This window comes from Tritonibacter sp. AK171, from assembly GCF_030127025.1.
GTDB classification, from domain to species: Bacteria; Pseudomonadota; Alphaproteobacteria; order Rhodobacterales; family Rhodobacteraceae; genus Epibacterium; species Epibacterium mobile.
Genome location: NZ_CP126134.1, coordinates 274,241 through 331,911, shown reverse-complemented (window position 1 = coordinate 331,911; position 57,671 = coordinate 274,241). Strand labels below are relative to the sequence as shown.

The 57,671-nt window shown below is 59.0% G+C and carries 51 protein-coding genes (2 of these 51 running past the window's edge); 23 read left to right on the top strand and 28 right to left on the bottom strand.

The annotated features are described in order from the left end of the window. The 7 genes from QNI81_RS01590 to QNI81_RS01560 form a co-directional block, all read right to left on the bottom strand. Positions 1-1,047: the 5' portion of an acetyl-CoA C-acyltransferase gene (locus QNI81_RS01590; RefSeq protein WP_283967142.1), read on the bottom strand. 132 nt of this gene lie to the left of the window's left edge; only the first 1,047 of its 1,179 coding nucleotides appear in the window; its start codon is at positions 1,045-1,047; the stop codon falls past the left edge of the window. A gap of 22 nt (positions 1,048-1,069) precedes the next feature. Beyond that, a complete protein-coding gene (locus tag QNI81_RS01585; protein WP_283967141.1) occupies positions 1,070-3,160 on the bottom strand; it encodes a 3-hydroxyacyl-CoA dehydrogenase NAD-binding domain-containing protein in 2,091 nt (696 codons plus the stop codon). A 181-nt stretch (positions 3,161-3,341) separates the two neighbouring features. Next, positions 3,342-6,077 carry a methyl-accepting chemotaxis protein gene (locus QNI81_RS01580; RefSeq protein ID WP_283967140.1) on the bottom strand — a complete coding sequence of 912 codons (2,736 nt, stop codon included), beginning with the start codon at positions 6,075-6,077 and terminating at the stop codon, positions 3,342-3,344. 453 nt (positions 6,078-6,530) lie between these two features. Further along, the gene (locus QNI81_RS01575; RefSeq protein ID WP_065321619.1) at positions 6,531-7,835 is read right to left on the bottom strand and encodes a TRAP transporter large permease; all 1,305 of its coding nucleotides are present in this window, start codon (positions 7,833-7,835) and stop codon (positions 6,531-6,533) included. Further along, on the bottom strand, positions 7,832-8,545 hold the full coding sequence (locus QNI81_RS01570; protein WP_065334695.1) for a TRAP transporter small permease: 714 nt from the start codon (positions 8,543-8,545) through the stop codon (positions 7,832-7,834). The genes QNI81_RS01575 and QNI81_RS01570 overlap by 4 nt, the downstream gene beginning before the upstream one ends. 111 nt (positions 8,546-8,656) lie before the next feature. Further along, on the bottom strand, positions 8,657-9,634 hold the full coding sequence (locus QNI81_RS01565; protein WP_283967139.1) for a TRAP transporter substrate-binding protein: 978 nt from the start codon (positions 9,632-9,634) through the stop codon (positions 8,657-8,659). Between the two features lie 35 nt (positions 9,635-9,669). After that, positions 9,670-10,917, bottom strand: coding sequence for an NAD(P)/FAD-dependent oxidoreductase (locus QNI81_RS01560; RefSeq protein WP_283967138.1), 1,248 nt, complete (start codon positions 10,915-10,917; stop codon positions 9,670-9,672). 102 nt (positions 10,918-11,019) lie between these two features. Here QNI81_RS01560 and QNI81_RS01555 point away from each other — a divergent pair, with 102 nt between their 5' ends. Then, positions 11,020-11,952: a LysR family transcriptional regulator gene (locus QNI81_RS01555; RefSeq protein ID WP_283967137.1), complete on the top strand. Its 933-nt coding sequence runs from the start codon at positions 11,020-11,022 to the stop codon at positions 11,950-11,952. A gap of 2 nt (positions 11,953-11,954) precedes the next feature. Beyond that, complete coding sequence (locus QNI81_RS01550) at positions 11,955-12,692, top strand: aspartate/glutamate racemase family protein (protein WP_283967136.1); 738 nt, start codon at positions 11,955-11,957, stop codon at positions 12,690-12,692. Here QNI81_RS01550 and QNI81_RS01545 read toward each other — a convergent pair. The 6 genes from QNI81_RS01545 to QNI81_RS01520 are packed head-to-tail and all read right to left on the bottom strand — an operon-like array spanning position 12,689 to position 17,496. Further along, positions 12,689-13,564, bottom strand: a complete 876-nt coding sequence (locus QNI81_RS01545; protein ID WP_283967135.1) for an energy transducer TonB family protein — start codon at positions 13,562-13,564, stop codon at positions 12,689-12,691. The two genes, QNI81_RS01550 and QNI81_RS01545, sit on opposite strands and share 4 nt — an antisense overlap. Then, complete coding sequence (locus QNI81_RS01540; RefSeq protein WP_081293358.1) at positions 13,561-13,956, bottom strand: ExbD/TolR family protein; 396 nt, start codon at positions 13,954-13,956, stop codon at positions 13,561-13,563. Before QNI81_RS01540 ends, QNI81_RS01545 begins: the two co-directional genes overlap by 4 nt. Before the next feature lie 4 nt (positions 13,957-13,960). Continuing rightward, positions 13,961-14,353: an ExbD/TolR family protein gene (locus QNI81_RS01535; protein WP_283967134.1), complete on the bottom strand. Its 393-nt coding sequence runs from the start codon at positions 14,351-14,353 to the stop codon at positions 13,961-13,963. After that, on the bottom strand, positions 14,353-15,033 hold the full coding sequence (locus tag QNI81_RS01530) for a MotA/TolQ/ExbB proton channel family protein (RefSeq protein WP_283967133.1): 681 nt from the start codon (positions 15,031-15,033) through the stop codon (positions 14,353-14,355). The genes QNI81_RS01535 and QNI81_RS01530 overlap by 1 nt, the downstream gene beginning before the upstream one ends. Next, positions 15,030-15,476 (bottom strand): hypothetical protein, encoded by a 447-nt coding sequence (locus QNI81_RS01525; RefSeq protein ID WP_283967132.1) that lies wholly within the window; start codon positions 15,474-15,476, stop codon positions 15,030-15,032. The genes QNI81_RS01530 and QNI81_RS01525 overlap by 4 nt, the downstream gene beginning before the upstream one ends. A gap of 16 nt (positions 15,477-15,492) precedes the next feature. After that, positions 15,493-17,496, bottom strand: a complete 2,004-nt coding sequence (locus QNI81_RS01520) for a TonB-dependent receptor plug domain-containing protein (RefSeq protein ID WP_283967131.1) — start codon at positions 17,494-17,496, stop codon at positions 15,493-15,495. Between the two features lie 254 nt (positions 17,497-17,750). Here QNI81_RS01520 and QNI81_RS01515 point away from each other — a divergent pair, with 254 nt between their 5' ends. Genes QNI81_RS01515 through QNI81_RS01500 form a run of 4 tightly spaced genes read left to right on the top strand, consistent with a single transcriptional unit; the run spans position 17,751 to position 21,522 of the window. Further along, positions 17,751-18,806, top strand: coding sequence for a hemin-degrading factor (locus tag QNI81_RS01515; RefSeq protein WP_283967130.1), 1,056 nt, complete (start codon positions 17,751-17,753; stop codon positions 18,804-18,806). Further along, positions 18,806-19,651, top strand: coding sequence for a heme/hemin ABC transporter substrate-binding protein (locus QNI81_RS01510; RefSeq protein WP_283967129.1), 846 nt, complete (start codon positions 18,806-18,808; stop codon positions 19,649-19,651). The genes QNI81_RS01515 and QNI81_RS01510 overlap by 1 nt, the downstream gene beginning before the upstream one ends. Before the next feature lie 3 nt (positions 19,652-19,654). Beyond that, positions 19,655-20,743 (top strand): FecCD family ABC transporter permease, encoded by a 1,089-nt coding sequence (locus tag QNI81_RS01505; RefSeq protein ID WP_126136252.1) that lies wholly within the window; start codon positions 19,655-19,657, stop codon positions 20,741-20,743. Further along, positions 20,740-21,522, top strand: a complete 783-nt coding sequence (locus QNI81_RS01500; RefSeq protein WP_283967128.1) for a heme ABC transporter ATP-binding protein — start codon at positions 20,740-20,742, stop codon at positions 21,520-21,522. Before QNI81_RS01505 ends, QNI81_RS01500 begins: the two co-directional genes overlap by 4 nt. Positions 21,523-21,589: 67 nt before the next feature. Here QNI81_RS01500 and QNI81_RS01495 read toward each other — a convergent pair whose 3' ends face one another. The 10 genes from QNI81_RS01495 to QNI81_RS01450 all read right to left on the bottom strand — a co-directional run bounded on the left by QNI81_RS01495 (position 21,590) and on the right by QNI81_RS01450 (position 35,535). Continuing rightward, positions 21,590-24,058: an ATP-binding protein gene (locus tag QNI81_RS01495; protein WP_502999385.1), complete on the bottom strand. Its 2,469-nt coding sequence runs from the start codon at positions 24,056-24,058 to the stop codon at positions 21,590-21,592. A gap of 207 nt (positions 24,059-24,265) precedes the next feature. Further along, positions 24,266-25,303: a LysM peptidoglycan-binding domain-containing protein gene (locus QNI81_RS01490; protein ID WP_283967126.1), complete on the bottom strand. Its 1,038-nt coding sequence runs from the start codon at positions 25,301-25,303 to the stop codon at positions 24,266-24,268. A gap of 11 nt (positions 25,304-25,314) precedes the next feature. Further along, positions 25,315-26,394, bottom strand: a complete 1,080-nt coding sequence (locus QNI81_RS01485; protein ID WP_168577513.1) for a transporter substrate-binding domain-containing protein — start codon at positions 26,392-26,394, stop codon at positions 25,315-25,317. 117 nt (positions 26,395-26,511) lie between these two features. After that, entirely contained in the window at positions 26,512-27,171 is a 660-nt protein-coding gene (locus tag QNI81_RS01480; RefSeq protein WP_283967125.1) for a hypothetical protein, read from the bottom strand. A gap of 603 nt (positions 27,172-27,774) precedes the next feature. Beyond that, entirely contained in the window at positions 27,775-28,068 is a 294-nt protein-coding gene (locus QNI81_RS01475) for a DUF1330 domain-containing protein (protein WP_168577512.1), read from the bottom strand. A gap of 65 nt (positions 28,069-28,133) precedes the next feature. After that, entirely contained in the window at positions 28,134-29,624 is a 1,491-nt protein-coding gene (locus tag QNI81_RS01470; RefSeq protein ID WP_283967124.1) for an NCS1 family nucleobase:cation symporter-1, read from the bottom strand. Between the two features lie 90 nt (positions 29,625-29,714). Then, complete coding sequence (gene hydA / locus QNI81_RS01465; protein WP_283967123.1) at positions 29,715-31,175, bottom strand: dihydropyrimidinase; 1,461 nt, start codon at positions 31,173-31,175, stop codon at positions 29,715-29,717. 4 nt (positions 31,176-31,179) lie between these two features. Beyond that, complete coding sequence (locus QNI81_RS01460) at positions 31,180-32,430, bottom strand: Zn-dependent hydrolase (protein ID WP_239322672.1); 1,251 nt, start codon at positions 32,428-32,430, stop codon at positions 31,180-31,182. 83 nt (positions 32,431-32,513) lie between these two features. Next, on the bottom strand, positions 32,514-33,947 hold the full coding sequence (locus tag QNI81_RS01455) for an NAD(P)(+) transhydrogenase (Re/Si-specific) subunit beta (RefSeq protein ID WP_283967122.1): 1,434 nt from the start codon (positions 33,945-33,947) through the stop codon (positions 32,514-32,516). Between the two features lie 13 nt (positions 33,948-33,960). Then, positions 33,961-35,535 carry a Re/Si-specific NAD(P)(+) transhydrogenase subunit alpha gene (locus QNI81_RS01450; protein WP_283967121.1) on the bottom strand — a complete coding sequence of 525 codons (1,575 nt, stop codon included), beginning with the start codon at positions 35,533-35,535 and terminating at the stop codon, positions 33,961-33,963. Positions 35,536-35,773: 238 nt separating this feature from the next. Here QNI81_RS01450 and cofG point away from each other — a divergent pair, with 238 nt between their 5' ends. The 8 genes from cofG (at position 35,774) to QNI81_RS01410 (ending at position 43,149) form a co-directional block, all read left to right on the top strand. Beyond that, positions 35,774-36,916 (top strand): 7,8-didemethyl-8-hydroxy-5-deazariboflavin synthase CofG, encoded by a 1,143-nt coding sequence (cofG, locus tag QNI81_RS01445; RefSeq protein WP_283967120.1) that lies wholly within the window; start codon positions 35,774-35,776, stop codon positions 36,914-36,916. Beyond that, positions 36,913-38,190 carry a 5-amino-6-(D-ribitylamino)uracil--L-tyrosine 4-hydroxyphenyl transferase CofH gene (gene cofH, locus QNI81_RS01440; RefSeq protein ID WP_283967119.1) on the top strand — a complete coding sequence of 426 codons (1,278 nt, stop codon included), beginning with the start codon at positions 36,913-36,915 and terminating at the stop codon, positions 38,188-38,190. The genes cofG and cofH overlap by 4 nt, the downstream gene beginning before the upstream one ends. Next, positions 38,187-39,155, top strand: coding sequence for a 2-phospho-L-lactate transferase (cofD, locus tag QNI81_RS01435; protein ID WP_283967118.1), 969 nt, complete (start codon positions 38,187-38,189; stop codon positions 39,153-39,155). Before cofH ends, cofD begins: the two co-directional genes overlap by 4 nt. After that, positions 39,152-39,805: a 2-phospho-L-lactate guanylyltransferase gene (gene cofC, locus QNI81_RS01430; RefSeq protein ID WP_283967117.1), complete on the top strand. Its 654-nt coding sequence runs from the start codon at positions 39,152-39,154 to the stop codon at positions 39,803-39,805. Before cofD ends, cofC begins: the two co-directional genes overlap by 4 nt. Continuing rightward, entirely contained in the window at positions 39,802-40,575 is a 774-nt protein-coding gene (gene cofE, locus QNI81_RS01425) for a coenzyme F420-0:L-glutamate ligase (RefSeq protein WP_283967116.1), read from the top strand. Before cofC ends, cofE begins: the two co-directional genes overlap by 4 nt. Beyond that, the gene (gene npdG / locus QNI81_RS01420) at positions 40,572-41,240 is read left to right on the top strand and encodes an NADPH-dependent F420 reductase (protein WP_009176853.1); all 669 of its coding nucleotides are present in this window, start codon (positions 40,572-40,574) and stop codon (positions 41,238-41,240) included. The genes cofE and npdG overlap by 4 nt, the downstream gene beginning before the upstream one ends. A 41-nt stretch (positions 41,241-41,281) precedes the next feature. Then, positions 41,282-42,322, top strand: a complete 1,041-nt coding sequence (locus QNI81_RS01415) for a TIGR03842 family LLM class F420-dependent oxidoreductase (protein WP_283967115.1) — start codon at positions 41,282-41,284, stop codon at positions 42,320-42,322. A gap of 203 nt (positions 42,323-42,525) precedes the next feature. Continuing rightward, positions 42,526-43,149 (top strand): TetR family transcriptional regulator C-terminal domain-containing protein, encoded by a 624-nt coding sequence (locus QNI81_RS01410; RefSeq protein ID WP_009177336.1) that lies wholly within the window; start codon positions 42,526-42,528, stop codon positions 43,147-43,149. Between the two features lie 76 nt (positions 43,150-43,225). On the opposite strand, the gene QNI81_RS01405 is transcribed toward QNI81_RS01410, so the two are convergent. Genes QNI81_RS01405 through QNI81_RS01395 form a run of 3 tightly spaced genes read right to left on the bottom strand, consistent with a single transcriptional unit; the run spans position 43,226 to position 45,762 of the window. Beyond that, positions 43,226-44,002: a MetQ/NlpA family ABC transporter substrate-binding protein gene (locus QNI81_RS01405; RefSeq protein WP_283967114.1), complete on the bottom strand. Its 777-nt coding sequence runs from the start codon at positions 44,000-44,002 to the stop codon at positions 43,226-43,228. A 37-nt stretch (positions 44,003-44,039) separates the two neighbouring features. Next, positions 44,040-44,714 carry a methionine ABC transporter permease gene (locus QNI81_RS01400; RefSeq protein ID WP_005643708.1) on the bottom strand — a complete coding sequence of 225 codons (675 nt, stop codon included), beginning with the start codon at positions 44,712-44,714 and terminating at the stop codon, positions 44,040-44,042. Next, positions 44,704-45,762: a methionine ABC transporter ATP-binding protein gene (locus QNI81_RS01395; RefSeq protein ID WP_283967113.1), complete on the bottom strand. Its 1,059-nt coding sequence runs from the start codon at positions 45,760-45,762 to the stop codon at positions 44,704-44,706. Before QNI81_RS01395 ends, QNI81_RS01400 begins: the two co-directional genes overlap by 11 nt. Positions 45,763-46,057: 295 nt before the next feature. Between QNI81_RS01395 and QNI81_RS01390 the strand changes: the two genes are divergently transcribed. The 7 genes from QNI81_RS01390 (at position 46,058) to QNI81_RS01360 (ending at position 53,222) form a co-directional block, all read left to right on the top strand. Beyond that, on the top strand, positions 46,058-46,783 hold the full coding sequence (locus QNI81_RS01390) for a DUF4129 domain-containing protein (protein WP_283967112.1): 726 nt from the start codon (positions 46,058-46,060) through the stop codon (positions 46,781-46,783). Next, on the top strand, positions 46,780-48,126 hold the full coding sequence (locus tag QNI81_RS01385; protein WP_283967111.1) for a hypothetical protein: 1,347 nt from the start codon (positions 46,780-46,782) through the stop codon (positions 48,124-48,126). Before QNI81_RS01390 ends, QNI81_RS01385 begins: the two co-directional genes overlap by 4 nt. Next, positions 48,116-49,072 carry an AAA family ATPase gene (locus QNI81_RS01380; protein ID WP_065327092.1) on the top strand — a complete coding sequence of 319 codons (957 nt, stop codon included), beginning with the start codon at positions 48,116-48,118 and terminating at the stop codon, positions 49,070-49,072. The genes QNI81_RS01385 and QNI81_RS01380 overlap by 11 nt, the downstream gene beginning before the upstream one ends. 53 nt (positions 49,073-49,125) lie before the next feature. After that, positions 49,126-50,367 (top strand): DUF58 domain-containing protein, encoded by a 1,242-nt coding sequence (locus QNI81_RS01375; RefSeq protein ID WP_283967110.1) that lies wholly within the window; start codon positions 49,126-49,128, stop codon positions 50,365-50,367. Then, complete coding sequence (locus QNI81_RS01370) at positions 50,367-51,365, top strand: stage II sporulation protein M (protein ID WP_065322973.1); 999 nt, start codon at positions 50,367-50,369, stop codon at positions 51,363-51,365. Before QNI81_RS01375 ends, QNI81_RS01370 begins: the two co-directional genes overlap by 1 nt. Next, the gene (locus QNI81_RS01365; protein WP_283967109.1) at positions 51,362-52,282 is read left to right on the top strand and encodes an RDD family protein; all 921 of its coding nucleotides are present in this window, start codon (positions 51,362-51,364) and stop codon (positions 52,280-52,282) included. The genes QNI81_RS01370 and QNI81_RS01365 overlap by 4 nt, the downstream gene beginning before the upstream one ends. Before the next feature lie 163 nt (positions 52,283-52,445). Continuing rightward, a complete protein-coding gene (locus tag QNI81_RS01360; RefSeq protein WP_126136230.1) occupies positions 52,446-53,222 on the top strand; it encodes a hypothetical protein in 777 nt (258 codons plus the stop codon). Between the two features lie 126 nt (positions 53,223-53,348). Here QNI81_RS01360 and QNI81_RS01355 read toward each other — a convergent pair whose 3' ends face one another. Together QNI81_RS01355 and rtcR are read right to left on the bottom strand one after the other, a co-directional pair. After that, complete coding sequence (locus QNI81_RS01355; RefSeq protein WP_283967108.1) at positions 53,349-53,927, bottom strand: GNAT family N-acetyltransferase; 579 nt, start codon at positions 53,925-53,927, stop codon at positions 53,349-53,351. A gap of 40 nt (positions 53,928-53,967) precedes the next feature. Then, entirely contained in the window at positions 53,968-55,539 is a 1,572-nt protein-coding gene (rtcR, locus tag QNI81_RS01350; RefSeq protein ID WP_283967107.1) for an RNA repair transcriptional activator RtcR, read from the bottom strand. Positions 55,540-55,847: 308 nt separating this feature from the next. Between rtcR and QNI81_RS01345 the strand changes: the two genes are divergently transcribed. Both QNI81_RS01345 and pnuC read left to right on the top strand, forming a co-directional pair. Continuing rightward, on the top strand, positions 55,848-57,245 hold the full coding sequence (locus QNI81_RS01345; RefSeq protein WP_283967106.1) for an RtcB family protein: 1,398 nt from the start codon (positions 55,848-55,850) through the stop codon (positions 57,243-57,245). Positions 57,246-57,486: 241 nt separating this feature from the next. Further along, positions 57,487-57,671, top strand: the 5' portion of a protein-coding gene (gene pnuC, locus QNI81_RS01340; protein WP_283967105.1) for a nicotinamide riboside transporter PnuC. Its footprint extends 415 nt past the window's final position; only the first 185 of its 600 coding nucleotides appear in the window; its start codon is at positions 57,487-57,489; its stop codon lies beyond the right edge, outside the window.

The following is a 57,671-nucleotide window of genomic DNA, read 5'->3' as shown; positions in this document are numbered from 1 at the left end:
CGGGTGGCCGATAGAAATAGACCCACCGTTCACGTTGCAAATTGCAGGATCAATCTCCAGCCGTTCACGACAGTAAAGCGCCTGCGACGCAAAAGCCTCGTTGAGTTCCCACAGGTCAATGTCGGAAACCTTCAGACCGTGGCGTTCCAACAGGCGCGGCACCGCAAAGACCGGGCCGATCCCCATCTCATCGGGTTCACAGCCTGCGGTGACAAACCCCTTGAGCGCGCCAAGCGGCTCCAGCCCCTGCTGTGCGGCAAGATCTGCGTCCATCACCACCAACGCCGCCGCCCCATCGGAGAGTTGCGAGGCGTTGCCAGCGGTCACAAAGTTACCCTCGCCGCGCACGGGTTTCAGACCCGCGAGACCCTCAAGCGTGGTGTTGGGTCGGTTGCAGTCATCCATCGAGAAGGTCACCTCTTTATAGGAGACTTCCTTGGTTTCCTTATCGGTGATCTTTTGCGTCACGGTGATGGGTACGATTTCATCGTCCAGCTTGCCCGCAGCCTGCGCCGCTGCCGTGCGCATCTGGCTTTCCAGTGACAGCTCATCCTGCGCCTCACGGCTCACGCCATAACGCTGCGCAACCACATCGGCGGTCTCGATCATGGTCATGTAGACTTCGGGCTTATTCGCCTCGATCCATTCGTCCCGGCGTTGCGCCGGGCGCGAGGGCGGCATTTGGCTGATGCTTTCCACACCGCCCGCGATGGCGGCAGAGGCGCCCTCTAGTGTAACCGCATGGCTCGCCATGGTGATGGCCTGCAGCCCGGACGAGCAAAAACGGTTCACCGTCGCAGCAGCCACCGTCACCGGCAGCCCCGCGCGCACCACAGCCTGACGTGCGATATTGCCGCCAGTCCAGCCCTCTGGATAGCCGCAGCCAATAAACGCATCCTCAATCAGTGCCGGGTCCACTTTGGAACGCGCGACAGCATGTTGGATCGCGTGGCCCGCGATATGGGCACCATGGGTGTCGTTAAAGGCGCCGCGATAAGATTTGGCGAGACCCGTGCGGGCAGTGGAGACGATAACGGCTTGTTTCATAGGTAGTTCCTCCCCGAGGCAATCAGGCGTTGTTGAGGTCGGCAAAGGTCTTACCCTCAGCCACCAGACGTTTCAGAAGCGATGCAGGCCGCCACAGGAAGTCATCCTCCTGTGCAAACCGTTCGATATCGGCGAGGATTTTATCAAGGCCCACGGTATCGGCGTACTGCATCGGGCCACCACGCCAGCGCGGGAAGCCATAGCCATTCAGCAGGGTCACATCGACGTCAAGTGGACGCAGCGCGATGCCTTCCTCCACCACACGGGCGGCCTCATTGACCATCGCTGCCATGTAACGATCGACAATTTCCTGTTCAGAAATTTCACGCGCGGCAATGCCTTTGGCGGCGCGCTCGGTGGCGATATGCTCCAGCACCTCGTCATTCGGAACCTGCCCCTCCTCGCCATAAACGTAGAAACCTTTGCCGGTCTTGCGCCCGAAATGGCCTGCCTCGCACAGACGATCCGCAAACTCTGCATAGACCTCACGCGGATCGCGGGTCGGGGCGAGACGCTTGCGCGTGGCCCATCCGATGTCCAGACCGGCCAGATCGCTCACCGCATAGGGCCCCATCGCAAGGCCGAAATTCACCAAGGCGCGATCCACCTCAAAAGGGCTTGCGCCTGCAAGCACCGCACCATCGCCAGCCTTCCGGTAATGGCTCAGGATACGATTGCCGATAAAGCCATCACAAACACCTGCGCGCACCGCGACTTTTTTCAACCGTTTCGCAAGCGCAAAGCCGGTGGCTGTGACCTCTGGTGCCGTTTTGTCCGCAACCACGATTTCCAACAGACGCATCACATGCGCGGGCGAAAAGAAATGCAGCCCGATCACATCCTCAGGCCGGGACGTCATCGCTGCGATCTCATTCACATCAAGATATGAGGTGTTAGACGCCAAAACCGCACCCGGTTTGCAGATTGCATCGAGCTTGGTGAAAACGTCCTTTTTCACCTCCATGCTCTCAAAGACAGCCTCAATCACCACATCCGCCTCGGCGAGCGTCGCGTAGTCGTCGCTGGCACGGAAGGTTCCGTCCATGATGGCGTCGTACTTTTCTTGTGAGAGCTTGCCGCGTTTGACCGACCCTTGCAGGGTCTTTGCCACATTGGCCTCAGCGCGCGCGACAGCATCTGCGTCGCGCTCAATCAGTGTCACCTGAAGCCCTGCCAGCAGCGCCGAAACCGCAATACCTGCGCCCATGGTGCCGCCGCCAATCACACCGATCTGGTCAATCGCACGAGGCGCAACATCCTTAATCTCAGGCACTTTGGCCACCTGCCGCTCGGCAAAGAACGCATGTATCAGGGCTGCGCGCTGGTCGCTTTCCATCAATTCCTGAAACAAGGCGCGTTCATTGGCGAGACCCTCTGCAAACGAAAGGCGCGTCGCGCCCTCCACCGCTTTGATGCAGTTTTGGGGCGCCAGTTGCCCACGCGCTTTTTTCGCTAGTCTTGTGCGGGTAGCGTCAAACACCTCAGCCGCGACGGGCGCTGGGGAAAGTTCACTGGTCCGGCGCGGCGTGGCACCGGAGGCGACCAATTCCCGCGCGTAAGTTAGGCCCATTTCACGAACGTCGGAGGTATCGCTGATGCGATCAATCACACCGGTCTTCAGCGCTTCATCTGCGCTGATCTGACGGCCGGACGTTATGGTCTCCAGCGCGAATTCTACTCCCGCCAGACGCGGCAGACGCTGGGTTCCCCCCGCCCCCGGCAGAATACCAAGCGTGACCTCCGGCAGACCAAAACGCGCGTTTGGTACCGCCACGCGGTAATGCGCCCCAAGAGCGACCTCAAGACCGCCGCCAAGGGCTGTGCCATGTAAGGCCGCGACGACCGGAACGGTGCATGCTTCAATGCGGTTGATCAAATCCGGCAGGAACGGCTCTTGCGGCGGTTTGCCAAATTCACGGATGTCTGCTCCCGCAATAAAGGTGCGGTCCGTGCCATAAATCACCACTGCCTTCACATCATCGCGGCGCGCGATCTCGGCAAAGGCTGCATCCAGACCGCTGCGCACAGCGTGGCTGAGTGCGTTTACGGGCGGATTGGCGATCGCGATGACTGCAATATCATCAACAACTTCCATAAGCACGGGGTTCGACACGGGCGGCTCCTCCTTGCGCGGCAGCATTTCGATTCCGCCTAAGTCCTATCCTCCCCGCTGCTCAATTTCAATATGCGGAATTATGTGCTTCAATGCGGAACTTCACTACTGCGCATAAAAAACCCGGCAGGAGCAACTCCCACCGGGGTTTGTTCATCACATTGCAGTTTGTCTTATGCGATCAGGAGCCGGTCGCCTTGACGTCATCGAAGTCGGACCAGTCTGTCACCCTTGGCGTTTCAGCTTCGACCACATCTGTGGTGTCCCACTCCACATCCGCCTCCTCTCCCCAGCTGGTCGGCGCGGGGCTGTCCTCGGGACTGGCGGGTTCTGCCACCGCCGCCGGGTCGATCTGGGCCGTCTGGAACCGTGCCACCAATTCTGCAAGCGTCTGTGCATCGGTGTTGAGCAACTGCCCTGCCGCCGTGGCTTGTTCCACCATGGCCGCGTTCTGCTGGGTGACCTGATCCAATTGGTTCATGCCCGTGTTGATTTCACCAAGCCCCGTAGATTGCTCCTGCGCGCCTGTGGCAATTTCGGAAATCAGCTCCGATATATGACTCACCCGCTGCAAGATATTCTCAAGCGCGCTGCCCGCCTTGCCAACAAGATCCACACCGCGCTCCACCTGCACGGAGCTGTCACCGATCAGGTTCTTGATCTCCAGTGCCGCATCGGACGACCGCTGCGCCAGCCCGCGGACCTCGGAGGCAACCACCGCAAAACCCCGCCCCGCTTCGCCTGCGCGCGCCGCCTCAACCCCGGCATTCAGCGCCAGCAAATTGGTCTGAAAGGCGATGTCATCGATTACGGAAATGATCTGCGCGATTTTGCCGGAGCTTTGTTCAATCTCCGTCATCGCCGAAACCGCATTGCGCACGATTTCCCCGCTGGCTTCGGCTTCGGCGCGCGCTTCGTTTGTGGTGCGTTCCACATCTCTGGCCCCCGTCGCCGCCGAGGTCACGCTGGCGGTCATCTCATCCAACGCCGCTGCCGTCTCCTCCAGCGTTGCCGCCTGGCTCTCGGTGCGATGCGACAGATCCTGCGAGGCCTGGCTGATCTCAGAGGCTCCATTGCGGATCGAAGACGAGGTGTTGATCACCTGTCCAACAGTATCATTGAGCGTATCCAGTGTTCGGTTGAAATCAATACGCAGCCGGTCATATCCCTCGCCCAGTTCATCGGAAATATGCGCGGTGAGATCGCCCTCTGACAAGCGGGCCAGACCCGTTCCAAGCGCATCCACTGCCTTGTCCTGCACCGCGCGCCGCTGCGCACGTTCTTCGGAGGCCGCCTCTTCCATCTTCTCTTTTTCTACGATCCCGTCCCGGAACACTGATAGCGAACGCGCTATGCGGTAAATCTCCGTGCTGGTGCGCTCAAAGCCGGTGATCGGGCTGCGATCCCCTTCTGCCAGCGCCTCGGTGCTGGCACTGATACGGTTCAGAGGGCGCAGGATTAGCAACTGGATCAGCAGCAAAGCGGCAAGGAAAACGCCACCAGCCACCGCCAGCAACACCATCATATTACGGTTGGCGAGATCGACCTCTGCCGAGATTTCATTCGCCATCCCTCTGATCGATCCAAGGGTCTGCGTTGCAAACGCCGAGGCACGATCGGCAATCCCCAACACCATGGTTTCGGTGGTGTGGGTGGCCTCATCCGCTGCAGCCCTTGCATCGAGTGCATTCAGACGCAACGCCGCCAATCCGGTATCTTCCGCAGCAAAGGCAGAGATCCGCTCCAGAAGATCCACCACCCGCGCGTCCTGAAATTCCTCGTAAAAGGACAGGTTCAGAGTGGCACTGGACATATCAAACGCCGCATCTTTCACATGCTGCGCATCCGGCGCGGTCAGCGCATCAAGGGCGGCGACCTGAAAACTGTTCACATTCTGGCTGATCTCCATCAGCGTGTTGAGGAAACCAACTTCATTTTTCATCAACTCGCGCAGCGCCTGACCATTCTCCTTGCTCGCCCGTGCTGCCGAGACAGACAGCTTGTGAAGCTGCGCATCTATTGCCATCACGATAAATCGATCTGTATCTGCGCGGGCTTTCATGGCGGCGCGACGGAGCGATTCCGAGGGAAACAAGCTCTGGGCGATCACGGACTGCAACGTGAAAATCGCACCATGAATGAGGGTCACGTCCATCATTTCCGGGGCGTTCAGTTCAATTTCATCGGCGATCTCCAGCAACCGGGCGTCCGAGCTGTCGGCAAGCTCCTGAAGGCTTGCGAGGGTTTCCGGGTCCTTGGTCCCGCCGAACGCAACCGCAGTCCCCGCCAACAAATTCAACTCCGCACGTGCTTCTAGCAGCAGTTCGAGGTTGTGGAAATCTCGCTCCACTAGGACCTTCAGGGAATTGTCGATGGCGTTGTAGGTATTGACCGCGCCTTTGTTGAGCTCGACCGACGCGGCCTGCGCCAATTCTGTCATCACATCGCGCAATTCATTGTTGATGCTGTGGAAATTCGCAACTTCTGTTTCGATCTGAGCATCGCTTTGCAAGGTCACGCGACGGGCTGCGGCCAAATCCGTCAGTGCATCTGCCACCTCGGTGGCCTGCGTTTCAAAGGCCGGCTGCATTTCCGGGTCGAGATTATCAATCAGCTGCGCCAATTGCTGCGAGACCGCATCGGCGCTGGACACCGCTGCATCAACCGCGCCCATGTCCTCTGCCGTCATCAGGGCCAGCATGCTGTCTTTGGCCTGCGCCGCCGCCAGTGAAATCTCTGACGCCAGTTCCAGATCAGGCAGGTTGTCCACGTTCAACTCGCTCATATCCCGATCAATCTCGGACAGAACGGAGTGGATCATGTAAGCGAAGACGCCAAATGAAGCCCCTATAACGAATAGGATCATACCCATCTTGGCGCGGATGCTGCGCAACAGGCCGAAACCTTTACGCGTCATGGATGGGAGGGCTTTGGGCTGGGGCATAACGTCACTCTGCGTGATAGTGGGTTGGGATCTGCGTGGGTTGGCGCAGTGAGGCTCAGGTCGGTGAAGATCGCAGAGGGCCAAGCGGCCTCACAAAACAGTGGTATAGAGACGCGGTTCGCGACGCGCCCTCACCTGCCTGCTTGTTCAGGTCGCAAAGTCGCTTTCGGCGGGGCAGTTTCAGCACACAAACCACTCGACTTCTCCGGCTTCATTCCACTCGAAGTTTGCGAACAGAGCCTTTAATTTTCGGTGAAATCACCGTGATGTCCTGCGGCTTTTGCTACGGTTTCACGGACAAAATGCGTCTTCAAAGCCAATATATACGGCGCATTTTGTTAAATTTCGCCGAAACCAGCACCCTGCGTGAAAACGCCCCCCAAGAAGAAGGGCCGCCCTGCAAGGCGGCCCTTTGGATCTGCGTCTCTATTGTTGCCGAATATTCTCCGGCAGCCACGTGGCCAATTCTGGCCAAACCACCAAAATACCCACCATCAACAGCATTAACGCCACCATCGGCACGGCCGTCTTGGCGATGTAGGAAATTTCGTGTCGGGTCATCCCCTGCAGCACAAAGAGATTGAACCCGATAGGAGGCGTCACCTGAGCGGTTTCGATCACCACAACGAGGAAGATGCCAAACCAGATCACATCGATCCCCGCTTGACGGATCATGGGTTCCACGATGGCCATGGTCAGTACGACCGAGGACAGGCCATCCATGAACATACCAAGGATCAGGTAGAACACTGTCAGCACTGCAATCAGCGCAATCGGCGACAGGTTGTAGCTCTCGATCAATCCCGCAAGGGCACGCGGCAGCCCTGTAAATCCCATGGAGAGCGACAAAAACGCAGCCCCCATCAGGATGAAAGCAATCATCGCAGAGGTGCGCGTCGCCCCCATCAGGCTCTCGACAAAGGTTGCCCAACTGAGACTTCCCTGCATCAAGGACAGGCCCAATGCCCCCAACACACCGACGGCTGCCGCCTCGGTCGCGGTGGCAAACCCCATATACATTGACCCGATGACCACAATGACCAGACCAAAAAGCGGCAGCAGAAAGCGGCTCTCGGCGATCATTTCGCCCAGCGACAGGCGCGGCTCTTCTTTTGGGCGCTGACCGGAGCCAAAGAAATGCCAGCCCACAATATAGAGCATGAACAGCCCGGCCAAAACGAGGCCCGGAAAGACCCCGGCCATGAACAGCTTGGTGATGCTTTCATTGATGGTGACGCCGTAGACGATCAACGTCAGCGACGGCGGGATCATCAGGCCCAGTGTGGCCGCACCTGCCAGTGTGCCGATAATCATATACTCCGGATAGCCGCGCGCCCGCAGTTCCGGGATCGACATTTTACCCACCATATTAAGCGTCGCAGCAGAGGAACCCGACACCGCCGCAAAGATCGTGCAGCCTGCGATGTTGGTGTGCAAAAGCCCGCCCGGCAGAAACCGCATCCACGGCGCGAGGCCCCGGAACATGTCCTCCGATAATCGGGTGCGATAGAGGATCTCGCCCATCCAGATAAAGAGCGGCAGGGCGGTGAGCGTCCAACTGGACGAGCCGCTCCAGATCGTAGTGATCATCGCATCCCCTGCGGGGCGCGAGGTGAACAGCTCCATCCCCACCCAAGCCACGCCCATCAGCGCAAGACCAATCCAGACGGAACCGCCCAAGAGCCCAAACAGGACAAAGAGGAAAATAATAGTGGTATAGACCTCACTCATTCCAAAGCCTCCCCTTTGATTTGGGGCGCGCCCGTCACCAGCATCCGCGACAGGTAATCCCAAAGCGCGATGGCTAAGAGCACAGTGCCAATCGACATCGGCAGTTGCGGCAACCAGACGGGGGTATAGACCCAGCCAGATCCGCTCTCAGCCCAGAGGTTGCCCCAGTTCCAGGGCCATGTGCCAAACATCGCGACAAGTGTCAGCAGCCACTCCGGTGCAAAATCCTGACCTTGAGTGCGGTCATTCAGCATATGCGACAGAAGATTTGTCTTGATCGCGTAGCGGGCAAAGTAGGTCGCCGTCAGCGCTGAAATCAGCATCGCGCCTGCATCAAGCCAATAGTGATGCCGCCCCCCGAGGTTCAGAAAGATTGATACCCGGATATGGCCACCATGCGTGAGCGTATAGGCCAACGCAAAGAAAGACGTCGCCGCCATCGCGTAGCCTGCATATTCGGTAGAGCCGGGAAATGTGACCGACGCCCAGCGCGCGATCATCTGCCCCACGATCAGCAACAGAATAGTCACCATGAACACAGCCGCCACGACGCCCGCGCCATTATAAAAGCGGTCCAGCACCCCCCAAAGCGGCTGCAAGAGCCGCCGCATCCGGTCCGGTTTCAGAATACACAGAAGCATCAAGCCGCTTGGCACAACAAAGAGCCATACCCACAGGGGCAGGCCCAGAACAGGTTGCCAGTCACGCATATCATGTCCTTTGAATTATGGGGCGGGCGCGAGGTGCTAAGCCCTCGCGCCCGTGATACGGATCTGAAACGATGCAGCCTTTATTCAAAACGGCAAAGACTGCGATTCAGATCAATTCGCCTTGAACGCGTCGACGATGTCCTGACCGTCCTCACCCACGGTTGCCAGCCACTCATCCGTCATCTTGGCACCGATGGCTTCCAGTTCCGCGCGGAACTCAGGCCCCGCTTCCACCACTTTCATGCCATTGGCTTCGAGTTGTTCGAAATACCAGTTGGCAAGCTCTTCGGATTTTGCGGTACAGGCGGCACCGGTTTCATCCGCAGCCTTCTGGATCGCGGCCTGCGTGTCGGCACTCAGACCATCCCAAACCTGCTTGTTGACCATCACATAGTTGCGCGGCAGCCAAGCATTGACCTTGTAATAATAACCCAGCTGTTCCCACACCTTGCGGTCATAACCAGTCGACCCCGAGGAGATAAACGCATCGACCACGCCGGTCGCCAGCGCTTGACTTAGCTCCGCTGCTTCGACCTGAACCGGGATCATGCCCAACTCCTCGGCAAAGGTGGCGGTCGCGGTATTATACGAGCGGAATTTCACGCCCTGTGTGTCTTCGGACGAATTGACTTCCTTCTTGAAATAGAAGCCCTGCCCCGGCCACGGGCAGGAATAGAGCGTCACCAGATTTTGCTCTGCAAGCTTGGCGTTCACCTTATCCTTGGCAACCGCCCATAGTTTATCGTTGTCGGCATAGGACGTTGCGAGGAAGGGAAGGTTGTCCCAGCCAAGCAGAGGCTCTTCATTGGTATGCGCGGACATCAGCCGCTCTCCAATCGGGGCCTGCCCGGTTTGCACCGCGCGTTTGATTTCGCCGCCCTTAAAAAGCGAGCCACCGGCATGCACGGTAATGTCGACATCGCCGCCCGTGTAATCGCGCACCTTATCGGCAAAAACCACACCCATCTCGGAATGATAGTTGGACGCCGCATAGGCCATCGGCATGTCCCATTTTTCAGCTTGCGCACCAGCAGCAACGACAGCGAGCGCGGCGCTGGCGACGGTGGCCTTCAGGGTCATTTTGTTCATTTGTTCAGTCTCCCGTGTTGGTCCGTTTTTTGTATTTAATATGTCGCAAAGCGCATCGGATCAAAGGCGCTTGTATCCGCGTTGGGCCAATTTCCCGTAATCATGTCGGCAACCAGTCGGCCCGTCTTTGGCCCACCTGTCAACCCGATGTGATGATGACCAAAGGCGGTGAAGACACCGCTGCCACGGACTTCACCAATCAGCGGCAGGCTGTCTGTGGGCGCAGGCCGAAAGCCCAGCCACTCCTCTTCTGACGAATAACTCAGATCAGGGAAGGTCCGCGCAACGGTACGGCGCAGCATATCGAGCGGTTTTTTGGATTTCTCTTCCGTCAGGCCACCAAATTCGACGATCCCAGCACAGCGCAGCCCCTGATCCATCGGGGTTGCGACAAATTTCCCATCCGTCAGCATCATTGGGGCGTTGGGCAATTGGCTCGGATCTTTGAAGATGATGTGATAGCCGCGTTCGGCCTCAAGTGGCACCTCAAGCCCCAGACGTTTCATCAGGGCCGCGGACCAGACGCCAGCAGACAGCACCGCGCGATCACAGGCAATCCGCCCCTGATCGGTATCAACCGCTGTGATCTGACCACCCATCAGGTCAAAATCGCGCACTTCTGCTTGCACAAAGCGGCCGCCCATCGCTTCCAGTTGCTTGACCAAATCCTGCACATAACTGCCTGGATTGAGGATAAACCCATGATCCTTGTTGACCGCCAGAAGGCCCATGTCGGGCGACAGGATCGGCTCGCGTTCCCGGACCGCTGCGCCCTCGACGATCTCAGGCGCAAACCCGGCCTCACGTCTGAGGTTCCACGTATAGGCATCCGCCTCAAAACCCGCGCGATCGCGGTAGACAAAGTTATATTCGCTGTCCTTGATCCACTTTGCAGCGGGCATCCCATCGGTGAGTGCCTTATGCTGTTCGACGCTATCGCCAACGATGGTCAAGAGGCCCTTGGAAATCCGCCGGGTATCTGCGTCATTGGCATGTTTCAGATAGCGCGCGAGCCATGGCAAAAGCCGCGGCAGATAGGACCAGCGCATATAGAGCGGAAAATTCGGGTCGAGCAGATATTTCGGCCCCTTTGCAATCAGCCCCGGCGTGGTGACCGGCACAATCGCGCTTCGAGCCAGAATGCAGGCGTTGCCATAAGACGTCCCCATGCCCGGCCTGCCCTTGTCGACAAGTGTCACCTCCAGCCCTGCCCGACGCAGCCAGATGGCACTGGCCGCGCCGACGATACCTGCTCCGACGACCACAATATGCTGCGTTGCCATGTCACTTCCCTGTCTCTTGTTAAAAGCGAGACTGTCGACAAGATGGCATCATTTCAAATACTAATTGATCATGCATGCATCAGTTAAAGTGATACTTTGCCCGTGAAAATTCGCTTTCGTCAGCTTCAGGCCTTTCACGCCATTGTGGAAACCGGCACCGTGACCGGCGCGGCGGGGCTGTTGGGAATTTCTCAGCCCGGTGTCTCTAACCTTTTGTCCCAGCTTGAAGATCAGGCAGGACTGCCCCTGTTTGAACGGCTTCATGGTCGCCTGCTGCCCACCCCGGAGGCGGAGCTGCTATTTGCTGAGGTCGACACGGTGATGCGCGGCATGAGCAACGTCACCCAGACCATGGTTGATCTAAAAACCCGCAAGCTTGGCCAGCTGCAGATCGCATCACAGCACGCCATGTCCTTTGGGTTCATGCCCCGGCTGATCGCGCGGTTTGCGGCCGACCGACCAGAGCTCAACATTTCTTTTCAGTCGCAATATTCCAGCAAAGTGCAGGAATGGGTGTGGAACGGGTTGTTTGAAATCGGCGTCTGCGAGATGCCGCTGCTTTACGACACGCTCACGGTCTACCCGCTCTATGTGGAAACGATGCTGGCCCTTCATAAGGACAACCCGCTGGCCCGCCACGAGGTGCTGACGCCGGAATTGCTGGCAGGCGAGCCGTTTATCGTGATGGGACAAGACCACATGACCCATCGCCGCCTGCGCGAGGCGTTTCAAAATGCGGGCGTGCCCCTGCGCACAAGGGTGCATTCGCATCTGTTCAAGAACCTCCTGAGCTTTGTCCAAGAAGGCATGGGCGTCGCGCTTTTGGACCGGTTCATGCTGGATTACGACATGCAGGGCGACGTGATCACCCGCCCGTTTCGTCCCACGATCATGATGGATATGTGCGTGATCACCTCAAAATCGCGCCCCATGTCGCAGCTTGGCAAGGAGTTCCTTGACCTCTTGTTGCACGAGTTGCAGCACTACACAGTAGACGGGCGTCCCTTGCGACAAGCGGACCGAACACGGAGATAGCCATGCAAAGAGGCGGCAAAACGGTTTATGGCGCAGGCATCGGTGTCTTGATGCTGGAGACACGCTTTCCCCGCATTCCGGGCGATATCGGGCATGCCGAGAGCTTTCCCTTTCCGCTGCAGTATCGCGTGGTGCGCGGGGCCACGCCAGACCGTGCCGTCCGACAAGATCCGCGCGCCTTGGTGGACGATTTCATCAAAGCAGGCCGCGATCTGGTCCATATGGGCTGTGACGGGATCACCACCACCTGCGGGTATCTGTCGCTCATTCAGGATCAAATAAAGGATGCGCTTGGTGTGCCGGTGGCGGCCTCATCCCTGATGCAGGTGCCGATGGTTCAGGCATTGCTGCCTATGGGCCAAAAGGTCGGCATCCTAACCGTCTCTCAGGCGGCGCTGACGGATTCGCATCTGGCAGCCGCAGGCGTGCCGCTTGACACACCAATTGTGGGCACCGAAGGCGGACGCGCCTTTTATGATGGGTTCCTCAACAACCGAGTTGAGATCGACATTACGGCCTGCCGCGCTGATCTTTTGGACGCGGCCAACACGTTGTGCCGTGACCACCCGGAGGTCGGGGCGATTGTGTTGGAATGCACCAATATGGTGCCATTCGCGCATGACATTCGGCGTGACACAGGTCTGCCCGTCTACTCGATCGAGAGTTTTCTGACGTGGTTTCAGGCGGGCCTCATGCCGCGTCGTTTCTCAATGGAACTTGCTGATCCGCGCTGGCGCTAGTGCCCCTTGATGGCAATGGAGAACTGCGTTCGCGCCCCTGCCGGGGGCGGCGGGAACGGGGCCGCCTTGCGAATTTGCTGCAACGCCAGTTGGTCCAGCTGTGAGGAGCCGGAGCTTTTGCGGATACGCACCGATGCCAGCTGGCCGCCACCGCCGATGACAAACGACACATGCGCCACCCCCTTGACGGAGGTTCGCGGTTTTCGGACTCGAGAGATTTTGCGCATTACCAGCCCCTGATAATTGGAGGCCGCTGCATTCCCCGCACCACTGCCCTGCGCCGGGCGGGTGCTGGCGGCTTGCGCCGCGCGCTGGTTTTCTGCGCCACTTTCAGTCCCGGCACGCGCATTCACGGTGCTGTTGCCGCGCGGAGCAGCTTGGCGTGGCTTTGCCTTGTCAGGTTGGTCAGGTTTGGGATCTGGCCGCGTTTCAGGACGCGGGCTTTGCGCGGGGGCGAGGTCCGATGGCTCTTCCACCGGCTCCACCTGATCGGGCTGCACCTCAGTCACTTGCTGTTCCACCGGAACGGTAGCTGCCGCATGTGTCACCGGCACTACGGCGGATGCGCTTTGTGCGGTTTTGGGGATTGTCACCTCTGGTGTGACCGGTTGCACCTGAGGGGATGTGGCGCGATCTGACTCTGTCGGCTCCACACGCTCGACTGGCGCGGTTTCACTGACAGTTTCAGCCTCCACGGAGGTGGCCGTCCCTTGCGCCAAATCGGCAAAACTATTGCCCAGCGCCGCCGGGGCCACATTGCCGCCGCCCTCGAGTTCAACGGTGTTGTCCTCAACATCCACCAAAAACGCCGCATGCGCCGCAAGCGCAAAGCACAGCGACAGGCCAGCAATGAAGGGAGAGCGCGCGATCATGACAGGTTTCGCTCTGACAGAAGTGTAATTCTCACCGCCCCAAGGCGCCGCAATTCCTTTGCCACTGCCAACAGAGAAGCCGCCGGAAGCGCGCGGTCAGGCACCAGCCGCGCGGTGAACTCTTCCTCTTCCTCCCAGATGATGCGCACATAGGCCTCGGGCGAGGTCAGCTCCGCCCCGCGAAAACTGAGGCTGCCGTCGGCGCGGATCACCAGAGCATCAGGCGGCGGGCTGGCTTCAAGGTCGGACGCCTCCACCAGCCGCACGGATGGGTCCATTGAGGGGGCCAATGATCCTGCAACCATAAAGAACACCAACATCAAAAAGACCACGTTGATCAGCGCAATCGTGGGCTCCCGGTGGCTCTTGGATTTGCGACGTCGCATCAGCATAGCGCTACCCCAGGACCGTCACGGCCAAGTCAGGCTGGCCGCGTAGCACCGCCAAAACATCGACCAATCGCTGCGATGTCACCTCACCTGACAGGCTCAACAACACCTGTTGCGAAGAATTTTCTTGTTGCGCCCGCAACTGGCCGAGGCTCTGTGCCAGCTGATCCAACGCAACCACCTCTCCGTTCAGCGAAATCTGACCCGGCGACAGCTTCAAAAATAGTGGGCGCGTCTCGCCAGACACGCCCTGCCCGGCCTCGGCCGCCATCAGATCGACGGTGCCAAACCGGGAAAATGTGGACGACAGCATGAAAAACAGCAGCAGCAGAAAAATCACATCAATGAGCGAGGTCATCGACAGTCTGCGCTTGTGTTTCTTGCTGAGGCTCAGTGCCATCAGGCGGCCTCCGGTCGCGCCGCGCGAGGGGCAGACAGCCGATCAGGGGCAAAAGCCTGACGCAATGCGCGATTGGCAAAGACCCGGTCGCGCTCCACGGCACCACTCAGCCAGCCATGAATGGCAGCCACAGGCATCGCCACCGCCAACCCCGCCGCAGTGGTCAAAAGCGCCACCCAGATCCCGCCTGCCAGCACGGTCGGATCAACCGATGTGCCCGCTGCCTGCAATCCCTGAAACGCCTCGATCATGCCAAGAACGGTTCCGAACAAGCCGATGAGCGGCGCAAGTTGCGCAACCAGATCCAGAAATCCAAGCCCGGTCTCAAGGCGCAAAAACAGCGCCTCTGCCTCCGCATCACAGCGATCCGATGCTGCCGCACGATCTTTGACCTCTGCGCAGGACATCGCCCGCTGGACCGGGGCCACAAGATAGCTCTTTGATTGCGCCAGTAGCGCCGTGGCGGTTTTGGCATCGCCCCGCTCATAAGCCTCCAGTGCCATGGAAACCCGCCGATGGCGTCCGACACCGGAGCGGCGAAACTGCCATATCTTATAGAGAACCGTCGCCGCGCTGATGATCGACAGGGCAATCAACAACACAACAACAGGGCCACCGATCTCGATCACCTCAAGGAGGGACGCCCGCATCGAGCCCCAGATTTGCGCGATATCATTCATCCCAGCAATTCCACATCCGTGCGGCTGGAGAGCGAAAGCCCGTCTGTGCAAAGCGTGCTACCGCCACCGCTTTGACATTGGCTGGCACCATTGATCAGCACCCGCCCCAGATCTTCGCAAGCCACGTCTGAGAGATCGAACTGCCGCACCCGAGGGCGCTCTGACGGCAGGTCACGAAAATCAAACAGCGTAAGCATCATCACCTGACCGGCCCGATCGAAGAGCACGGTCTCATAGACCGCCTCCTCGATATCGGTGGTACCGGCGTTCTGCGCCACAAACGACAGCCGGCACGCGCCCGCCTGATCCTGCAACGCATTGAGTTCAATCTGAACGCCTGATTTTGGCGGGGTATCCGTGTCCTGCGCCAAGGCTGCCCCCCCGAGGGAGGAAAGGGCGGCGATGGCAAGGACAGCTTTATAAGCCTGGCTCTGGTGGTTCATGATGTATGCTCCCTGATCAGAAGGCCGCTGAGAGCGAAACCTTGATGTTGCGACCGGGTGCGTCACGCAAGAACAGATGTGGTCTGTATTGCTTATCAAAGACGTTTTCCACACCGACACGCAGCTTCGCTTCTTTCAGGAAACCGGTATCAATGTTGTAGGTCGCACGCAGGTTGTGAACGGAAAAGCCGGGTGCGCCGCCAACGGCATCATTGACACCTTTGTTCACAACAGCTTCCCAAGAGAGATCCAACGTGTCGTTGAATTTCTTACCCACCGTCAGGCCAAGGCTGTTGGCTGGCATACGACTGTAATCGCGCGTCGCGCCACTTACCTCAAGCCACTCACCGCTAGAGATGTTTGCGTTCATATCTACATAGGCGCCAGACGCGTGGCTGTAGGAGGCCTCCACTTCGACACCCTCGCGGGTTAGACGATCAATGTTCTGATAGTCTGTCGTGGAGGTGTAGTCCCACAGGCGGGTGTGCCAGAAGTTCACTTTAGCCCGAAGCTGATCATCCGCCGAGAACAGGCCAGCAGTGTCGTAGGACGCGCCAAGCTCATATGTAACGGCTTTTTCGCTTTGCGTCATGTAGGTCTTGTATGTCGCATAATCGAAGTCATCGAGGATCGGCAGACCTTCGGTGTATGCAACCGAGCCAAAGAGCGCGAAGCCGCTTTGGAATTCGTACCGTCCGGAAATACCGCCCATGAGCGCGCTGTTGTCAAAGCTTTCACCTGCGGTGACGTAGGTCCCGTCAGCACCGGACTCGATATCCTGCGTCTCAAATCGCATCGCAGGGGTGACTGTCCAGCCGTTGCCAAAGTCCATCTCGTCAATGGCAAACAGGGCGAAACGCTTGTCGGTACCGCCATGCGCAGAAGAGGCGTCCAGGCGGTCTTTCTTGATCAGTTCACCGCCAAGGCGCAAGTTATGGCTGGCACCCAACGCAGCAAACCGGGCCGTATTGGCGACCGTCAGCTTGGTGGTTTTGTACTGGTGATCGGCATTCAGCAAGGCGCTGCCAGTATTTCCAACCTCGGTATTCTCAATCCACTGGTCCGCGTAGGACAGATTGACGGTCAAATCGATCAGATCATTTCCGAACGGATTGTAATCGTATTGCAATACAGCGGTCTTGGTTTCCACATACCGGTCAACATTGCCAAACGGGATCGCGGCCATTGCATCGTAGGGGACATCTTTGGCTTCCGAACTTGTGTCGGCATATGAGAAGGTCAGCGATTGATCCGCATTGTCACCAAAGCTGTATTTGCCTTTGATCAGGTAGGACGGCAGTTCATGATCGGTGTGCTCAATCTCCACACCATCACCATTCTTATAGTTGTCCTGCTTGCGAAGTGTGTAGTTGAACAAGAACTCCAGGTTCTCGGTCGGCTGCCAACCAAGAATGGTTGACGAGACCTGCGTATCGCCATTGCTGTAATATTCCAGCGTTTGGCGACCCGCGAGACCGACTTCACCTTCTGTGAGGTCGGAGGCATCAATCGTGTCGAGCTTCACCACACCACCGATAATGCCGGACCCGTATTCAAAGGAGCCAACCGTGCCGCGGATTACCGACACCTCACGAAACAAGGACGGGTCCGTATAAAGCTGCGTCCCGATGCGGTAGATTTCCTCGGACCCCATCGACGCGCCATCCAGCAGGATCTGGACCTTTTGGTTCGAACCATAGGTGCCGTCCGCGCCCAGACCCCGAATGGAAATGCCCGACCCGGTGGGCGTGCCGGAGTTTACCAATGCCACACCAGGCACAGAGTCGATCAACTCAGCGATGCTGCTGGCCTGACGGTCCTGAATTTCTTCGGCGTTGATGACGGTCTCTGGCGTTGCGGTATCGGTCTGGACGTCGCGCTTGTTGTTGCCCAGAACCAGCAGACCAAGGAAGCCATCCTCATCGCTTGCATCCTGAGCGACGGCAACCGTGCTCGTCATCGCCAATGTCATCGCGGAGGCAGAGCACAAAAGTGCTCGGCGCATATGTTTGATTTTCATGTCGTCCCCATGAGTTTTTCGTGCAGTTGGATTCCGCATGCTCGCCTGGGGCTGGCTTGGTATCTCGCGCCTGATTTTATCGAATAGTTGCGATCTTCTGGCGTTCACTCTTGCGGCCATTAAGATGATTTATTAAATCTGTCAAGAATTATCCCGACGCAGGCCACGGCCCACGCGCCGGCCGTCAGCCTGATCGTCCCGCCTGCCAGTGGACGCAAGCCAGCAGTACCCCATCCCAAAGATCGAGGACCCTGATGGATCAGGCCATTTCTACTTCCCCCGCGGGAATTCGCCGTCTGCGCGACGAACATCACGCTCTGCGCGCGCGCGATTTCTGTGATCGTTTTCAAATCTCTGAAGCCCAGCTGGTCGCCGCATACACCGGCCAAGGCGTCACTCGGATCAAAGCGCATCCTGATGATATCATGCCCCGCATTGAGCGTCTGGGAGAGGTCATGGCGCTAACGCGGAATGCGTCCTGCGTGCATGAACGCGTCGGCATCTACGGCAACTATAAAAGCGGGCCACATGCGGCCATGATTCTGCAGCCGGAAATCGACCTGCGTCTCTTTCCCTCGCATTGGGTCAGCGCCTTTGCGCTGGAAGAGCAGACCGATAAAGGCATGAAGCGCTCGATCCAGATCTTTGACGCGGCGGGGGACGCTGTGCACAAGATCCACCTGCGAGAGACCTCAAACCATGACGCCTGGGCGGATGTGATAGCGGAACTTGCCACTGAAGACACCTCCGACACGCTGGAGGTCGCCCCGCGCAAGCCCGCAGAAGCTGCCAAAAGCAACCCCGACAAACGTGAGCTTTTGCGCAGCGAATGGCGCAAGATGACCGACACGCATCAGTTCCTGCGTCTTACGTCCAAACTCAAGATGAACCGCTTGGGGGCCTATCGCATTGTGGGCGCACCCTTTGTGGAGCGCATGCCGCCAGAAGCCGTCGACGCTGCGCTGCAATCACTGGCCGGAAGCGGCACTGAGATCATGCTTTTTGTAGGCAATCGTGGCTGCATCCAGATCCATGGCGGCCCTATTGAGACCCTGCGCGCAATGGGGCCTTGGCAGAACGTGATGGATGCGCGGTTCAATCTGCACCTGCGCCTTGACCACATCCATGAGGTCTATGTGGTCAACAAACCAACGCAGCGCGGCCCGGCTGTCTCACTGGAAGCCTTCGACGCTGAGGGAAACATCATTCTACAGATCTTTGGCCGCGCCACCGCAGAACGTGACAGCCGCCCTGACTGGGAAACGCTCCTGTCCGCCCTGCCCCGCCTTCAAACAGAGGACGCCATCTGATGCGCCATATCGCTTTTGCCGCAGCCCTGAGCCTGATGGCTACAGCCACCCCCATGCTTGCCGCCGAACGCATTCTTTCCATCGGCGGCTCTGTCACCGAGATCATCTATGCGCTTGGAGGAGAGGACAAGGTTATCGCCCGCGACACCACCTCCAGCTATCCGGCTGCCGCCGAAGAGTTGCCCGATGTTGGTTATATGCGCGCGCTGTCGCCCGAAGGTGTGCTCTCCGTGAACCCGGATCTGATCGTCTCCGAAGCTGGCGCAGGCCCGGCTGAGACGCTTGAGGTCCTGAAAAAGGCCGGGATCACTTTTATCGAAGTGCCGGATTCCTTTACCGCTGACGGCATCCTGGAGAAAATCGCCGCCGTGGGGGAGGCCATTGGCAAACCGGCTGAGGTCGCCACGCTTTCCGCCGAGGTGGAAAACGATCTGACCTCAGTGGCTGAAAAAATCGCCACCATCCCCGAAGCTGAGCGCAAGCGTGTGTTGTTCATCCTCTCTACGCGCGGGGGTCGCATCATGGCATCGGGCACCAATACGGCTGCGGATGGCATCATTTCGCTCGCGGGAGGTGTCAACGCGCTGACGGATTTCGAAGGCTACAAGCTGATGACCGACGAAGCGGTTTCTCAGGCTGCGCCGGATGTCATCCTGATGATGGACCGGGGCGGTGATCATGGCGCACCCAATGATGAGTTGTTGGCCCTTCCTGCAATCGTCACAACTCCCGCAGCAGAGACCAGATCCGTCATCCGGATGGATGGGCTCTATCTGCTGGGCTTTGGACCGCGCACCGCAGATGCCGCGCTCGCACTGGCGCAAAAAATCTATGGCCCGTTCTGATCCATGGTGGCGTTGAGTGAAACCGAACTGCCCGCGCCCACGCAGGACATCAAGCAGCTAGATCGCCGGATCATCGCCCGCCGACTGAGTGTCATTTTGATGGCCTTACTGGCACTTGCGGTCGTGGTGAACCTTGCATTGGGTGCGTCGGGCACCTCGCTTTGGGGGGCACTTGGCAAACTGATTTCCGGCGCAGAACTAACCACGATGGAACGGGTCGTTTTATGGGACATACGCCTGCCTCGTATCATCCTCTGTATCTTGGTGGGGGCGGCACTTGCAGTGTCAGGCGCGGTCATGCAGGGCCTCTTTCGCAACCCTCTTGCCGATCCCGGTCTTGTTGGGGTTGGCGCGGGGGCCGGTTTAGGTGCAATCACATCTATCGTGTTGGGGAGCCTGCTACCGGTCGGGTTTCAGAGCCTCTTTGGCCATTATGTGACCCCTGCGGCGGCCTTCGTCGGCGGTTGGGGCAGCACGTTGATCCTGTATCGGGTCTCAACCCGCGGTGGGCGCACCTCTGTCGCCACGATGCTGCTTGCAGGGATCGCGCTTGGATCGCTCGCGGGCGCGGTTTCGGGCATTCTGGTCTACATGGCGGATGACAATCAACTGCGTGATCTGACCTTCTGGCAGATGGGGTCGCTTGCCGGAGCCACATGGGAGAAATCAATGATTGCCGGTCCGGTGATCTTGCTCGCCATTGCAGGCTCCACTTGGCTTGCGCATGGGCTAAATTGTCTGGCCTTGGGTGAGGCTGCGGCGGCGCATATGGGTATTCCGGTTCAACGCATGAAAAATGCTGCGATCTTCTCCGTCGCAGCCGCCACGGGTGTTGCGGTTGCAGCCACCGGGGGCATCGGCTTTGTCGGCATCGTCGTGCCGCATGTGCTGCGCCTTGCTACGGGACCGGATCATGGCACCTTGCTGCCCAATGCAGCCCTTCTGGGCGCAACACTCCTGCTCGGTGCGGATCTCATCAGCCGTACAATCATTGCCCCTGCGGAGCTGCCCATCGGTATCGTTACAGCGGTTCTAGGGGCTCCGGTGTTTCTGTGGATCTTGCTGAAACGGCGCGGGATGGTGGATCAATGACACTGCATGCAGATCAACTCTCGCTCACGATTGGCAAAAAGCAAATTCTTCGCGATGTGAGTTTCACCGCCCGCGCGGGCGAGGTGTCCGCCATCGTGGGGCCCAACGGCTCTGGCAAATCCACATTGCTCAAGGCGCTGGTCGCAGAGTTACCAAGCACCGGCGACATTACCCTGAATGGGCGCGCCTTGCAGGATTATGAGCCGTGGGAACTTGCTAGCCTGCGTGCCGTCCTGCCACAAGCCACCGTTCTTGCCTTTCCCTTCACAGTACTGGAGGTGGTGCGGCTTGGGCTGGCTGCCGGACCCGACGCCAACAATCCCGAACTTCCTTTTGAAATGCTGTCGCGCGTGGATCTCGACGGATATGCCGGGCGCTACTATCAGGAGCTCTCGGGAGGTGAGCAGCAGCGTGTCCAGCTTGCCCGCGTCTTGGCGCAGGTCGGGCGTCCGATGCGTGACGGTCACCCCTGTTGGCTGTTTCTGGATGAACCCGTATCGAGCCTCGACATCGCACATCAGCTAACCGTGATGGAGATCGCGCGCCAGTTTGCAAGCGACGGCGGTGGGGTGATCGCGGTGATGCATGACCTGAACCTGACGGCGATGTATGCCGATCATGTGCATGTCATGGCAGAAGGGCAAACCGCTGGCGCAGGTTCCGTGGCAACGGTGCTGACCGATGCGCGCCTGTCTCAGGTCTATGGCTGCCCTCTGCGCACCGGGGTGGTTCCGGCAGATGTCGGCGTGTTTGTATTGCCGCAAACTGCGCGCGCCTGAGCCCTATGACAAAAGCGACCTGCGCATTTCTTGTGCAGGTCTGCTCGAACCGATTTGGCGTGCCGCATCAGGCCGACGCCGCATGACGCAGCCCATCCGGGTCTTCCATAACCCCCGCCATACCATTCAGCAGCTCTTTTTTGTTGATCGGCTTTGACAAAAAACCGTTCATACCCGCAGCCAGACAGGCCTCACGATCGCTGGCAAACGCATTCGCGGTCAGCGCAACAATCGGCGGCTGCGGGTGGTTTTGCATTCGGATCAGCCTGGTCGCAGTCAGACCGTCCATTTCCGGCATCGACATATCCATCAGGATCAAGTCGGGACGGTGTCGGGCGCAAAGCTCCACCGCCTCATAGCCATTTTCGGCTTCGATCAACTCTACCGTCAGATCTGACAGATACTTTCGGATCAAGAGCCGGTTGGTGCGATTGTCCTCGGCCAACAGAACCTTACATCCGCGAATGCGATCCAGATCCGGTTCTTGGGCAGTGTCGGTCTGCTCCGGCTGGCCCAGCGGGGCATCACACTGGATATAAAGTGAAAAACAGCTGCCCTGCCCCGGCTCTGAATGAACGGTGATATCGCCCTGCATCTGCTGCGCCAAAAGGCGCGAGATGGTAAGCCCCAACCCCGTGCCGCCAAAGGACCGGGTGGTCGCCGCATCTGCCTGTGAAAATCGGTCAAAAATATTGTTGAGCTGCGCCTGCGACATGCCGATGCCAGAGTCCTGCACGTCGATGGTCAGCCTGTAAGGATCTGACTGCGCGCGCAAAACACGCACGTCCACACGACCGGATGCGGTGAATTTCACCGCATTCCCCACAAGGTTCACAAGGATCTGGCGCACGCGTCCATCGTCCGCCCGTACGGACTTGGGCAGGTCGGTGGCATAGTTCACATTGAGCGTCAGACCCTTTTCGCGCGCCACAGGGCGCAAAATATCGACAGCGCTTTCGATGCACCGCTCAAGGTCAAAGTCCACGGGTTCCAGAGACAGTTTGCCGGATTCCATCCGTGTGAGATCCAAGATGTCATTGATGATCTTCAAAAGCGCCTTGGACGACGTGCGGATAATCTGGACATATTGCTCCTGTTCTTCAGGCAAGGCGGTTTCCGACAGCAAATCCGCCATCCCGATGATCCCATTCATCGGCGTGCGGATTTCATGGCTCATATTGGCGAGGAATTCCGTCTTAGTGCGATCTGCTTCCTCAGCCGCACGCTTGGCTTCGGCCAATTCAACCGCATTTCGTTTTTGCGAGGTCACATCACGCTCGATGCCGATAACCATGCGCATGTCACCATTCTCATTGAGGACGGGCACAAGGTTCGTGTCCACCCAAATGGTGTTGCCATCCTTGGTGTAATTCAGAATCTCGCGGTGCAGCCGTTCGCCCCGCGCGATATGTTCCGCAATTTCGCGAACGGTCTCAGGGTCGGTTTCAGCGCCGTTCAGCAAGTCTCCCGGTCGCTTCCCAATCGCATCGTCAATCGTGTAGCCCGTCATGCGGGTGAACGCATCGTTGACCCAGAACACGCGCAGATCCGGGCCACTCAGAATGATGCTGTCAGAGGCATTTTGCGCAACCGTCGATAATTGTTCCAATTCGACCTGGTGTCGTTCCAACTCCTGTTCGCGCTTGCGCAGCGTCTTGATGGTAGAGCGGCGAACAGCCGAGAGCCTGCACGCCATGAACGTGGGTACGATGATCAGAATACCTGCCACGATCAACACAAGCCGCAGCTTCCACAGGTTGCCCGGTTCCTTGGGCCAGCCACCGCGCGGGATCGCGGCCAGTTCCCATGTGCCGGTGGGCAAGATCACATCCATCACCATCGGGCCGTAGTCGTGGATCGCGGGATCCCCGTAGAACACGCCCCCCTGATGGCCGGTGCCATCGCGGCCGCTCAGCGCAATCTCAACCGGGAGATCAGCCTGATGTAACCCAGCCCCCTGATAAAGCGCATCCGCATCAATGACCGCAGCGACCATTCCCCAGAAGGCACGATCCTCACCTTCGCCGGTAAAAACCGGAAAACGGATGATAAACCCGGTTCCGCCCTGAACCAGATTTACGGGCCCCGCGAGGACGATCTCGCCGCTGTCACGCATTCGCATGACGGCTTCTCGCTGGGCGTCATTCTTATTGTAATCAAGACCAAGCACCGCCTTGTTGCGCTCGTAGGGGTAAACCATGGAGACAACCAGATCCGGCGCAACGGCAATATTCAAAATTTCAGGCAAATCGCCAGCCACATAAGCGGCAATCTCATTGAACCGATCCTGTGTCATCGACTGTTCAGACACCAAAAGCCCCACAAGCCCCTTGATCAGCTGCACGTCCGCAGTCAGCTGACCTTCAAGATGGGAGCGGATCAGTCCAGCCTCGGCCAGCACCTCTGCCCGCAGTTCTTGTTTGTTGATGATCCGATTCTGATTTTCGGCAAAGATGAGAGATGCGCCAACGACAAACAGCGCAATCCAGGTGGGCAGATACGTCCGATTTCCCAACGCTAGAATAATAGACCGCACCCTGTCGCGCACTGTTCCTGTCTCCGTCTCAACTTTGGAACCCCATAACTTGCGTTGCCAGTATCGCCGAGAATCCTTCCCGGGCCGTTAAGCAACCATAATTTCACCATTGAACCGAAGGACAAGGAGATATTTTATATTTCAAAATTAAAGGATCACACTGCAGTTGCAGAGAAGCACCGCTTTTTGAACCCATGCAGCGCGCTATTACTGCAGGCCGGCCCAGAACAACTCCATCTGGCGGCTCATAATTTCATCGTACTTTCCGCTTTCACGCAGCTTTCGCAACCCGGCGTTCACCCGGTAAAGATATGATGTTCCGCGCCAGTGTGTCTTTGATATTATGACATGAAGGCTCACCTGAGAGAGCGGTTGCTCAAGTGGCTCGACCTGACCGCGCAGACCTTCTGCCACCAATGCGCTTGCTCCGACAAAGAGATTGAGCGCCGCGGCATCAACGCGCCCCTCGGCCACCATGCGCAGGCAATCACCGGCGCTTTGTGGCTGCAGAAGGGTGATTTTATCCTCGCTCAGCCAGCGCCGCCCGGCGCTGTTCAGGTCAAACACATCCTCACGCAGCGGGCGGCACAGGGTTTTACCCACCACATCCGCATCGCTGGCATAGGCCATCCCACCACGGCTGCGCACAAACAGCATCACCGGCACTTCCATCAGCGGATCTGAATAATGATACTTCACACATCGCGGATTGCTCGCATCCGCAGTGCAATCCGGTTTGGCCCATGGAAACCCCATATCGAACCGCTTGCTGTCGAGCATGGGCGACAGATGCTGGCTCCAGTCGTTTTCCCATGTGATTGCATAAGGCACGGGCGACGGAGCAAGTTCCAACGCGGCATTGACCAATTCTGTCACCAGCCCCTGTCCGGGCAGGTTCGGATCGGTGAAAGGCGCGTAATTGCCGCCTGTCAGCAGATTGAGCTCTGCTGTCGGCTGGCGAGGCGGTGCAGGCTCCACCACGGCTTCCTCAGGCTCGGCATCTGGCGGGCAGGGAATAAAGAGCGTGCGCCCCGGAATAACCGAGGGGCCATCCAAATTTCCCTGATTGCTATAGTAGATCACCGTCCAGCGTTCGCGGTCGCCATAATGCGCCTCTGCAATCGAAAACAGATTGTCTCCGGGCTGCACCACATAATCCACATCACAAATCGCCCATGCGGCTGAGGGCATAAGCCCAAACAGCAGCACCACCCGCCAGATCAGCGGCATCAGAATGCGTCGCATCTGTTTCTCCGTCAGAACCCGGCCCAGACGCGGGCAAGGTGATCTTCGACAATGGCTTGATACGACCCATCTTCACGAATGCCGCGCAGGCCGCGATTCACAATATCGAGAAGTTCCTGCGCCTGAGGGTGCGACTTATGCACCACCACATGATGCGACTGGATTGAGATCGGCTCTGGCACCACTTGAATGCGCTCCACGATCCCCATCTCTTTCATCTTATTGCGACCGGTGAATTCATTCAGAACCACCCCATCCGCCTTGCCTTCAAGCACCAAGTCAAAGCAATCGCCCGGCGTCGCCGCAACAACCAAGGTGATCTTTTCCTCACGCAGCCAGTTGCGACCGTTTTCGTTGAAAATCGAGGTGTCATAGCCTTTGGGGCGGCAGATCGACTTGCCAAAAAGATCCTCGTCCTTGGCAAAGGACACCGGGCGCGCGGCATCGGCAAACATCAGCGTCAGCGTCTCAAACAGCGGATCAGAAAACAGCAGGTTCTTGCACCGGTAGTTGTCCGGCAACTCAGTGCAGTTGGGTTTGTACCATGGGAAACCAATGTCCAGCAGCGCATTCGACAGCAGTGGATCAAAGTGAGAGGACCAATCATCCACCCAATGGATCGCAAAGCCACGCTCGGGGTTTGCCTTGATCATTGCGGTGTTCACAAGATCGGTCAGCAGCCCACCATTATGGAGATTTTTGCCGGTAAACGGTTCAAAATCATCCCCCGTCAAAAGGTTGATCTTCTGACGCACCGCTGCATTTCCCGCCTCAATTCGAACTGGCGTTGCTGCGGCTGGCGCTGCTTCTTTCAGCGCACGTCCCCCTTCAAGCCCGACAGGCAACCCATTCAGACAGGTGATCTCCAGTGGCATTCCCACTCGGATCGCACTGGGCTTTGGGCCGATGGCTGCAATGTTGCGGTTGTGGATCGCGGTCCACATGCCAGCGTTCTTATAGAGCCGGTCGGCAATCACTGAGAGACTGTCGCCGGGTTGCACCCGATAGATGCCCCCGCACGTCTGAGCAGCCCCCATATGCGCCCAGAGCACAGACACCCCAAGCACCGCAGCCGCGATCAATTTCTTCATTAGGCCCCCCCGAAAATACTTTTAGTCTTATATCTGCCGAACAGGTTTCATGCTGATGGCAGTCTTGTTTCTATTGTTGGACAACAAGCGTGGCAGCGCGCCGTTATCATTTTGTTTCTACTGAATAAAAAGGCTCAGGATTGTGTCCGTGTCGACGCGACCATCGGCCCGCACCAGCCCTCGCGGTACAGAAATTTGACCCCGCAGATACGCATCGTTCAAAAGCCGATCAATATAGGTCGCCGACTGGCCTTGTGCATGGGCGGTCATCACCAGCTGATAGAGGTCAGACCCTCCCACGATTGGGCCTCCTGACACATTGCTCTGGCCGCTTGCAACTGCGGGCGGCGCGACCGGTGCGGGCGTGCGCAACGCCGCCAATGTCTCTGCTGTCATCTTGGACATCAGATCACCGCTGGCCTCAAACGCAGGCGTCGCCGCGACCGGCGCGGCAGTCACAGGTGCCGCAACGGTGTTGGGTTCTGGCGTCTCGATCGCAGCAACCTGCATGAGGCGGGCAAGATTATCCGAAGGCGCAACCGGAGCCGCCGCTTCGGGGATCGCTGCAGCCGCCACCGGTTCCTGCGTATTTGGGAGCAGCGCCAGTGTGGTGGCCCCAAGGATCAAAATCCCAGCCACCGCTGCAGCCGCCAGCAAAGGTTTGGCAAAACGATCATCCGACAACAGATCAGCCCACGCAAATCGGCCGCCAAAGTCACCGCGCGCGTGGCCGCCAAAATCTCCACCGGTGGAGGTCGGAGCACTCTGCTCAGGCACCGGTTGGGGGGTCGCCGCGGGTTGCGTTGATGGCACAACATTGGCCGCCCGTTGCGGGTCATGGCCTGAAATCTTGCTCTTCAGAGCGAGCTTTACGCTTCCTGAACTGGAAATCGTTTCAATCTTTGTCGGAAATTTTCTTGCCTGTGTCCCATTGGGACTTGCCGTCTGGGCAGTTTGAATCTGCCTCTGCTTTAACTGCTGCATTGTACCCCACCCCGTCACCGATACGCAAAATGCCACCGATAAAAAACTCGCCGCTTGACGTTTACCATTTGTTAACTATTTGCCCGAATCATGTCAACATTTTGCGGGTAGCACAAGTATTGTCGCGAATTACGGCATAACATTCGCTTTATCCGGCAGTCTCTGTATGAGGCCAACGGATTGCGGGCGGCAAAATATGCCACCTGCAAATGTTCAGACTTCGGTTTTTATGGCTGTGTTTTTATGGCTATTCAGGGCGACCCAACTGACCCGGACTGTACCTAGCGCAGCGGGTCGCCGTTGGACGGGGTGCGGTCTGCCCTCTCCTCACAGTCAATGCAATTGCGCATGACGCTTGGCGGGCTTCTCTCTACACCTTCGCGCCCGATAAGGGTCTTAGTCCGGCGCTCCTTCAAGGATCATAATATTGGCGATCCCCGCACCTTCTCTGTGGGCTTTGGCGTCTTGATATTCGGGCGAATGATAGCAGGCCAATGCTGCTTCCATGGAGTCAAACTCGATCACCACGTTGCGCGGATGGCCTTCGCCCTCCAGATGCTCGACCGCACCGCCACGTGCCAAAACGCGGGCACCGTGTTTCGCAAAAGCCTCCGTCGCCCCCTTGGCATAAAGCGCATAAGGGTCGGGATTGGTCACGGTAACATGGGCGATCCAATAGGCTTTGGGCATAGAACTCTCCTTGGTTTTGTCCTCAGGCGGGATGCGCTCCGGGGATACCCCCGGAGCGACAGGGTTTACTTGTTCATCATCTTGGACAGCAGCAGATAGGCCGCGCCCGCCACAAAGAGCCCTACAAACCACGCGTAGGTGTAGATGGTCGCAAAGAACGCAGAAGTTCCATCAGTCAGGCCAACGCCCGCCAAAAAGCCCGGCAGGTTCGGCAGAATACCGATGACAAGCGCCAGAATACCGGCCCAGTTGGTGCCGTTCTGGCCCGAATAGATGCCGTTCGACTTGAATAGGTCAGCCACCTCAAGCCGGGTTTTGCGCAACAGGTAGTAATCCGCCAGCATCACACCCGCGATCGGCCCCAGAAGTGCGGAATAGGCAATCAGCCAGCCGACGATATGGTTCACCAGAATCCATGGGAACATGGCGATCCCAATGGCTGCGGTGATATAGCCGCCGCGCTTGAGGTTGATCTTGCTCGGCGCGAGATTGGCAAACCCATGCGCAGGTGCCACCACATTGGCCGCAAGGTTTGTCGTCAGCGTCGCCACGATCAGCGCAAACAGCGCGATAATCACCGCAGAGCCGCCCATGCGCTCTGACAGTTGCACCGGATCCCAGATCGCCTCGCCAAAGATCACCACGGTGGCCGAGGTCACAGCAGACGCGATAAAGGCAAAGAGCGCCATCGGGATCGGTAGCCCCACCATCTGCCCCACCAGCTGATCTTTCTGGCTGCGCGCGTGACGGGTAAAGTCCGGGATATTGAGCGCAAGCGTCGCCCAATAGCCGATCATGCCCGTCAGGCTCGGCCAGAACACGGCCCAGAACTGCCCTTCTTTGGGCTGACCCGGATCAAAGGCGCTGGGGGTGGAAAGCATCTCGCCAAAACCGCCCGCCGCCGAATAGGCCCATGCCAGCAATGCAAGGCCCATCGCCAGCAGAAACGGAGCCGCATAGGTCTCTAGCCATCGGATCGACTCCGTGCCGTTCTTGATAAAGTAGAGGTGCAGGCCCCAGAAGGCGAGGAAGCAGACAAATTCACCAAGGCTGATCCCAAGGAACGGCAACGCCTCCCCTGCAAGCGCCCCACCGCTGAGCTTGTTGACGATCACAAAAATCGCAGACCCGCCAACCCATGTCTGGATACCAAACCAGCCACAGGCCACGATGCCACGGGCGACCGCCGGGATCTTGGCCCCAGCCGGGCCGAAGGACGAACGCAAGAGCACCGGAAACGGGATGCCGTATTTGGTGCCTGCGTGGCCCACCAGAACCATCGGGATCAGGACGATCGCATTGGCGGCGAGAATGGTCATCACCGCCTGATCCCAGCTCATGCCTGCGCCGATCAGATAGGACGCCAGCAGATAGGTCGGGATACAGACCACCATCCCCACCCAAAGTGCAGAAATGGACAACCAGTTCCATGTGCGCTCTGCTGCGGTGGTCGGCAGCTGGTCCTCATTATAGAGTTCCGGATCCAGCCCCGCGAGATCCAGTTGACCCGGTTCGCTGTCCCGAGACGTGGTATACCCACTTGTTATATCGGTCATTTCTTTATTTCCTCCCTTTTATTCGGATTTGTGGCCCTTTCCTCCAAAGGGCGCAAACGAAAATTCCCCGGCCAGTGACCGGGGAAAATCTCAGACGCAGGCCGGCATGTTTTCCGGATCACGCACCACCTTGCGGGGCGCGGTCACGTCTTTCCATTTCGACAGCGCTTTATTGACCTCTGGATAGGGCGCGCGCGTGACGAATTTGCCATGCCCTGCCGTGGCGCAGACGGTGCCATCGTCCACCGCGATCTCGCCCCGGCTGAGGGTGTAGCGCGGCAGGCCTTTGACCTCGCGCCCTTCAAAGACGTTATATTCCACCACAGATTGCTGCGTTTCAGCCGAGATCACCTTGGTCTTCTCAGGGTCCCAGACCACCAGATCCGCATCCGCGCCTTCCAGCACCGCGCCTTTCTGCGGGTAGATGTTGAGGATCTTGGCAATATTGGTCGACGTCGCCGCCACAAACTCATTCGGGGTCAGACGGCCCGTGTTCACACCTTCGGTCCATAGCACCGGCATCCGGTCCTCAAGTCCTCCGGTGCCATTGGGGATCTTGGTGAAATCCTCGATGCCGTAGCGTTTCTGTTCAATGCTGAAGGCGCAGTGATCCGTGGCCACCACCTGCAAGGACCCGGCCTGCAATCCCGCCCAGAGGCTTTGCTGATTGGCCTTGTCGCGGAACGGCGGCGACATCACGCGCTGTGCGGCGTGGTCCCAGCTTGGGTTGCGGTACTCGCTTTCATCCAGCACCAGATGCTGAATGAGCGGCTCGCCATAGACCCGCATGCCCTTTTGACGCGCCCGACGGATCGCCTCATGGGCCTGTTCACAAGAGGTATGCACCACATAGAGCGGCACCCCCGCCATGTCGGCAATCATGATGGCGCGATTGGTGGCCTCGCCCTCCACCTCGGGCGGGCGCGACATACCGTGGCCTTCGGGGCCGGTAATACCATCTGCCAGCAGTTTCTGCTGCATGGTCGCGACAACATCGCCGTTTTCTGCGTGCACCATGGGCAAGGCCCCAATGGCTGCGCAGCGACGGAAGCTGTCGAACAACTCGTCATCCTCCACCATCAACGCGCCCTTATAGGCCATGAAGTGCTTGAAGGAGTTGATGCCATGGTCGACCACCATCTGCATCTCGTCAAAGATCTGCTCGCTCCACCATGTCACCGCCATGTGGAAGGAATAATCCGCGCAGGCGCGTTTGGATTTCGCGTGCCATACCTCCAACGCCTCCAGCATCGACTGACCGGGGCTGGGCAGGCAGAAATCGACCACCATGGTGGTGCCACCTGCAAGTCCCGCGCGGGTGCCGGATTCAAAATCATCCGCCGAATGGGTGCCCATAAAGGGCATCTCCAGATGCACATGCGGATCAATTCCGCCCGGCATCACATAACACCCCTCAGCATCCAGCACTTTGCCGCCGCTCAGGTTCTGGCCGATCTCGACGATCTTGCCGCCTTCAATGGCCACATCCGCGTCATAGCTGCGGTCGGCGGTCACAATGGTGCCGCCCTTGATTACGGTTCTCGCGCTCATTGTCTTACTCCACGATTTCTGCGGTCTCGAGGACGGCATGCAGCAGCACATCGGTGCCAGCGGTGGCCCATTCGCGGCTGATGTCTTCGTCCTCGTTGTGGCTAAGGCCATCAACACAGGGGCACATCACCATCGCAGTGGGTGCGACCTTGTTGATCCAGCAGGCGTCATGCCCCGCACCAGAGATGATGTTGCGATGGGAATAGCCGAGCTTCTCTGCCGCCTTGCGCACCGCGCTTACGCAGCCCTCGTCAAAGGTGACCGGATCGAAATGGCCGACCTGTTCGATCTCCAGTTGCAGGTCCAGATCTTCGGCGATCTTTGCGGCCCCTGCGCGCAGGCGCGCTTCCATATCGGCTTGGGTCTCGAAACTGGGCGACCGGAAATCGATGGTGAAGACGACTTTGCCCGGCACGATATTGCGGCTGTTGGGATAGTAGTCGCACTGCCCCACGGCCCCCACGGCGTCGGGCTGATGGCTCATGGCAATCTCATGCACCAGATCGGTGATTTTCGCCGCGCCAAGCCCAGCATTGCGCCGCATCGGCATCGGAGTGGAGCCGGTATGCGCCTCCTGCCCGGTCAGCGTCACCTGCAACCAGTTCAACCCTTGCCCATGGGTCACAACACCGATGTCTTTGCCCTCAGCCTCAAGGATCGGTCCCTGTTCGATATGCAGCTCAAACATCGCGTGCATTTTGCGGGTGCCGACCGGCTCATCCCCGACATAGCCAATCCGCGCCAGTTCCTCGCCGAATGTCTTGCCCTCTGCATCCTCGCGCGCATAGGCCCAGTCCTGCGAATGCACCCCGGCGAACACACCCGAGGACAGCATCGCCGGTGCAAACCGCGTGCCTTCCTCATTGGTCCAGTTCACCACCACAATCGGGCGACGCGGCGTGATGCCCTGATCGCGGATCGACCGAACCACCTCCAGCCCCGCGAGAACACCCAGCACACCGTCATATTTGCCGCCGGTGGGCTGCGTATCCAGATGGCTGCCCATCATCACCGGGTCGAGATCCGGCTCCGCCCCTTCAAGGCGGGCAAACATATTGCCCATGCTGTCGACGCCAACCGTCATGCCAGCCTCTTCGCACCAGCGTTTGAACAGATCGCGCCCGTCCTTGTCGGCATCCGTCAGCGTCTGGCGATTGTTGCCGCCGCGCAGACCGGGGCCAACTTGCGCCATTTCCATCAGGCTGTCCCAGAGCCGACTGCCGTCCACTCTCGTATTGCTCTGAAGATCCTTCATAGTCTTCTCCCTTCGTTTGAGGTCCGCAGGCCTCCTCGACCCGCTCCCTCATCTTTCAATCGTATTCCCCGCACACCCGCCGCTCACTCGATGATATTGAGTAGCGTGCTGAGGGACTGTTTTGCGTCGCCGTAGAACATGCGGGTGTTTTCCTTGAAGAACAGCGGGTTCTCGATGCCGGAATAGCCGGTGCCCTGACCGCGTTTGGAGACAAATACCTGTTTCGCCTTCCAGCACTCCAGAACCGGCATGCCGGCGATGGGCGAGTTGGGGTCTTCCTGCGCGGCCGGGTTCACGATGTCGTTGGAGCCGATCACGATGGCCACATCCGTCTCCGGAAAGTCGTCGTTGATCTCGTCCATCTCCAGCACGATGTCATAGGGCACCTTGGCTTCGGCCAGGAGCACGTTCATATGCCCGGGCAAGCGCCCCGCCACCGGGTGAATCGCAAAGCGCACGGTCTTGCCCTTGGCGCGCAGGCGGCGCGTGAGCTCGGCCACATTGGACTGCGCCTGCGCCACCGCCATGCCGTAGCCGGGGATGATCACCACTCTGTCGGCTTCTTCCAAGGCCGCGGCCACGCCATCGGCGTCAATCGCCACCTGCTCGCCCTCGACCTCCATCGCGGGGCCGGTGCTGCCGCCAAAGCCGCCAAGGATCACCGAGACAAACGAGCGGTTCATCGCCTTGCACATGATGTAGCTCAGGATCGCCCCCGAGGAGCCCACCAGCGCGCCGACCACGATCAACAGATCATTGCCAAGGCTGAAGCCAATCGCCGCCGCCGCCCAGCCGGAGTAGCTGTTCAGCATGGAGACCACCACCGGCATATCTGCACCACCAATGCCCATGATCAGGTGATAGCCGATGAACAAGGCCGCCAGCGTCATCAGCACCAGCGGTAGCATGCCGCCTGCGCCCAGATACCAGAACAGGCACAGAAGCGAGACAGCCGCCGCGCCGATGTTCAGGAGATGCCCACCGGGCAGTTTGGTCGCCGCCGAGGAGACCTTGCCCGAGAGTTTGCCATAGGCAATCACCGAGCCCGTAAAGGTCACCGCCCCGATAAAGACCCCAAGGAAGACCTCCACCCGCAGGATGTTGATCTCAATGCTGTCTTTCTTGGCCAAGAGGGCGGCAAAGCCTTCGAGCGTTTTGCGCGCGCCTTCGTCCATCGCCAGCACCCGGCCCAGTTCGATATGGGCGTTAAAGCCCACCAAAACCGCGGCCAGCCCCACCAGCGCATGCATGCCCGCCACCAGTTCCGGCATCTGGGTCATCTCGACCTTGGACGCCAGCATATAGCCGATCACACCGCCCGCGCCGATCAGCACCAGCGACAGGAACCACAGGCCAGAGCCTGGCCCGATGAGCGTTGCAAACACCGCCAGCGCCATGCCGGTAATGCCATACCAGACCGCGCGTTTGGCGCTTTCCTGGCCCGAGAGCCCGCCAAGCGAAAGGATAAAGAGAACCGCCGCGACCACATAGGCCGCCGTCGTGAATCCAAAGTCCATGATCTCTCCTCCCTTAGGATTTCTGGAACATGGCGAGCATGCGCCGTGTCACGAGGAAGCCGCCGAAGATATTGATCCCGGCCATAAAAACGCTGAGGGCCGCGAGGAAAATCACCAGCCACGAGCCAGAGCCGATCTGCATCAAGGCACCGAGAATGATGATCGAAGAGATCGCATTGGTGACCGCCATCAAGGGCGTGTGCAGGCTGTGCGAGACGTTCCAGATCACCTGAAAGCCCACAAAGACCGAGAGCACAAAGACGATGAAGTGCTGCATGAAGCTCGCCGGGGCCACCAGCCCGACGGTCAGCAACAACGCAGCCCCCACCGCCAGCAATGTGACCTGATTCTTGGTCTGCTGCTTAAAGGCCGCGACTTCTGCGGCGCGTTTTTCCTCGGCCGTCAGCTCCTTGGGTGGTTCGGGTTTCTTTTGCGCCGCAATGGCTTGCACCTTGGGCGGCGGCGGCGGGAAGGTGATCTCGCCCGCGTGGGTCACGGTGGCCCCGCGGATCACGTCATCCTCCATGTCATGCACCACCTGACCGTCCTTTTCCGGGGTCAGATCGGTCATCATGTGGCGGATGTTGGTGGCATAGAGGCTGGAGGACTGGCTCGCCATCCGGCTGGGGAAATCGGTATAGCCGATGATGGTCACACCATTGTCGGTGACGATTTTTTCGTCCTTCACGGTGCCTTCGACATTGCCGCCCCGCTCGGCCGCAAGGTCGACGATGACCGAGCCGCGCTTCATCGCCGCGACCATATCCGCCAGCCAGAGCTTCGGGGCCTCGCGGTTGGGGATCAGCGCGGTGGTGATGACGATGTCCACCTCCGGCGCCAGCTCGCGGAATTTGGCCAGCTGGGCCTCGCGGAATTCTGGGCTCGATACAGAGGCATAGCCGCCGGTGGCGGCCCCATCCTGCTGCTCTTCCTCAAAGTCGAGATAGACAAATTCCGCGCCCATCGACTCGACCTGCTCGGCCACTTCGGGGCGCACATCAAAGGCGTAGGTCACTGCGCCCAACGAGGTGGAGGTGCCGATCGCCGCGAGGCCCGCAACACCTGCGCCCACCACCAGAACCTTGGCCGGGGGCACCTTGCCCGCCGCTGTGATCTGGCCGGTGAAGAACCGATCAAAATTGTTGCCCGCTTCGATCACCGCGCGGTAGCCGGCGATATTGGCCATGGAACTCAGCGCGTCCATCTTCTGCGCGCGGCTGATGCGCGGCACCATTTCCATGGCGATCACGGTGGCGCCCTTGGATTTGGCGAGCTCAAGGCCCTCTTCATTGCCGCCCGGATTGAAGAAGGAAATCAGCGTCTTGGATTTATTGAGCCGCTTCAGTTCGGTCTCATTGGGTGCGCGCACCTTGGCGATGATATCGGCGGCCTTCCACAGCCCGGCGGCGGTCTTGATCACCTCCACCCCGGCCTCGGCATAGGCCGCATCGGTAAACCCCGCAGCCTCACCCGCACCAGACTCAATACAGCACTCAAACCCCAGCTTCTGAAGATCAAGCGCCGACAATGGCGTCATCGCTACTCGCGACTCGCCAGTCGCCAACTCTCGCGGCGTTCCTATTCGCACTTTGATGTCCTCCCTTAGCGTGACAGCCCTCCTCCCAAAGGATCGTCACGAGCAAGAGGGAGTATTTGATTGTTTTACTTAGTAGTCAATAATTTTCATAAGTTCATTTTTATATCGTTATTATTCATATGGTTAAATAGATTATTGGCACATTTACGTTTCATTTTTTGAGCTACAGCTAAAAAAATATTTGACAGCTGCCACCCTGACCCACAATCCTTGAGGCAGGGAGGACACCATGAATACCCAATCGCTCAGCACAGGCACGGCCTGGGCGGAGGCGGGAGATCTGCGCGCTTTGATGAGCCGTGCGGCCCAAATCCGTGATGCCCAATGGGGCCGGACGATCACCTATTCGCGCAAGGCATTCGTGCCTCTGACCAACATGTGTCGCGACACCTGCGGCTATTGCACCTTCGTCAAACACCCGGACTCGCCAGAGGCCAATATCATGACGCCAGAGCAAGTTCTGGCGACCGCGCAAAAGGGCGAACAGGAGGGCTGCAAGGAGCTGTTGTTCAGCCTCGGAGAAAAGCCGGAACTGCGCTATGCCAAGGCCCGTGCGGGGCTGGGAAGGCTTGGCTACAGCCGCCTCACCGATTACCTGCGCGACATGTGCGAGCTGGTGCTGGAGGAGACCACGCTCCTGCCGCATGTGAATGCGGGTACGCTCACCGACGATGAAATCGACGTTTTGCGCCCGGTCGCGGCCTCCATGGGGATGATGCTGGAAACCGTCAGCCGTCGGCTGACCCGCCGGGGCCATCCGCATTTTGCCTGCCCCGACAAGGTGCCGGTCCAGCGCCTGCGCACGCTGGAACGCACAGGCGAGAAACAGGTGCCTTTCACCACCGGTCTGTTGATCGGGATTGGCGAAAGCTTTGCCGAGCGCATTGAGGCGCTGCACGCGATCAACGCAGCCCATGCCCGCCACGGTCACATCCAAGAAGTGATCATCCAGAATTTTCAGCGCAAACCCGATATCGATATGGCGCAGCACCCGGAGCCCACATTGGAGGACATGCTGCGCACCATTGCAGCGGCGCGGATCATCCTGTCACCGGACATCAGCCTGCAAGCGCCCCCCAATCTCAGCGCGCGTCACATCGCCTATCTTGAGGCGGGCATCAACGATTGGGGCGGCATTTCGCCGGTCACCATCGACTTCATCAATCCACAACATGAATGGCCGGAAATCCGGTCGCTGGATCGATCCTGCACAGAAGCGGGGTTTGAGCTGCGCGAACGGCTGACCGTCTATCCCCGCTACCTGACCACAGAGACCGATTTCATCAACCCCGCCGTTCTGCGCCGCGCCCATGGCATGGCCGGCACCAACGGGCTGGCCCGCGAACAACGGCATATGGGAGAGACCGCATGACCATCCGGCAAACGATTGAATCCCCGACAGCAGCAGTACACGCCCTGACCGATGGTGCCGCCGCCCCGATCCGGCAGATCCTCGACAAGGCCCTGAGCGGCGGCGAGGTTAGCGAAGCTGAAGGCGTCAGCCTCTTTAAAACCAGCGGTGCAGATGCGGAAGCCGTGTATCGCACCGCAAATGAGCTTCGACGACGCACCAACGGCGATCATGTCTCCTTTGTGGTCAATCGCAATATCAACTTCACCAATATCTGCTACATGGGCTGCCGGTTCTGCGGCTTTGCCAAGCGCAGCGAGGATGCGGGGGCCGAATGGCTCTCACCCGAACAAGTGGTGGAGCGCGCGCAAGAAGCCTGGGATCGCGGCGGCACTGAGGTCTGCATTCAGGGCGGTCTGCACCCCAAGATGGAAGGCACCTATTACCGCGACATCGTGCGCGCCATTAAGGCGGCGCTGCCGGACATGCATATTCACGCCTTCTCCCCCTTCGAGATCTGGTATGGCGCGTCCAAGACCAAGATGTCCTATCACGACTTCCTCGCGGACCTGAAAGACGCGGGCCTTGGCTCGATGCCAGGCACTGCGGCCGAAATCCTCGACACCGAAGTGCGCCTGCAACTGACCAAGAACAAGCTCAGCGCCGAGAAATGGGTGGAGATCATCCGCGCCGCGCATGAGGTCGGCATCCCCACCACGGCAACCATCATGTACGGCCATATTGACGCGCCCGAGCATTGGGCCGCACATATCCGCCTGCTGCGCGACATCCAGAAAGACACCGGCGGCTTTACCGAACTGGTCCCGCTGTCCTTTGTCCATACCGAGTCGCCTCTGTGGTCGGAAAACCCCGACAAGGTCCGCCCCGGCCCCACCGCGCTGGAGGTCGATCTGATGCATGCGGTCTCGCGCATTATGCTGCACGGCTGGATCGACAATATTCAGGTCAGCTGGACAAAACTCGGCGCGGCCCGCGCCCAGCAGATGCTGGCGCGTGGCGTCAACGACCTTGGCGGCACCTTGATGAATGAGAGCATCTCGCGCGCGGCAGGCTCCGATCACGGGCAGGAAATCACCGCAAAGGAACTGGTTCAGATGATCCGCGCCGCTGGCCGGGTGCCGGTGCGCCGCAACACCATCTACGAGGTGCGCGACATCTATGACGATCACGACCCCGAAGATCTGGCCCCATTGGTGGATCGTCGCGGGCGCAACCCGCTGGATTTCCTCCAGATGTTCCCAGAACGCAGCACCACGCTGGAGGCAGCGGAATGAGCGACACATCCCAGACAAAGGTCACGCTCCTTGCGGGGGGCGTCGGCGGCGCAAAAATGGCCGAAGGGTTGGCCGCGCTGCCGGATGTGGCACTCAGCGTGATTGGCAATGTGGCGGATGACGACAGCTTTCACGGGCTGTGGGTCTCGCCCGATATTGATACGCTGACCTATAGCCTTGCCGATGTGATCGACCGCCAGCAGGGCTGGGGTGTCGCTGATGAGAGCCACCGGGCGCTTGAGACCCTGAAAACCCTTGGCGCAGACACATGGATGTCGCTTGGGGATCGGGACTTTGGCCTGCATATCTATCGCACACAGCGCCGCCTGAAGGGGGATCGCCCCAGCGACATCGCCCGCGACGTCGCCCGCGCCTTTGGTGTCGGTGCCGAGATCCTGCTGCCCACGGATGACCAAGTGCAAACCCGCGTACGGACCGATGCGGGCTGGCTCAGCTTTCAGGAGTATTTCGTTCGCGAACGCTGCGCGCCCGATGTGCGGGAGCTGACCTTTGACGGCATCACGCAGGCAAAACCAACCTCAGAAGCACTGGCCGCGATCACCTCCGCCGATCTGATCGTCATTGCGCCCTCAAACCCGCTGGTCAGTATCGCACCGATCCTTAGCATTCCGGGCATTGGCGAAGCGGTCCAATCCGCCCGCGCGCCCAAGGTGGCGGTCAGCCCCTTTATCGCGGGCAAGGTCGTCAAAGGCCCCGCCGACAGAATGATGGCAGCCCTTAGCGAACGGGCAGATGCGGTGGGGGTTGCCCAGCGCTACCGCGATGTGGTGGACGCGCTGTTCATCGACCACGTCGATGCCGCCCTTGCACCAGAGATCCAAACCATCGGTCCAACGCCGATCTGCTCTGCGATCTTGATGCGCGATCTCAAAGATAAAACACGCATGGCGCGTGAAATCGTCGACTTCCATCACGACCATGCCCGCAAAGGAGCCGCCGCATGACGGCCCTCACGCAAAAGCGGCTGGTGGTCATCCCGATGAAAGACCCCTCTCGCGCCAAGACACGGCTCGGCGCGGCGCTGGATGCCAACGGGCGCGCGGGCATCGCTCTGGCGCTGTTTCGGGCAACGCTCAATCACCTGTCCGAGGCGCTTATGTTGCTGCCCCACGGCAGCGTAGACATCGCGGTGCTCACCTCCAGTCCGGAGATTTCCCGCATCGCTAGGCGCGCAGGTGTCGCCCTGATTGACGACGAGGGCCACGACGGCCTGTCTCAATCACTTGAAGTGGCCGCCGCATGGGGCGCGCGCCAAGGCTACGATGCAATCTGCATCCTGCCCGGCGATCTCGCCGCGCCAAAAGCTTGCGATCTTGCCCGCTTGCTGAGCCACGACCTCGCGCAAGGGCGCGCCGTGTTCTGCCCATCGGCGGATCTGGGCACCAATGCGCTCTTGGCCCCGCTGCCCTGCCCGTTTCGGTTTCAGTACGGCCCCAACTCCGTGGTGCATCACCGCCGCGCGGCAGAACGGGCCGGGCTTTGGCCCGTCATCCTGCCGCTCGAGAGCCTGCGGATCGATGTCGACACCGTTGAGGACCTCGGCCACCTGCTCGCCCGCAACCCGCAACTCCTTGCGCAGGAGGCCACCCGATGAGCCTGAGCGTCACCCTCACGGCCCTGCCTGGCGTGCCCGACATTCAAGACGGCGACAATCTCTCGGCCATATTCGCCGACTGCCTGAGCAAAGCCGATCTTCCCTTGCGGGATGGCGACATTCTCTGCGTGGCGCAGAAGGTCTTCTCCAAGGCCGAGGGCTGCATCATTCCGCTTGCCAGCGTGACGCCCTCGCCCGAGGCCCTTCGGTATGGCGAAGAGCTGAACAAAGACCCCCGCAAGGTCGAGGTGGTCCTGCGCGAAAGCACCCGCGTCGTGCGTTCGTTCAAACGCCCCGACCAGAACGAGGGGACGATGATCTGCGAACACCGGCTTGGGTTCATTTCGGCCAATGCGGCAGTGGATCAGTCCAATTTCGGCGAAGAAGACGCCGCCATGGTGCTGCCCAAAGACCCGGACGCAAGCTGCGCAAGGCTGCAACGTGATCTGGCGGAGCGCTTTGATGCCCGTATCGGCGTGGTGATGACCGACACCTTCGGCAGGCCATGGCGGCTGGGTCAGGTCAATGTGGCGATCGGCCTCTCCAAAGTGCCCGCCACCATTCGCGAACAGGGCAATCTGGACGCATGGGGCCGCCCGCTGGAGGTCACCGAACCGGCATTTGCCGATGAAATCGCCGCCGCCACCGGCCTCGTGGTGCGCAAGAACGGGCGCACCCCGGCTGTGCTGTTGCGCGGGCTCGACTGGCAGCCCACCGACAGCCGCGGCGCCGACATACTCAGGAAAAAACAGGAGGATATGTTCAGATGAAGATCGCGATCATTGGCGGCACCGGGCCGCAAGGACAGGGTCTGGCACTGCGGTTTGCCCGCGCTGGGATTGAGGTCGCACTTGGCTCTCGCGACGCCGAGCGCAGTGCCGGGATCGCCGCCGAGCTGATGCAGAAACTGCCCGAAGGCTCTGCCGAAATCTCTGGCCTTGGCAATATTGAGGCAACGCAAGCCGCCGATCAGATGGTGATCTGCGCCGTACCTTGGTCAGCCCATAACGCAACACTCACCACGCTCAAACCGCACCTCGCGGACAAGATCCTTGTCGATATCGTGGTGCCACTGGCCGAGGGTGACCCGAAAAAGGTCGATATGCCGCCAGAAGGCTCTGCCACCGAGGCCGCGCAGGCCTTGCTTGGCGATGAGATCCCGGTGGTGGGCGCACTGCACAATGTCTCCGCCACCACGCTCAACAACCTCGATTGGGACATCAACTGCGACATCCTGATCTGCGGCAACAGCCTGCCCGCCCGCAAACAAGTGATGGAGCTGGTCGGCGCGCTGGATGTGCAGACCTACAACGCAGGTGATGCACAATCTGCCCGCTGCATCGAGGCGATCACCCCGATCCTGATCCGTCAGAACATCTCAAAGGCAGTGCCCTTCACCCATGCGGGCATCCGCATCTGCGCCCCCGATCACTAAACCCACACAGCATAAAAACCTATTCCAACACGGAGGAAGACATGGAATTCGGAATTTGTTTCAAAGGCTTCGTTGAACCTGACCGCGCCCGCGCCCTAGTGCGTCAGGCCGAGAATGCAGGCTTCACCTATTGCTGGTTCTACGACAGTCACATCCTGTGGCGCGAGAGCTTCGTGGCGATGGCGATGTGCATGGAGCACACGGAAAACATGCGTTTTGGCCCGCTGGTCACCAACCCCAACTCGCGCGAATGGTCGGTTGCGGCCTCACTCTTTGGCTCGCTCGCCAAACAGTCCGGCGGCCGGTTCGACATTGGCCTTGGGCGCGGCGACAGTGCCGTGCGCGTGATGGGCAAGAAACCCTCGACGATCAAGCGGATGGAAGAGTTCACCCATGTGGTGAAATCCCTAATCCGCGGCGAAGAGGTCCAATACGGCGAATGCCCGGAACCAGTAAAGTTCCCCTGGGCCAGCGGTTATGAGCTCCCCGTCTGGATTGGTGCCTATGGCCCCAAGGCGCTGGCCTCGGCTGGCAAAGTGGGCGACGGCGTGGTGCTGCAGATCGCAGAGCCCAAGATCGTCAAATGGCTCGCGGATCAGGCCAAGGCCGGCGGCGACGCCGAAGGCCGCGATATGTCGAACTACCGCGTAATGGCGGCCGCGCCTGCGCACACCGGCCCGATCGAGGAAGGCATCGAGAAGACCAAGTGGTTCCCCGCCATGGTCGGCAACCACGTCGCTGACATCGTGGAGAAATACGGCACCGACGGCGATCACGTACCGACCAGCCTGACCGACTACATCAAGAACCGAAAAGGCTATGACTATTCCAAGCACGGCCAGAGCGATAACCCCTATCTGGACTTCATCACCGAAGACATCGTGAAGAGCTTCTGCGTGCTGGGCACCCCGGACGAACATATTGCCAAGTTGCGCGAGCTGGAGGCCGCCGGGACCACCCAGTTCAACATCTACCTCGACAGCGGCGATGAAGAGAAAATCATCGCCGACTACGGCGAAAAGATCATCCCGGTGTTCCAACAAGAAGCCGCCGCCAAAAAAGCTTCACTGGCCGCATCCTGACCTCACCACTCCCCGAGACAACTGGCCAGCAGGCGGGCACATGTTGCCCGCCTGTTTTTTTGGGCTCACGCAAATGTCACCCCGTTGAATTTCAAATCGGGCCCTTTTGCAGCCCCGCTCGCCCACGGGCGCTAGCCACGCCCTTTGACATGTGCCAATAGGTGCGCAACTTTATTTCAGCTTACAAATGGCGGACCCGTTCGATGGCGCGCATGTCAAATGCAAAACCAAAAACCAAGATCCAGCGTCAGAAAACCGAGCAAATCCTGACTGCGGCTCTGGAGGTTTTTGCCCTTCACGGGTCTTCGGGCGCATCCATCAATATGATCGCCAAAACTGCCGGGCTGACCACGCCCAACCTGCTCTATTATTTCGAAAGCAAGGACGCGATACGCAAGGAACTTCTGTCGCGCACGCTGCAACTGTGGATGGCACCGCTCAGCATGGTCAATCCGCAAGGTGATCCGGTGGAGGAAATCTGCGCCTACATCAAGCGCAAGCTGGAAATTTCAAAGAACTTCCCCCGCGAAAGCAAGTTTTTCGCCAATGAGATTCTCAGCGGCCTGCCGCAGTCTCGCAGCGAAATCTTCGGCCCCCTCAAGGAATTGTTCAACGCCAAGGTGCAAGTTTTTGAGGACTGGATCGAAGACGGGCGCGTGGCCAAGGTCGACCCGCATCATCTGCTGTTCTCCATCTGGGCAACCACCCAGCATTACGCAGATTTCGACGTTCAGATCGAAGAAATCGCGCCCGCCAAGCTTCAGGATCGCTACGCCGAGGCCGAGAGCTTCTTGCTTGAAATGTATAAAAAACTTCTGACGGTCTGACCGCCGCGCCCTCAGGGTGCCCAAACAAAAAAGAGGAGGCCAAAGCCCCCTCTTTTGAAACGTGCACGGCGCGACCTTACCAGGAGGTCAGCACGGTGCCGTTATAGCTCTCATCAATGAAGGTTTTCACCTCATCGGAGTGATACGCCTTGATCAGCGTTTCCACCCAAGGCGCGTTCTCGTCACCGCTGCGCACAACGATCACGTTCACATAAGGGTTTTCGGCACTTTCCATCGCGATAGAGTCGGTCTTTGGGTTCAGGCCCGATGCAATGGCATAGTTGGTGTTGATCAATGCAGCGTCCAGATCCGCCAGCGAACGCGGCAGCTGTGCGGCATCCAGTTCGGTGAATTTCAGCCCCTTGGGGTTCTCGGTGATGTCGAGAACCGTCGGCTTCAGCCCAGCGCTTTCATCCAGTTTGATCAGGCCCAGTTCCTGCAACACCAAAAGCGCGCGCCCGCCGTTGGTCGGATCATTCGGGATGCCAAAGCTTGCGCCTTCTGCCAGCACCGAAAGCTCTGTCACCTTGTCAGAATAGACACCCATCGGGGTGGTGATGGTGTTGGCCACCACGGTCAGATCAAAGCCCCGATCCGCCATCTGGTTGTCCAGATAGGGTACGTGCTGGAAGGAGTTCGCCTGAATGTCACCATCCGCCAGCGCTTGATTCGGGATCACGTAGTCGGAAAATTCCACAACGTCGATCTCCAGCCCCATCGGCTCGGCGACCTCAGCAACCAGTTCCATGATTTCAGCGTGCTCACCGGGGGAGACGCCGACCTTGATTTCAGCCGCCAGCGCGGCAGAGGCCGTGAGCGCCAGAACGGAGGTGAGGGTAGCAATACGCAGCATGTGTGTAGTCCTTGCTAGTACGTGATTGAGGAAAGGATTATTCGCCACGCCCCTTGGGCGCGCGTTTGTCCACCTTGGCAGCGATCCACTCTCCGATGGATTGCACAAGCTGTACGAGGACGATCAGGATGACCACCACAATGGCCATAACTTCGGGCATAAAACGCTGATATCCATAGCGAATACCAAGGTCACCGAGGCCTTCACCGCCCACGGCCCCGACCATCGCGGAATAGCCAATCAGGCTGACCACCGCGAGGGTAAGGCCCAGCGTAATGCCGGGCAGCGCCTCGGGGATCAGCACCTTGCGGATGATCTGAATGGGCGTTGCCCCCATGGCGCGGGCTGCTTCGATCAGGCCGCTGTCAACTTCGCGGATCGCATTTTCCACCAGCCGCGCGATGAAGGGCACAGCCGCAAGGGTCAACGGCACAATCGCCGCCGTGGTCCCGATTGATGTGCCCGCCACCAAACGCGTGAAGGGAATGATCGCAACGACCAGAATGATAAACGGCACGGAGCGGGTCGCATTGACCACCAGCCCCAACACCTTGTTGATCCACGGGGCCGAGAGCAGCTCGCCGCGTTGCGATGTGGCGAGAAACGTGCCGAGCGGCAGGCCAAAGAGCGTGCCGAGCAAGGTCGAAATCGCCACCATATAGAGGGTCTGACCCGTGGCCTCGATCAGCAGATTGATGAGGTTAGCCGACATAGCCGAGCACCTCCGTATTGAGGTTGTGATCTTGCAGGTAACGACGCGCCTCTTCGCCGCGCGCGGCAGGCAGGGACACCAGAAGATTGCCAAAGGGGTGCGAACCGATTTCCTCGACCGCACCGGCGAGGATATTCACCTCAATGCCCAGCTCTCCGGTCAGCTTGGCCAACATCGGGTCGGTGGCGTGCTGCCCAAAGAACGTAACCCGAATGACTTCTTCGCCGCCCTCGCTGGGCGTGTCCTGCAAGCGGGATTTGACAAATGCGGGCAGTTTCACCCCGGTGACACCCGACAGGAAAGACCGCGTGGTGGCATGTTTCGGCGCGATAAAGACATCATGCGTCGGCCCATGTTCCACGATACGCCCGCCGTCGATCACCGCCACATGGCTCGCGATATCGCGCACCACGGCCATTTCATGGGTGATCAGCAGAACCGTCAGTCCCAGATCGCGGTTGATGTCTTTCAGCAGCGACAGCACGGTCTGCGTTGTTTCCGGATCAAGCGCCGATGTGGCCTCATCCGACAACAGAACCTTTGGCTTGGTCGCCAATGCGCGGGCAACCCCAACGCGCTGTTTCTGCCCACCCGACAGCTCCGCCGGATAGCGGTTGGCCTGTTGCGAGAGCCCTACGCGTTCCACCAGTTCCGCCACACGCGCCGTAATCTCGGATTTTGCAACCCCCGCGATCTCCAGCGGCATGGCGATGTTGCCCGCCACCGTGCGCGAGGCCAGCAGATTGAAATGCTGAAAGATCATGCCCACGTCGCGGCGAATGTCGCGCAGGGCACGACCGCGTGCGGTGCCAACATCATGCGCGCCCACCAGAACACGACCCGATGTCGGGCGTTCCAGCCCGTTCACCATGCGCAAAAGCGTGGATTTCCCCGCTCCAGAGCGGCCGATAATACCTGTGATCGACCCCGGCTCGACGCCCAATGAGACGTCTTCCAGAGCGTGAACAGTACCGCCCCCCGGTTTGGCAAAAGCCTTGCCCACCGCCTCAAAAGAGATCGATGCCGCATCTCGGTTGCGTTCTGTCATTCCTGCTCCGACTCACCCTTGCCCGCTTCGTGCGCGTGGATAGATCGGAGTTTTCAACGGGCTTCAACCAATTCCCCTGCATATCTGCCTTGCATGAAACGGCAGGGTCCGCTGATTTTGCTCCGCTCACAGGACAGTTTAGCGGCCATGGGACGTCCGGGTACCGGCCTAAAAAAGCGCCCCACCAAAGGACCACGCAACCAATTGTCAGTCATCTGCGATCAAATGCTGTACATTGCGGCGCAATTGCAGGTATCGGTTGGGCGTTGAAATTTTGTTCACTTATCGCTTTCGCATGTTTTTGATTTTTCGCCTGTTCTTATTGGCCAGCTTCTTCGCGCTCCCCAATTGGAGTGTTGCGCAACAATCTTCTGAAGCCCCGCTTGAGATTGGCGACAGCGGTGCGGCCTATCTAAAAGCGATCCGATTTCGCCGCATTGATGTCGATGTGGCGTATTTCGACCCGACGCGCCCGCCTCCTCCGATGGAGGCCGGTCAGGAACCCACAGCCCCAGCGGAGCGAACCGACGTAAGCGGCGAATGGGCAATGGGCGACCTGAGTTTTCCCGGCTTAGTAATCTCTGCCGCGGTGCTTTTGCTAATTGCCTATGTCTTTGCCCGTTTCGGCGGCAACGTCTCCGTTTCAATGGGGCGTGACGCCGAAAACGCCAAACGGGAACGTGGCAAAACACCCTTTGGCAACAGAGGCAGCACCCACCCCGTACCCGGCAACCTCGCCAGCATCCTGCGCCTTCAGGATCGTCGGGAAGCCTTGGTCCAACTGGCACAAGCCGCTCTGGCGGCGGCGATTGCGGCAAATGGTGTGCTGTTGCAGCGCAGCTGGACAGCCCGCGAAGCCCTGCGGCATCTGCCTGCCGATCAAAGCCACCTCAGCGCACTGCGCAGTCTCGTTCTGGCCAGCGAACGGGTGCATTTTGGAGGGCGCGACGTCAGCGAAGAGGAATTTCAGTCCCATGTCGATGAGATACGCCCGCTGTTGCATGCAGGAGTCTCCGCATGAGCCTGTCTGACCCAAGCGCGCCGACCAACAAGCTCCGGCTGGAAACGCTGGCCATTGCGGGCTTTGCGGTATTGCTCATTTTTGTGGTGTTTTATGCTCTGTCGCAACGTCAGCAGGTGCTCAGGACCTCCCCTTCTGGGTTTGATGGTCTGCAAACTTGGCTCACGTCCGAGGACGTCAGTGCGCAGAGCTTCCTCGGCGGGTGGCAGGTTGACCAAAACTCCGTCGGATTGCTGCTGCTGCCGCTGTTTGACACCGCCCCCGATAGCCCCCGCAGCCATCCCTCGACCAAGCGCGAATTGCTGTTTCAGCAGGATGAGTATGATCTGGATATGCGCCCGGTTCTGGAAAAGGCGCGCCGGGTGCAAACGCTTGTGGTGCTGCCCAAATGGCGAAGCGGCATGCGGCTGGCTGGCGTAGCGCATCCGGTGTTGCTGAACGAGCGCGCCGCGACCCAACAGCTACTGCACGACCTGACTGGAGAGAATGACGCAAAAATTGTCGATGCGCGCGTCCCCTTCAGCGACTTCGGTTACAAGTCTGAAGACGGCCAAGACATGTCAGCGCGCATCTATGCCGCGCAGATGTTCAAAAGCGAGAGCTGCAGGCCTTTGATCGGCACTGAGGCTGCGATGATACTGGCAGACTGCGCCCTGCCCAAAAGGGCCATCCCCAAAAGCCAAGCGCGCAACAGCACCAACAACACGCGTATGCTGGTGCTGTCAGACCCCGATCTGTTGAACAATCACGGGCTGCGCATGGCTGATAACGCCCTGATTGCTAGTGATTTTCTCCGATCCCGCGCGGGCGAGCGCAATCTGGTAATAGATTACAGCCGCGATGTCTGGCTGACCGATCCGGATCGCGGCAGCCAACGTGAACGCACCTGGGCTGACCTCAAACGCTTTTTTGAGCCACCCTTTCAGGTTCTGTGGCTGGGCGGGCTGTTGACGCTGGCGCTGTTTATCTGGCACTCATGGCTGCGCTATGGGCCAGTGCGCCGCGACGCAGCAACCGCAACCAGCGGCAAGGCGCAGGCGCTATTGGCGCGGGGGCGCTTGATGCGCTTGTGCAATCAGGATGGGGCCTTGCTCGGCGACTATGCTCAGGCCCGTCTGGCCGCCACGGCAGCCACGCTCTTTGGCCCGGCCCATGCCCGCCACTACGCTGAACCCAAGGCATTTTTGGGATATGTCGCACGCCGTCATCCCGGCCTCGCGGATGCGCTGGAAAAAACCCTGACTGACATTCGAAGGCTCCAGCCAAGAACCGCCCCAGCGGAGGCAATCCGCCATGTCGATGAACTAGAAGCGCTATTGGAGCAGGTAATCCATGACACTTGAAACACTGCAACGTCGATCCGATGCACTGCGAGCCGAGATTGGCAAAACCGTTCTCGGGCAGGAAGAGGCGGTGGACATGCTCCTGATCGCGCTCTTTGCGCGCGGGCACGTGCTCCTTGAAGGACCGCCGGGCACCGCAAAAACCCTGCTTGCCCGCAGCTTTGCAGCGGCGATGGATCTGCAGTTCGGGCGTATTCAGTTCACTCCCGACCTGATGCCGGGAGATGTGCTGGGAACGTCAATCTTCAACTTTCAGACCAATGAGTTTGTACTGACACCGGGGCCGGTGTTCACGCAGGTGCTGTTGGCGGATGAAATCAACCGCGCCCCACCCAAAACCCAGGCGGCGCTGCTGCAGGCGATGAACGAACGCACCGTCAGCATCGACGGCACCGACCACGCATTGGGGCGCGAGTTCATCGTCGTCGCCACCCAAAACCCGATTGAGCAACAAGGCACATACCCCCTACCCGAAGCGCAACTGGACCGTTTTTTGTTCAAGCTCGTCATTGATTTCCCACCCGAAGAGATCGAAATGGCCATTCTACGCCAGCATGCCGGGGCGCCGATGGAATCCGGTATGGAAACCAGCGGGTTGGAAAAGACCCTCGATGCCGAGGCCCTTGCCGACAGCCGGGCGTTGATCGACGGGATCATTCTGGATGATGACATTCTTGCCTATATCCTGCGGCTGGTCCGCGCGACGCGAGAAAGCTCCGAGATCGCCTTTGGCGCCTCGACGCGCGCCGCCGATGCCTTGGCTGCCGCAACCCGGTCGCTGGCCGGACTAAGCGGGCGCGACTTTGCCATTCCCGACGACGTAAAGCGGTTGTTTGTCCCCGCCCTGCGTCACCGCGTCGTGCTCGGCCCCTCCGCCGAGATCGAAGGCCGCAGCGCTGCCATGGTGCTTGAAAACATCCTCAACCAGATCGAGGCCCCCCGCTGATCCGTCCTTCGCCCCGCCTGCTGATTGCCGCTTGCATTGCACTTTTGGTGTCAATGCTGAGTGCGGTATTTGCCAACGGACTGCGTGACATTGCGCTGGCGCCCTGGGGGCTTCTTGCGGCGCTGGCTGTGGTGGATCTGCTGCTGTCCTTCTCGCGCCGCAAACAGCTCAACTATGATATGGCGCAAGAGATTTTCATCGGTGAGAGCCAGCCCCTCACTCTCCAGATCCCACAGATGCCTGCCGGGCTGCGGGCGCGTTTGGCGTGGCCCGAAGGGCTGAATGGTGAAAGCGAAATCACCTTTGTGCCACAACCGGACGGCAGCGGTATGGCCGAAATCCAATGCCGCGGGGTCCGGCGCGGGGTCTGGGCGTTTGAGCACATCTGGCTGTGCTGGACATCGCGGCTACGGCTGTTTGAATTTGTCCCCCGGCTGGCATTTGATCTTGAGGTCCGGGTGGTCCCCAACATCCGGCTCGTGCAATCGGGCAAGATCGCAACCACGGTGCAATCGGCACTCTATGGGGTGAAGGAGAACCGGGCCATCGGTGAGGGATCGGAGTTCCATCAGCTGCGGGATTTTGTTCAGGGCATGGACGTCAAATCCATCGACTGGAAACGATCCGCCCGACGCCGGTCACTGGTGGCGCGCGAACTGCGTGCCGAGCGCAATCACCATGTTATCGTCGCTCTCGACAATGGCTATCTGATGCGTGAGGACATCGCGGGTCTGCCGAAAATCGACCACGCCGTGACCTCTGCGCTGGCGGTGGCGTGGGCTGCGGCGATCGGTGGCGATCAGGTTGGATATTACGCCTATGACGTGCGCCCGCGCTCCTTTGTGGCCCCAGTTGAAGGACGACAGGCTTTTGCGCGGCTGCGCAGCTGGAGCAGTGAACTGACCTATTCCGGGCATGAGACCAACCACACGCTTGCCCTGACCGAGTTGAACGCGCGCACCCCAAAACGCAGCCTGATCATCGTGTTCACCGATTTCATCGACACGACATCGGCCGAGCTGTTGGTGGAAAACCTGAGCATTTTGTCCAAACGGCATCTGCTGATCTTTGTCGCGATCCGAAATCAAGACACCGAAGCTTTGGTCGAAACCGCGCCCGATGATCTTGATGAGGTGGCGCTTTTGGTGGCCGCAAACCAAGCGATCAGTGAACGTCGGTTGGTCCTGGAGCGGCTGACCCGCCTTGGGATCACGGTGCTCGATGCGACACCTGAAACCGTCACAGGCCGGTTGATTTCAACCTATCTTGAGATCAAATCGCGGGAGATGATCTGATGTCCGATGCTGATCTTATGCGGTCGGCCCGGTTCCGCAAGGAACGCGAGGCGGGTTGGCAGCGACTTGAGGCGCTGGTGACCCGCGCCGAGCGCGACGGCCTGCAACGGATGGAATTTGCCGAAGCACGCGATCTGGCCGCGCTCTATCGACAGGCCACAACCTCGCTTGCCATTGCGCGGGAAATCTCTCTGGATCGTGCCCTTTTGACCTACCTCGAAGCGCTGACCGCACGGGCTTATTTGTCTGTGTACGCGCCGCAAGAACGTCTGGGCGGGCTCTTTCGCAAGTTTTTCACCCAAAGCGCACCGCAAGCCATACGCCGGTCGTGGCTGTTCATCGCCATCGGTTTTTTGTGCATGGGTCTGGGCGTTTTGGCCGGGTATTTCCTCTATCTGGAGAACCCGGCGTGGTTTCATGTGTTCATGCCGCCAGAGCTTGCGGGCGGGCGCGGTCCCTCTTCCACCACCGAAGCGCTGCGCCGTGTCATCTATGATGAAAACCCCGCATCCTCCGGTCTGGGCGCGTTTGCGACAACGCTGTTTTCACACAACACCCGCATCGCCATTTTTGTCTTTGGACTAGGGGTATTTCTCTGTGCTCCAGCGATTGTTTTGACCTTTTACAACGGTCTGATTTTGGGTGCGTTTTACGCTTTGCATGTGGAGCGCGGCTTGGGTGCCGATCTGGGCGGGTGGCTCTCCATTCATGGCGTCACCGAAATTTCAGCGATCTGTATTGCCTGCGGCGGCGGGGTAAAACTGGGAGCGGCTGTGTTGTTTCCCGGTTCCCGCACACGCAAGCACGCCCTGCAGCACGCGGGCAAAGATGCCGCCAAACTGGCGCTGGTCGCCGCCGTCATGCTGGTGGCGGCAGCGCTCCTTGAGGGGTTCGGCAGGCAGTTGGTGCAGGATATGACCGCACGCTATGTGATCGGCTGGGGCGTGGGCCTGTGCTGGTTGTCATGGTTTGTCTTCGCAGGCAGGGCACGCACATGAAGCTCAGATGGCGCAAGGCCCCCAAAACCAAACCATCGACCGGTGAATTGGTGCCCCCAGAGGGCGTTCCGCTCAAACTGGAAGTGGCCGGGCTGGGTGTCAGGCTCGCAGCGCAGATCACAGATGTGATCCTCACACTCGTTGCCTCGATTTGTCTGGTGATCCTTGTGGCCTCGCTGGGCTTCAGCTCGCCCGACACGCTGATAGCCATTGGCAGCCTGATGTTCTTCATTACGCGAGTGCCCTATTACGTCCTCACCGAACTTGCGTGGAACGGGCAGACATTGGGCAAGCGGCTGATGAAGATCAAAGTCGTCTCACACGACGGAAGGTCGCTTAGCACCCATGCGCTGGTTCTGCGCAACCTGATGAAAGAAGCGGAAATCTTTCTGCCTGCCACCCTGCTGTTATCTCTGAACGCCGCCACCCCGCTGGTCTCTGGTCTCGCTCTTTTATGGATCATCGCAGGATTGATGGTGCCTTTGTGCAACCCCTACCGGCAAAGGTTGGGAGACCTGATGGCCGGCACCCATGTCATTCACATGCCTGTGCCCGTCTTGCTCAAAGATCTCGCTGGAAAACCGGCAAAGCAGATCACCGAGAAAGAAGGGTTTGTCTTTCTGGCACACCAACTCGATCACTACGGCGCCTTTGAATTGCAAACCCTCGAAGCGCTGCTGCGCGCTCAAGAGACCGGCACTGCGCAACAAAAGGGTCAGAAACAAGGCGCGACCATCGAAGCGGTGGTGGAAAAGATCCGACAGAAAATTGGCTATGCCAACAAAGTGCCAGAGGCGCGGCGGCTGGAGTTCCTTCGCGCCTTTTACAACGCGCAACGCGCACATTTGGAACAACGGCAGCTTTTTGGTGAACGGCGCAAGGACAAACATTACGCAGCAGAAGATGCCCCCTCATGACAGAAATCCGGCAAATCAGCCTTGGTCATGAGCCATCAGGCTTGCGGAACGCCCGGCCCGGCTCCAAAGATAACACCGTTAAAATACCGTTTACTCCCTCGCCGGGTCACCCTCGGACCCAAAGACATTAAGACAACTGAAAATACAGAGATGAAGGATTATCATGTCGAGTACTGCTGATACAGACGCCCGGATCGCATTGGGTGTCGGCGCGATCGTTGGCGAGAGCTTTTCGATCTTCTTTAAAAACCTCATCCCCGTCACGCTTATGGGCTTGATTGCAAGCCTCCTGAGCTTGCTCCTGACTGGCGCGCTTGTCGGCGTCGATGTGGTGATTGGTGTCGCGTTGCCCGACATGAGCACTCCGGCGGGTGTGTCAATGTGGGCAATCACTGTGGTTCTGCAAATTGCGTTTTACAGTTTGGCTTCTGCCCTGCTGGTTCAACTGGCCTATGATGCAAAACTCGGAAACCCTATTCAGATTGGCCGCTATATTTCTCCCGCGATCCGGGCAATCGTGCCGGTTGCCGTGCTCTCTATCGTCGTGGGACTCATGATAGGGGTTGCGAGCATAGCGCTCATCATTCCGGGCCTTTGGGTTTATGCGGTATTCTCCGTCGTCACCCCAGCAGTTGTGATCGAGCGCATTGGCTTTGGCGGGCTTGGAAGAAGCGCGGATCTCACCAAAGAATACCGCTGGCCCATCCTGGGGGCCCTGATCCTCATCGGGATCTGCGTTGCAATCATTAACTTTGTCGGCCCCTTCCTTGCGGGCATCCTGATGGTCAACGCAGGGATTTTGTTGGCGTCGATTGCATATGTCGTCACCTCGGCACTGGGCTTGGGTCTGAGCGGCATTTCAATCGCGTTGATCTATGCGCGGCTGCGCGAAATCAAAGAAGGCGTCACCGTCGATCAAATCGCCTCGGTTTTTGATTGATACGCTGGCCAAAGTGATAAATTGGCCTGATCTTCAGACAGGCCAAAGGGTCCGCGCAGCGCCTGCGCGGACCACGCCCGCCGCAAATCGCGCCATTCCGGCAATTTATCTGGGAGCTGCCAGTTCTCAACCCTGCGGAAGACGATAAACATCCACCGTGTGCCCGCAACTTGGGTCGGTGGTTCTTCGGTCAAAGACCATCCCGAGCTTCTGCATAATGCGCGCCGACGCACCGTTTTCAATCTGGCATATGCTAACGATATCGGTGATGCCCCGCTCTTTCACACCAAATGCGAGCGCCGCCGCCGCTGCTTCGCTGGCGTACCCCCTGCCCCAGTTTGGTTTTGAAAACCTCCAGCCGATTTCGACAGAAGGATACACTTCTGGCAAAAAGTCCGGCGACGACAAGCCGGCAAAACCGATCAGATCCCCTGTATCTTTGGCCTCAACCGCAAATAGGCCATAGCCCCGCACGCGCCACCCTTGATGAAACGACGCAATAGAGCGCGCGGACTGATCCCGAGTGCGGGTCTTTCCATCTCTAATGTAGCGCATGACCTCTGGATCGGCGCACATGGCCGCAAACGGTGCAAGATCATCGGGCGTCCAGCCCCGCAACAGCAATCGTTCGGTATGGATAAACGGCGGTGTCATAGCCTTTTGTAACCAAAACACCCAATCCTCGCCCAGTGTTTTTGCCCCCATATGGGCACCGCTACCGTCACGCATTCCCGGCACGCAGTGCTCAAGCGCCGTTCACCTGGTCCCAGTCGATGCCGAATTTGGCGAGGTATTTACGCAGCCGGTCGGCGTCATTGGTAGATTTGCGGCGGTTTCTGGACTGCGCAAAGAGGTTGCGCCCGGCCTCACTCAGGCTGGCACTCTGCCGGCAGGTACGGATCACTTCGGCCAGTTGCGCACGATCAAAAAGGTCGATGTCATCGACTTGCGGCCCAAGGAGGTCAGCCAGAAGTTTCAAATCCGGATCGCTTTGAGAGGCCGACCACAACCCGCGCAGACGGCGAATTTCTTCTTCGACCATTGCTCGGGTGATCCGCCCACGCGCCGCCAGGATACACATGCGCCGCACCGAGGCCCCGAAATCACGGAAGTTACCCGGCCAGAGCGTGGCCGGGTCACGACAGAATTTCAGATACCGCTCCCGCGCATCAAGATTAAACCCATATTGCACGCCCAACTCACGCTCTGCCCGCGCCAACTCAAAGATGAGGTTGGGTTCAATATCTTCGCGACGCTGCCGCAACGGCGGGATTTCAAACGTCCATGCTGTCAGGCGGCTCAAGAGATCCTGCCGAAACAGGCCATCCGCCGCCAGTTTGCGCAGATCACGGTTCGCCCCGGCAATCACTTGAAACTGACTGGTGACCTCATAATCTGCCCCCAGTGGATAATAGCGCCCCGTCTCGATTGCATGCAGGATGACCGCCTGTTCGCGCAGGCCCAACTCGTCAATTTCATCAAGAAACAGGACACCGCCATCCGCCTCGCGCAGCAAGCCGTTGCGCTCTGACCCTGCCTGCCCCGTATACCCGCGACGCTGGCCGAAAAGCATGGCAATCCCGTCGGCCCCACTGAGCGTGGCGCAGTTCACATGCACCATCCGCCCTTTAATCATTCGCCGGTCGAGCTTTAGCGTATGAATGCGTTCAGCGAGTTGGGTCTTCCCGGTGCCGGTCTCGCCCAATAGCAGGATCGGCGCGCGCGTCGCGCCTGCGACGTGTTCGATCTGGGAAATCAGCCCATTATACGCAGTATTCCGGGTCTCAATCCCACCTTTCAGCAGGTCACTGTATTCCTGCGCGATCAGATCGAACCGATGCTGCAGCGCATTATAACGCCGCAGATCCAGATCAATAATATCGAGCTTCGCCAGTTCATCTTCATGAAGCGGCGGCCCGGTTTGCAACAGCAGAGCCGGGACATGGCGGCTTTCGGCCAGAAGGAACCAGCAAATCTGTGCGACATGCGTCCCCGTGGTCAGATGGATGTGATAGCGCTCACGATCTTCATCAAAACCATAGCCACGGGCAAAGTCAAAAAGCTTGGCGTAGACCTCCTCAAAATCCCAAGGATCACTGAGATCAAGCCGGTTGAGTACCACTTCGGTGTCCGGGCTAGCCGCTTCGATCTCACGCTTTACCGCATGCGCCAGACGGTTGAACTTAAAATCATAAAGCAGCTCGAGCCGATCCACATGAAATTCGTCATGTTCGACGAGTGATAGCGTAGGCTTCCAGCGCCGGTTCTTACCGACGTCGAGCTTGACTCCCAGAAATCCGATTACGACGCTCTGCACTATATCAATTTCTATAACTTACGATTTATTTTTATAATATACGAAGCAGGCCCATAACGCAATTCAGCGCATTTTCCATTCTTATCAGCAACTTACGTCACTTTCATTTTCACCTTTGGCGAAGCACCGCACCCTGCAACAAACAGGGCACCGAAAGAGTGAAGAGAGAGAAGAGCGGGCAAATCCGTGTCCGCTGAAACGCTGGGGGCCTTGGGCCCATTCCCAAAGCCCCCAGCACTTCGCACCCTATTTTAGACGAAAGGCTTGAGCCCAAGGGCCAAGTGGTTGAGATGGAAAAAGATACAACGATGACGCCGATTACTGGCAAAGAGCTGGTTGCATGGGGGCATATCCCCGGAGCACAATTCCCAGCTCTTATTGCGCGCGCAGAGGCGATGATGGCCGACGGCGCAGATGCAGAGAAAATCCGCGCGACACTCGATCAGGAGCGGCCAAAGGCGCTGCCGAAACTCCCTCTCCATGCTGCAGGGGCGGTGCCGTTTCATGAAAACATTCGTGCCGAAACACCGGACGAAGAAGGCAACACCACTAAAGTGCGTGAGACCATGACGGTTTTGATGCGCACCCCCACCGTGGTCAGCGGCGCTGTGATGCCTGACGCCTGTCCCGCAGGTCCGCTGGGCACGATCCCGGTCGGCGGTATCGTGGCGACAAAGAACGCAATCCACCCCGGCATGCACTCGGCCGACATTTGTTGTTCGGTGATGATGAGCGATCTAGGCGATGTGGATCCAAAGGCCGTCTTGGATGCGGCGCAATCCGTGACACATTTTGGCCCCGGCGGGCGGCGCAATGGCGCACGTTTCACAACCTCGCTCAAATTGCTGGACGCATTTCGCGAAAACCGGTTTCTGAATCACCCCAAAATCTTGCGGATGGCGCAGGAGCACATGGGCACACAAGGGGACGGTAACCACTTCCTCTTTGTGGGGCGTGCGCGCAGCTCTGGGCGCGTGGCCATGGTGACCCATCACGGGTCGCGTGGTCCGGGCGCTGTACTCTACAAGCTCGGCATGGAAGTGGCGCAAAAGTTTCGCAAACGCCTCTCGCCAGAGACGCTGAAGCAAAACGCCTGGATTCCGGCTGACAGTGACGAGGGCATTGCATATTGGGAGGCTCTCCAGCTGATCCGCAAATGGACTAAGGCAAACCACAACGCGCTCCATCAGGCGACCATCGAGGCCGGTCGCATAGGAGATGTCGGGGAGCGGATCTGGAACGAGCACAATTTTGTCTTCAAGCGTGACGGTCTTTTCTATCACGGCAAAGGCGCAACCCCTGCATGGGATGACTACGCACCTGACGCAACGGGCCAGACGCTCATTCCGCTCAATATGTCGGAACCCGTGCTTGTGGTGCGGGGGGCCGACGCCAAGCACGCTCTGGGCTTCAGCCCGCATGGTGCAGGACGCAACTTCTCGCGCTCCGAACATCGCCGCCGTATGGGGGAGGTGACACCACAAGAGCAACTAAAGGCGGAGACCAAAGGTCTCGATGTGCGCTTTCACGCTGGAGGTGTCGACGCTTCTGAATTGCCGTCGAGTTATAAAAGCGCGGCCTCCGTGGTCGAGCAGATCAAAGACTACGGTCTGGCCGAGATCGAAGACTACATCGATCCCTACGGCTGCATCATGGCCGGCGATGTGCCGCCGTTCTGGCGAGAACGCAAGAAAGGCCGCAGCTAACACTGGTAAGACGCAGACAAGAAACGGGCAGGATGGGAAGACCCCTCCTGCCCTTTTGTGCAACTGCGCGCGAAAGCGCCCCGTGGGCACAAGCGGCTCGCTCCTTGCAGCAAGACCGGATTCTGTAAATCAGAGCCGGTGCGCCTTAACCGCATGCGCTGCGACTTTCACAACTTGGCAGTTGCATCGCGGCAGCCTGTTTTGGTTTAACCTGCCTGTAATTTCTGAGCAGGATACGAATATGTTAGAGTTTTTTTGGGGCATGGTCGGAAGCCGCCCCGTTGAGTGGATTGCGGTTGTCTGCGGGATTTTGAACGTCAGCCTGATCATCCGGCGCTCCATCTGGAACTACCCATTTGGTTTTGCAGTGGTGACGCTCTACTTCTTTATCTTCTGGGAATACCGGCTCTACAGTGACGCACTTCT

Excerpts from the sequence above, each read along its gene's own strand:
- QNI81_RS01395 (WP_283967113.1), bottom strand. The coding sequence starts at position 45,762 with ATGACAGAACGCAACCGAGATGCGGCATCGATCTCTTTTGAGGCGGTG.
- QNI81_RS01475 (WP_168577512.1), bottom strand. The coding sequence starts at position 28,068 with ATGCCCAAAGCCTATTGGATCGCCCATGTTACCGTGACCAATCCCGAC.
- cofG (WP_283967120.1), top strand. The coding sequence starts at position 35,774 with ATGAATACCCAATCGCTCAGCACAGGCACGGCCTGGGCGGAGGCGGGA.
- hydA (WP_283967123.1), bottom strand. The coding sequence starts at position 31,175 with ATGAGCGCGAGAACCGTAATCAAGGGCGGCACCATTGTGACCGCCGAC.
- QNI81_RS01545 (WP_283967135.1), bottom strand. The coding sequence starts at position 13,564 with ATGATCGCGCGCTCTCCCTTCATTGCTGGCCTGTCGCTGTGCTTTGCG.
- QNI81_RS01570 (WP_065334695.1), bottom strand. The coding sequence starts at position 8,545 with ATGCGTGACTGGCAACCTGTTCTGGGCCTGCCCCTGTGGGTATGGCTC.
- QNI81_RS01400 (WP_005643708.1), bottom strand. The coding sequence starts at position 44,714 with ATGTCGGCTAACCTCATCAATCTGCTGATCGAGGCCACGGGTCAGACC.
- QNI81_RS01500 (WP_283967128.1), top strand. The coding sequence starts at position 20,740 with ATGACACTGCATGCAGATCAACTCTCGCTCACGATTGGCAAAAAGCAA.
- npdG (WP_009176853.1), top strand. The coding sequence starts at position 40,572 with ATGAAGATCGCGATCATTGGCGGCACCGGGCCGCAAGGACAGGGTCTG.
- QNI81_RS01360 (WP_126136230.1), top strand. The coding sequence starts at position 52,446 with ATGTCGAGTACTGCTGATACAGACGCCCGGATCGCATTGGGTGTCGGC.
- QNI81_RS01365 (WP_283967109.1), top strand. The coding sequence starts at position 51,362 with ATGAAGCTCAGATGGCGCAAGGCCCCCAAAACCAAACCATCGACCGGT.
- QNI81_RS01485 (WP_168577513.1), bottom strand. The coding sequence starts at position 26,394 with ATGAAGAAATTGATCGCGGCTGCGGTGCTTGGGGTGTCTGTGCTCTGG.
- cofE (WP_283967116.1), top strand. The coding sequence starts at position 39,802 with ATGAGCCTGAGCGTCACCCTCACGGCCCTGCCTGGCGTGCCCGACATT.
- QNI81_RS01535 (WP_283967134.1), bottom strand. The coding sequence starts at position 14,353 with ATGGCACTGAGCCTCAGCAAGAAACACAAGCGCAGACTGTCGATGACC.
- QNI81_RS01375 (WP_283967110.1), top strand. The coding sequence starts at position 49,126 with ATGCTGAGTGCGGTATTTGCCAACGGACTGCGTGACATTGCGCTGGCG.
- QNI81_RS01460 (WP_239322672.1), bottom strand. The coding sequence starts at position 32,430 with ATGAAGGATCTTCAGAGCAATACGAGAGTGGACGGCAGTCGGCTCTGG.
- QNI81_RS01370 (WP_065322973.1), top strand. The coding sequence starts at position 50,367 with ATGTCCGATGCTGATCTTATGCGGTCGGCCCGGTTCCGCAAGGAACGC.
- QNI81_RS01540 (WP_081293358.1), bottom strand. The coding sequence starts at position 13,956 with ATGCTGATGCGACGTCGCAAATCCAAGAGCCACCGGGAGCCCACGATT.
- QNI81_RS01520 (WP_283967131.1), bottom strand. The coding sequence starts at position 17,496 with ATGAAAATCAAACATATGCGCCGAGCACTTTTGTGCTCTGCCTCCGCG.
- QNI81_RS01470 (WP_283967124.1), bottom strand. The coding sequence starts at position 29,624 with ATGACCGATATAACAAGTGGGTATACCACGTCTCGGGACAGCGAACCG.
- QNI81_RS01505 (WP_126136252.1), top strand. The coding sequence starts at position 19,655 with ATGGTGGCGTTGAGTGAAACCGAACTGCCCGCGCCCACGCAGGACATC.
- cofH (WP_283967119.1), top strand. The coding sequence starts at position 36,913 with ATGACCATCCGGCAAACGATTGAATCCCCGACAGCAGCAGTACACGCC.
- QNI81_RS01580 (WP_283967140.1), bottom strand. The coding sequence starts at position 6,077 with ATGACGCGTAAAGGTTTCGGCCTGTTGCGCAGCATCCGCGCCAAGATG.
- QNI81_RS01415 (WP_283967115.1), top strand. The coding sequence starts at position 41,282 with ATGGAATTCGGAATTTGTTTCAAAGGCTTCGTTGAACCTGACCGCGCC.
- QNI81_RS01565 (WP_283967139.1), bottom strand. The coding sequence starts at position 9,634 with ATGAACAAAATGACCCTGAAGGCCACCGTCGCCAGCGCCGCGCTCGCT.
- cofD (WP_283967118.1), top strand. The coding sequence starts at position 38,187 with ATGAGCGACACATCCCAGACAAAGGTCACGCTCCTTGCGGGGGGCGTC.
- QNI81_RS01355 (WP_283967108.1), bottom strand. The coding sequence starts at position 53,927 with ATGGGGGCAAAAACACTGGGCGAGGATTGGGTGTTTTGGTTACAAAAG.
- QNI81_RS01525 (WP_283967132.1), bottom strand. The coding sequence starts at position 15,476 with ATGAACCACCAGAGCCAGGCTTATAAAGCTGTCCTTGCCATCGCCGCC.
- QNI81_RS01510 (WP_283967129.1), top strand. The coding sequence starts at position 18,806 with ATGCGCCATATCGCTTTTGCCGCAGCCCTGAGCCTGATGGCTACAGCC.
- QNI81_RS01410 (WP_009177336.1), top strand. The coding sequence starts at position 42,526 with ATGGCGCGCATGTCAAATGCAAAACCAAAAACCAAGATCCAGCGTCAG.
- QNI81_RS01390 (WP_283967112.1), top strand. The coding sequence starts at position 46,058 with ATGTTTTTGATTTTTCGCCTGTTCTTATTGGCCAGCTTCTTCGCGCTC.
- QNI81_RS01380 (WP_065327092.1), top strand. The coding sequence starts at position 48,116 with ATGACACTTGAAACACTGCAACGTCGATCCGATGCACTGCGAGCCGAG.
- QNI81_RS01560 (WP_283967138.1), bottom strand. The coding sequence starts at position 10,917 with ATGGCAACGCAGCATATTGTGGTCGTCGGAGCAGGTATCGTCGGCGCG.
- QNI81_RS01530 (WP_283967133.1), bottom strand. The coding sequence starts at position 15,033 with ATGAATGATATCGCGCAAATCTGGGGCTCGATGCGGGCGTCCCTCCTT.
- QNI81_RS01515 (WP_283967130.1), top strand. The coding sequence starts at position 17,751 with ATGGATCAGGCCATTTCTACTTCCCCCGCGGGAATTCGCCGTCTGCGC.
- QNI81_RS01385 (WP_283967111.1), top strand. The coding sequence starts at position 46,780 with ATGAGCCTGTCTGACCCAAGCGCGCCGACCAACAAGCTCCGGCTGGAA.
- QNI81_RS01345 (WP_283967106.1), top strand. The coding sequence starts at position 55,848 with ATGACGCCGATTACTGGCAAAGAGCTGGTTGCATGGGGGCATATCCCC.
- QNI81_RS01405 (WP_283967114.1), bottom strand. The coding sequence starts at position 44,002 with ATGCTGCGTATTGCTACCCTCACCTCCGTTCTGGCGCTCACGGCCTCT.
- QNI81_RS01550 (WP_283967136.1), top strand. The coding sequence starts at position 11,955 with ATGCAAAGAGGCGGCAAAACGGTTTATGGCGCAGGCATCGGTGTCTTG.
- cofC (WP_283967117.1), top strand. The coding sequence starts at position 39,152 with ATGACGGCCCTCACGCAAAAGCGGCTGGTGGTCATCCCGATGAAAGAC.
- QNI81_RS01575 (WP_065321619.1), bottom strand. The coding sequence starts at position 7,835 with ATGAGTGAGGTCTATACCACTATTATTTTCCTCTTTGTCCTGTTTGGG.
- QNI81_RS01455 (WP_283967122.1), bottom strand. The coding sequence starts at position 33,947 with ATGGACTTTGGATTCACGACGGCGGCCTATGTGGTCGCGGCGGTTCTC.
- QNI81_RS01490 (WP_283967126.1), bottom strand. The coding sequence starts at position 25,303 with ATGCGACGCATTCTGATGCCGCTGATCTGGCGGGTGGTGCTGCTGTTT.